48 protein-coding genes (2 of these 48 only partly in view) are annotated in these 57,671 nt (G+C 62.7%); 37 read left to right on the top strand and 11 right to left on the bottom strand.

Features of this window, described 5'->3' with window-relative positions:
• On the bottom strand, window positions 1-380 hold the start of the coding sequence (locus V3330_RS02025; RefSeq protein ID WP_354693710.1) for an NAD-dependent epimerase/dehydratase family protein. The gene continues 718 nt to the left of window position 1, outside the view; 380 of the gene's 1,098 nt are visible here — the first part of the coding sequence; its start codon is at window positions 378-380; the stop codon falls past the left edge of the window.
• A gap of 212 nt (window positions 381-592) precedes the next feature.
• Here V3330_RS02025 and V3330_RS02020 point away from each other — a divergent pair, with 212 nt between their 5' ends.
• From V3330_RS02020 to V3330_RS02000, 5 genes are all read left to right on the top strand, one after another.
• On the top strand, window positions 593-1,393 hold the full coding sequence (locus tag V3330_RS02020; RefSeq protein WP_354693709.1) for an ABC transporter ATP-binding protein: 801 nt from the start codon (window positions 593-595) through the stop codon (window positions 1,391-1,393).
• An 86-nt stretch (window positions 1,394-1,479) separates the two neighbouring features.
• Window positions 1,480-3,066, top strand: coding sequence for a phytoene desaturase family protein (locus V3330_RS02015; RefSeq protein WP_354693708.1), 1,587 nt, complete (start codon window positions 1,480-1,482; stop codon window positions 3,064-3,066).
• A gap of 193 nt (window positions 3,067-3,259) precedes the next feature.
• Complete coding sequence (locus V3330_RS02010; RefSeq protein ID WP_354693707.1) at window positions 3,260-4,081, top strand: hypothetical protein; 822 nt, start codon at window positions 3,260-3,262, stop codon at window positions 4,079-4,081.
• The gene (locus V3330_RS02005; RefSeq protein ID WP_354693706.1) at window positions 4,082-4,591 is read left to right on the top strand and encodes a DUF6152 family protein; all 510 of its coding nucleotides are present in this window, start codon (window positions 4,082-4,084) and stop codon (window positions 4,589-4,591) included.
• 154 nt (window positions 4,592-4,745) lie between these two features.
• Window positions 4,746-6,986, top strand: coding sequence for a TonB-dependent receptor (locus V3330_RS02000; protein ID WP_354693705.1), 2,241 nt, complete (start codon window positions 4,746-4,748; stop codon window positions 6,984-6,986).
• 82 nt (window positions 6,987-7,068) lie between these two features.
• Here V3330_RS02000 and V3330_RS01995 read toward each other — a convergent pair whose 3' ends face one another.
• The gene (locus V3330_RS01995) at window positions 7,069-9,867 is read right to left on the bottom strand and encodes a PAS domain S-box protein (RefSeq protein WP_354693704.1); all 2,799 of its coding nucleotides are present in this window, start codon (window positions 9,865-9,867) and stop codon (window positions 7,069-7,071) included.
• 185 nt (window positions 9,868-10,052) lie between these two features.
• Here V3330_RS01995 and V3330_RS01990 point away from each other — a divergent pair, with 185 nt between their 5' ends.
• The 9 genes from V3330_RS01990 (at window position 10,053) to V3330_RS01950 (ending at window position 19,949) form a co-directional block, all read left to right on the top strand.
• Window positions 10,053-10,964 carry an aldo/keto reductase gene (locus V3330_RS01990; RefSeq protein ID WP_354693703.1) on the top strand — a complete coding sequence of 304 codons (912 nt, stop codon included), beginning with the start codon at window positions 10,053-10,055 and terminating at the stop codon, window positions 10,962-10,964.
• Window positions 10,965-11,026: 62 nt separating this feature from the next.
• Window positions 11,027-12,559 (top strand): FAD-binding oxidoreductase, encoded by a 1,533-nt coding sequence (locus tag V3330_RS01985; RefSeq protein WP_354693702.1) that lies wholly within the window; start codon window positions 11,027-11,029, stop codon window positions 12,557-12,559.
• Between the two features lie 33 nt (window positions 12,560-12,592).
• Window positions 12,593-13,897 (top strand): NTP/NDP exchange transporter, encoded by a 1,305-nt coding sequence (locus V3330_RS01980; protein WP_354693701.1) that lies wholly within the window; start codon window positions 12,593-12,595, stop codon window positions 13,895-13,897.
• Window positions 13,898-14,053: 156 nt separating this feature from the next.
• A complete protein-coding gene (gene hemP / locus V3330_RS01975; protein WP_354693700.1) occupies window positions 14,054-14,272 on the top strand; it encodes a hemin uptake protein HemP in 219 nt (72 codons plus the stop codon).
• 114 nt (window positions 14,273-14,386) lie between these two features.
• Window positions 14,387-16,567, top strand: coding sequence for a TonB-dependent receptor (locus V3330_RS01970; protein WP_354693699.1), 2,181 nt, complete (start codon window positions 14,387-14,389; stop codon window positions 16,565-16,567).
• A gap of 66 nt (window positions 16,568-16,633) precedes the next feature.
• Complete coding sequence (locus V3330_RS01965; protein WP_354693698.1) at window positions 16,634-17,314, top strand: Fe2+-dependent dioxygenase; 681 nt, start codon at window positions 16,634-16,636, stop codon at window positions 17,312-17,314.
• A 17-nt stretch (window positions 17,315-17,331) separates the two neighbouring features.
• Entirely contained in the window at window positions 17,332-18,489 is a 1,158-nt protein-coding gene (locus V3330_RS01960) for a PepSY-associated TM helix domain-containing protein (RefSeq protein ID WP_354693697.1), read from the top strand.
• 99 nt (window positions 18,490-18,588) lie between these two features.
• Complete coding sequence (locus V3330_RS01955) at window positions 18,589-19,035, top strand: c-type cytochrome (RefSeq protein ID WP_354693696.1); 447 nt, start codon at window positions 18,589-18,591, stop codon at window positions 19,033-19,035.
• 11 nt (window positions 19,036-19,046) lie between these two features.
• Window positions 19,047-19,949, top strand: coding sequence for a c-type cytochrome (locus tag V3330_RS01950; protein ID WP_354693695.1), 903 nt, complete (start codon window positions 19,047-19,049; stop codon window positions 19,947-19,949).
• A 51-nt stretch (window positions 19,950-20,000) separates the two neighbouring features.
• Here V3330_RS01950 and V3330_RS01945 read toward each other — a convergent pair whose 3' ends face one another.
• Window positions 20,001-20,606: a hypothetical protein gene (locus V3330_RS01945; RefSeq protein WP_354693694.1), complete on the bottom strand. Its 606-nt coding sequence runs from the start codon at window positions 20,604-20,606 to the stop codon at window positions 20,001-20,003.
• A gap of 352 nt (window positions 20,607-20,958) precedes the next feature.
• On the opposite strand from V3330_RS01945, the gene V3330_RS01940 reads away from it, so the two are divergent.
• Genes V3330_RS01940 through V3330_RS01880 form a run of 13 tightly spaced genes read left to right on the top strand, consistent with a single transcriptional unit; the run spans window position 20,959 to window position 35,502 of the window.
• Window positions 20,959-22,665 (top strand): hypothetical protein, encoded by a 1,707-nt coding sequence (locus V3330_RS01940; RefSeq protein ID WP_354693693.1) that lies wholly within the window; start codon window positions 20,959-20,961, stop codon window positions 22,663-22,665.
• Window positions 22,662-23,843 carry a hypothetical protein gene (locus V3330_RS01935; RefSeq protein ID WP_354693692.1) on the top strand — a complete coding sequence of 394 codons (1,182 nt, stop codon included), beginning with the start codon at window positions 22,662-22,664 and terminating at the stop codon, window positions 23,841-23,843. The genes V3330_RS01940 and V3330_RS01935 overlap by 4 nt, the downstream gene beginning before the upstream one ends.
• A 33-nt stretch (window positions 23,844-23,876) precedes the next feature.
• The gene (locus tag V3330_RS01930) at window positions 23,877-25,085 is read left to right on the top strand and encodes a hypothetical protein (RefSeq protein WP_354693691.1); all 1,209 of its coding nucleotides are present in this window, start codon (window positions 23,877-23,879) and stop codon (window positions 25,083-25,085) included.
• Window positions 25,086-25,091: 6 nt separating this feature from the next.
• Window positions 25,092-26,675 carry a hypothetical protein gene (locus V3330_RS01925; RefSeq protein WP_354693690.1) on the top strand — a complete coding sequence of 528 codons (1,584 nt, stop codon included), beginning with the start codon at window positions 25,092-25,094 and terminating at the stop codon, window positions 26,673-26,675.
• Between the two features lie 10 nt (window positions 26,676-26,685).
• Window positions 26,686-28,737 carry a PEGA domain-containing protein gene (locus V3330_RS01920; RefSeq protein ID WP_354693689.1) on the top strand — a complete coding sequence of 684 codons (2,052 nt, stop codon included), beginning with the start codon at window positions 26,686-26,688 and terminating at the stop codon, window positions 28,735-28,737.
• Window positions 28,737-29,087 carry a hypothetical protein gene (locus tag V3330_RS01915; protein ID WP_354693688.1) on the top strand — a complete coding sequence of 117 codons (351 nt, stop codon included), beginning with the start codon at window positions 28,737-28,739 and terminating at the stop codon, window positions 29,085-29,087. The genes V3330_RS01920 and V3330_RS01915 overlap by 1 nt, the downstream gene beginning before the upstream one ends.
• Window positions 29,088-29,107: 20 nt before the next feature.
• A complete protein-coding gene (locus V3330_RS01910) occupies window positions 29,108-29,911 on the top strand; it encodes a MotA/TolQ/ExbB proton channel family protein (RefSeq protein WP_354693687.1) in 804 nt (267 codons plus the stop codon).
• Window positions 29,911-31,278, top strand: coding sequence for a hypothetical protein (locus tag V3330_RS01905; RefSeq protein WP_354693686.1), 1,368 nt, complete (start codon window positions 29,911-29,913; stop codon window positions 31,276-31,278). Before V3330_RS01910 ends, V3330_RS01905 begins: the two co-directional genes overlap by 1 nt.
• Window position 31,279: 1 nt before the next feature.
• Window positions 31,280-32,368 (top strand): vWA domain-containing protein, encoded by a 1,089-nt coding sequence (locus V3330_RS01900; protein WP_354693685.1) that lies wholly within the window; start codon window positions 31,280-31,282, stop codon window positions 32,366-32,368.
• Window positions 32,365-33,360, top strand: a complete 996-nt coding sequence (locus V3330_RS01895; protein WP_354693684.1) for a vWA domain-containing protein — start codon at window positions 32,365-32,367, stop codon at window positions 33,358-33,360. The genes V3330_RS01900 and V3330_RS01895 overlap by 4 nt, the downstream gene beginning before the upstream one ends.
• A gap of 17 nt (window positions 33,361-33,377) precedes the next feature.
• Window positions 33,378-34,043, top strand: a complete 666-nt coding sequence (locus tag V3330_RS01890) for a hypothetical protein (RefSeq protein ID WP_354693683.1) — start codon at window positions 33,378-33,380, stop codon at window positions 34,041-34,043.
• Window positions 34,040-34,786, top strand: a complete 747-nt coding sequence (locus tag V3330_RS01885; protein ID WP_354693682.1) for a hypothetical protein — start codon at window positions 34,040-34,042, stop codon at window positions 34,784-34,786. Before V3330_RS01890 ends, V3330_RS01885 begins: the two co-directional genes overlap by 4 nt.
• A 20-nt stretch (window positions 34,787-34,806) precedes the next feature.
• Window positions 34,807-35,502, top strand: a complete 696-nt coding sequence (locus tag V3330_RS01880) for a M48 family metallopeptidase (protein ID WP_354693681.1) — start codon at window positions 34,807-34,809, stop codon at window positions 35,500-35,502.
• Between the two features lie 105 nt (window positions 35,503-35,607).
• Here the strand turns inward: V3330_RS01880 and V3330_RS01875 are convergent, their stop codons facing one another.
• A complete protein-coding gene (locus V3330_RS01875) occupies window positions 35,608-36,420 on the bottom strand; it encodes a class I SAM-dependent methyltransferase (protein WP_354693680.1) in 813 nt (270 codons plus the stop codon).
• Between the two features lie 274 nt (window positions 36,421-36,694).
• On the opposite strand from V3330_RS01875, the gene V3330_RS01870 reads away from it, so the two are divergent.
• Entirely contained in the window at window positions 36,695-37,864 is a 1,170-nt protein-coding gene (locus V3330_RS01870) for a hypothetical protein (protein WP_354693679.1), read from the top strand.
• A 97-nt stretch (window positions 37,865-37,961) separates the two neighbouring features.
• On the opposite strand, the gene V3330_RS01865 is transcribed toward V3330_RS01870, so the two are convergent.
• From V3330_RS01865 to V3330_RS01850, 4 genes are all read right to left on the bottom strand, one after another.
• On the bottom strand, window positions 37,962-38,690 hold the full coding sequence (locus V3330_RS01865; RefSeq protein ID WP_354693678.1) for an RNA polymerase sigma factor: 729 nt from the start codon (window positions 38,688-38,690) through the stop codon (window positions 37,962-37,964).
• A 2-nt stretch (window positions 38,691-38,692) separates the two neighbouring features.
• The gene (locus V3330_RS01860) at window positions 38,693-39,163 is read right to left on the bottom strand and encodes a c-type cytochrome (protein ID WP_354693677.1); all 471 of its coding nucleotides are present in this window, start codon (window positions 39,161-39,163) and stop codon (window positions 38,693-38,695) included.
• Window positions 39,164-39,167: 4 nt separating this feature from the next.
• The gene (locus tag V3330_RS01855) at window positions 39,168-39,749 is read right to left on the bottom strand and encodes a ferritin-like domain-containing protein (RefSeq protein WP_354693676.1); all 582 of its coding nucleotides are present in this window, start codon (window positions 39,747-39,749) and stop codon (window positions 39,168-39,170) included.
• A 209-nt stretch (window positions 39,750-39,958) separates the two neighbouring features.
• Window positions 39,959-43,087, bottom strand: coding sequence for a WD40/YVTN/BNR-like repeat-containing protein (locus V3330_RS01850; RefSeq protein ID WP_354693675.1), 3,129 nt, complete (start codon window positions 43,085-43,087; stop codon window positions 39,959-39,961).
• Window positions 43,088-43,346: 259 nt separating this feature from the next.
• Here V3330_RS01850 and V3330_RS01845 point away from each other — a divergent pair, with 259 nt between their 5' ends.
• From V3330_RS01845 to V3330_RS01820, 6 genes are all read left to right on the top strand, one after another.
• Window positions 43,347-44,072 (top strand): uracil-DNA glycosylase family protein, encoded by a 726-nt coding sequence (locus V3330_RS01845; protein WP_354693674.1) that lies wholly within the window; start codon window positions 43,347-43,349, stop codon window positions 44,070-44,072.
• A 37-nt stretch (window positions 44,073-44,109) separates the two neighbouring features.
• Window positions 44,110-45,051 carry an MBL fold metallo-hydrolase gene (locus V3330_RS01840; RefSeq protein ID WP_354693673.1) on the top strand — a complete coding sequence of 314 codons (942 nt, stop codon included), beginning with the start codon at window positions 44,110-44,112 and terminating at the stop codon, window positions 45,049-45,051.
• A 95-nt stretch (window positions 45,052-45,146) separates the two neighbouring features.
• A complete protein-coding gene (locus V3330_RS01835) occupies window positions 45,147-49,082 on the top strand; it encodes a hypothetical protein (RefSeq protein WP_354693672.1) in 3,936 nt (1,311 codons plus the stop codon).
• Window positions 49,083-49,120: 38 nt separating this feature from the next.
• The gene (locus V3330_RS01830) at window positions 49,121-49,954 is read left to right on the top strand and encodes an STING domain-containing protein (protein WP_354693671.1); all 834 of its coding nucleotides are present in this window, start codon (window positions 49,121-49,123) and stop codon (window positions 49,952-49,954) included.
• A 162-nt stretch (window positions 49,955-50,116) separates the two neighbouring features.
• A complete protein-coding gene (locus tag V3330_RS01825; RefSeq protein WP_354693670.1) occupies window positions 50,117-50,659 on the top strand; it encodes a YybH family protein in 543 nt (180 codons plus the stop codon).
• Between the two features lie 35 nt (window positions 50,660-50,694).
• The gene (locus V3330_RS01820) at window positions 50,695-51,153 is read left to right on the top strand and encodes a hypothetical protein (protein ID WP_354693669.1); all 459 of its coding nucleotides are present in this window, start codon (window positions 50,695-50,697) and stop codon (window positions 51,151-51,153) included.
• Window positions 51,154-51,263: 110 nt separating this feature from the next.
• Here the strand turns inward: V3330_RS01820 and V3330_RS01815 are convergent, their stop codons facing one another.
• Complete coding sequence (locus V3330_RS01815; RefSeq protein ID WP_354693668.1) at window positions 51,264-52,670, bottom strand: M20/M25/M40 family metallo-hydrolase; 1,407 nt, start codon at window positions 52,668-52,670, stop codon at window positions 51,264-51,266.
• A 258-nt stretch (window positions 52,671-52,928) separates the two neighbouring features.
• Between V3330_RS01815 and V3330_RS01810 the strand changes: the two genes are divergently transcribed.
• Window positions 52,929-53,894, top strand: coding sequence for a potassium channel beta subunit family protein (locus tag V3330_RS01810; RefSeq protein WP_354693667.1), 966 nt, complete (start codon window positions 52,929-52,931; stop codon window positions 53,892-53,894).
• 216 nt (window positions 53,895-54,110) lie between these two features.
• The gene (gene ppk2 / locus V3330_RS01805) at window positions 54,111-55,121 is read left to right on the top strand and encodes a polyphosphate kinase 2 (RefSeq protein WP_354693666.1); all 1,011 of its coding nucleotides are present in this window, start codon (window positions 54,111-54,113) and stop codon (window positions 55,119-55,121) included.
• A gap of 42 nt (window positions 55,122-55,163) precedes the next feature.
• On the opposite strand, the gene V3330_RS01800 is transcribed toward ppk2, so the two are convergent.
• Together V3330_RS01800 and V3330_RS01795 are read right to left on the bottom strand one after the other, a co-directional pair.
• Window positions 55,164-55,814 (bottom strand): DUF47 domain-containing protein, encoded by a 651-nt coding sequence (locus V3330_RS01800; protein WP_354693665.1) that lies wholly within the window; start codon window positions 55,812-55,814, stop codon window positions 55,164-55,166.
• A 24-nt stretch (window positions 55,815-55,838) separates the two neighbouring features.
• Entirely contained in the window at window positions 55,839-56,873 is a 1,035-nt protein-coding gene (locus tag V3330_RS01795) for an inorganic phosphate transporter (protein WP_354693664.1), read from the bottom strand.
• 184 nt (window positions 56,874-57,057) lie between these two features.
• Between V3330_RS01795 and V3330_RS01790 the strand changes: the two genes are divergently transcribed.
• On the top strand, window positions 57,058-57,671 hold the beginning of the coding sequence (locus V3330_RS01790) for a replication-associated recombination protein A (protein WP_354693663.1). The gene runs 688 nt beyond the window's last position; only the first 614 of its 1,302 coding nucleotides appear in the window; its start codon is at window positions 57,058-57,060; its stop codon lies off the right edge, out of view.

Below are 57,671 nucleotides of genomic sequence, written 5' to 3'. Positions count from 1 at the left end.
AACAGGTAATGAGGAGTGCCGGCTGCCGCCAGCAACCGGGACGAGTCATCCACGTGCCGCGGTACGTAACCCGACGTGTCGATCACCGCATCCCATTGCCGGCCTTCAAGGGCGGTCAGGCCGCCATCCCGGTCACCGACCAGTTGTTCGAGTTGTGGAAAGGCGTCCGGATGGTTGCCGCGGTTGAACAGGGTGACTTCGTGGCCGCGGGACAGCGCCTGCCGGACCATGTGCGGACCGATGAACCCCGTGCCGCCGAGGAACAGGATGCGTAACGGTTCTTCGTTGGGCCGTGTCCGTGCCGTCAGGCCGAACGGCACCAGGGCACCGAGCGCGCCGGTACCGAGGTTGCGGATCAATTGTCTGCGATTCAACGTCATTTGCGGTCTCCTGTACTTCGCTGTCCGTCGTGCCGGCCGGCTGGCAGATCCACACTTTCGGATTCAGCGAAGCATACACGGTGACTGGCGAAATCGTCTGTGCCGGCCGTCATGGCCGGGTCGGTCGCGGTGTGTTGATGCGGAAACCGGTCCGGGATTGTTCGACGAGGCGTTCTGTGTTCTATTGCGCGTTTTGACCGCCAGGATGAATCGTGACTGAAGCCCCCCTGATTGAAATGCGCAATGCCACCGTCTGGCGCGGCTCGACCCGCGCACTGCACCGTTTTTCGCTGAGTATCGGTCAGCACGAGCGGGTGGCCATCCTGGGGCCGAACGGGGCAGGGAAGACCACTTTGCTCAAGACCATCACCCGCGAACTGCGCCACGCGCCGGATGACGACAGCCGGGTCAGTATTCTGGGCCGCGAGCGCTGGAACGTCTGGGAATTGCGCAAACACATTGGTCTGGTGTCGCACGAGCTGCAGGCGGAATTCACACCCTACGCCAGTGTATTCGACGTGGTGGTTTCCGGTTTTTTCTCGAGCATCGGACTGGACGACCGGCTGCGCGCCCGGGTCCGGCCGCGGCATCGGGAACAGACACAGGAGATCATGCGCGAACTGGAAATCGACGTCCTGGCGGATCGGGCTTACCGCGACCTGTCCACCGGGCAGCAGCGCCGGTGTCTGCTCGGCCGCGCATTGATCCATGACCCGCATACGCTGATCTTCGATGAACCAACCGCCGGACTGGATCTGGCGGCGACTTTCGATTTTCTCGCGCGGGTTCGTCAATGGGCCAGGAACGGCCGCAGCCTGGTGTGGGTGACGCATCATCTGAATGACATTCCGCCCGAGGTCGAGCGGGTCATCATTCTCAAGAACGGTGAAATCGTGTCCGATGGCAGTAAAGCGTCCGTTCTCACTGCCGAATGCCTCAGCGACGTGTACGAAACGAATCTGCGTGTGACGGAAGTCGACGGCCATATTCTGGCCTATCCGGGGGCGGCGTGAGTCCGGTCGCCGTGGGTTGATACTTGCAAGCCCGGCGTCAGCCGTCTAAAACGGGTCACGAACCCCGCAGGCAATCGGATACAGGCATGACAGAATCGACGGACACATTCGACCACATCATTGTCGGCAGCGGCATCAACTCGCTGGTTTGCGCCGCTTTGCTGGCGCGTCGCGGCGACCGCATTCTGCTGTTGGAGCGTAACGACCGGTTGGGGGGCTGCATCCGCACCGAGGAACTCACCGCGCCGGGTTTCATTCACGATGTGCTGTCGAACTGGCATCCCTTGTTCGTGACCTCTCCGGCCTATGCCGAGCTCAAGGATGACCTGGAGAAATACGGTCTGGAATACTGCAATACCGATCGGCCCACCGCGGCCATCCTGCCGGACCAGAGCTATTGCATATTGAAAACTTCACGCGAAGAAAACGTCGCGAATTTCAATGCACTGTCCGCCGGTGATGGAGATCGTTACCAACAGTCCCTGTCAGAACTGGAGCAGTCCCTGGATTTGACTTTTACCCTGCTCGGCAATGAGTTTTGGCGCTGGGGCACCGCGAAGGTCTTCCTGGCGGCGTTGATCAAACGCGGGCCGGTGTTCCTGAGTCGCTATTTTGCGTCCTGCCTGGAGAACGGACGCAACTGGCTGGAGCGGGATTTCAATTCGGAGGCGGCCGCAGCCTGCTTCGCCACCTGGCCGGCCCATACCGGCATGAGCCCGGATGCGACCACGTCCGGTCAGATGGCGCGAATCATCGCGTTCACGCTGGAGATGGCTGGCTGTCCCGTCGTCAAGGGCGGGGGGTTCCGCCTGGTGCAGGCGTTCGAGCAACTGATCCGTGCGCACGACGGCGCCATTCGTCTGAACGCCGATGTCGTGCAGGTGCGCACCGAAGATGGCAGGGCCACCGGTGTCGAACTCGGCGACGGTACTGCGTTTCACGCCACGAAGTCGGTCATCTGCAGCACCACGCCTGCCCAGCTGTACCAGCGCCTGCTCGATCCCGCCGTCGTGCCCGAGCCCATAGCGCAACAGACCCGGGCGTTTCGCCACGGCCGGGCCGACATGCAAATCCACCTGGCCCTGGATGCCCCGCCGGAGTGGGTTCAGGATGAACTGGGCCAGGTGGCCATCGTTCACGTAACCCCGGGCCTGAACGGGGTTTCGCGGGCCATGAATGAGGCCGACCGCGGCCTGTTGCCGGCGGAAGGAACAGTGGTGGTCGGGCAGCCGGCGGCATTGGACCCCAGTCGCGTTCCGGAAGGCAAGGGCCTGCTGTGGATCCAGTTGCAGGAACTGCCTCCCCGTATTCTCGGTGACGCCGCTGGCGAAATAGACATCCCGCCGGATGGGAACTGGACCGAGTCGGTGCGCGAAGCCTATGCCGATCGCATCGTCGATCGCCTCGGCAATCATATCCGTGGGCTCAGGGAACACATCATCGCCCGTACCGTGCTGTCTCCGGCCGACCTGGAGTCGCTCAATATCAATCTGGTGGGCGGTGATCCCTATGGTGGGGAATGCAGTCTGGATCAGAACTTTTTGTGGCGGCCGCTGCGTGGGCTGAAGAACCACGAAACGCCGATCCGTAACCTCTACCACATCGGCGCATCGACCCATCCGGGGCCCGGTCTGGGCGGGGGTTCCGGCTACCTCGTGGCCAAGAGCCTGTAACCTCCCTGACCGGGTTGGGCACGACAGTCACCGGGCCCTCCTCAGTTGTGAGGGCCTTCACCCTAAAATGCGGGTTTACTGTCGTGCGAGTGGTACATAACATGCATCCGAAATGCGGCTTTCCGTCCGGATGGCTGCCTGGTCTGGAGGGGGGCGGCAACGATTAGCGTGCAGGCCTCCCGCGAGGGAGTGCATGAACAGGTTCACACCACCATGGGGTTTCGCCCCGATCATTCTGCTCGTCGTCATCTGCATTGCAGGCCGGTGCGGTCCACTCTTCGCCGATGAAGCTCTGGATCGCTTCGAGGGGGTTTGGAAACCCTCCCGTATATCCCGCGACGACCCGCTGTGGCTTATTGAAGATCTTGCCTGCAGTGGCTGTACGCTGCAGGGCTATCGACATCTGCAGGATCTGCTGGCCGATCCGGAGAACAACGACCGTTCCATCGGCGAACTGGTGAATGACGTGCGTGCCTTCGAGGCTGATCTGATCGATGCCTCGTTGACACCGGCGGCACGGGAAGCGCTCGCTGCATTCGACCCCACGGATGACCCGACCATTGATTGCACGCCGGACGGCGACGGGTTGCAGCATCAGATCAATGCGCCCTTGCCCTTTGAAATCAAGCGGGTGCAGGGCGGTCTGGAGCTTCGTTACGAGTACTGGAATGCCGTCCGTCGCGTTTCGCTGGACGCGCCCCCTTCACTCGGGGCGTCGCCATCACGTCTCGGGACGTCGACCGCGCGGATGCGTGGGGACACCCTGGTGATCGAGACCACCCGGCTGGTGCCCAACAAGATCGGCTTGCCCGGCGGGTCCATACCGCTCAGTCCCGAAGCCCGCATCGTCGAGGAGTATTCACTGTCGGAGAACGGCCAGCGCCTCGACCTTGTGCTTACCACGCATGACCCGGTGAATTTCACCGAACCGCTGGTGGACCAGCGGTCGGTACTCCGGGCGGAAGGCTGGACACTCAATGAGTTTGTTTGTGAAGCGACAACAGGAGAATTCTGAATGGCGTGGCAGAAAAATTACCGTGGGAAGGGAACAACCGGGGCGCCGGCCGTGCTGCTCAGATTCATTCTCGGGTGCGTCGCCACGGTGCTGGCGACCGGTGTTCATGCACACCACAACGCCGCTTCGCACTATGTCATGGACCAGGTTGTTTCCGTCACCGGTACGGTGGCTGAATTCCGCCTGATCAACCCGCACGTGCGTATCTATTTCACCGTCGAGACAGACGACGGATCGACCGAGAAATGGCTGGCGGAGGGTAACGCCGCCGGCGTTCTGAAACGACGCGGATGGACCCAGGACATGCTGTCGCCCGGTGATCGAATCACGGTTACCGGCAGGCCCGCACGGGACGGCGGAAACAAAGTGGACTGGGAGACCATCGTGCTGGAAGACGGCACCGAGATTCGTGGTGGCAATACGGTAGCCGGGGAACGGCAGCGTCAGCTCGACGAGTTGGAGCAGAGAAGGCGCCAGCAGCGAGCAGCAACGGATTCAACCGCGGACTGATCCGCTTTCGGTGGCCCCTCGTCTGGCCACCGATTCCATTATCGAAGGCACCCGGACCACGGGGCGGCCCGTCCGGGCCGGCCGGAAGTTTGGATTTTCAGTACATCCTGAACTTCCCGGTCCCATCCAATCACAAGAGAAAACGGAGAGAAATGTGATTACACCGAAACGAAGAAGAAACTCGACATTGCTGTGTCTCTGCCTGCTCGGGCCCGGGCTCGTTAATGTGGCGGCCGCGCAGGACGGCTCACGCACGTCCTCACAGCTTGAAGAAGTTATCGTAACGGCCGAGCGCAGAGTTCAGTCTCTGCAGGACGTGCCCATCAGTATTTCCGTTTTCGATTCCGAGGCGCTGGAAGCGACGAACGTGAAGGACCTGCGCGGATACTTCGTGCAAACGCCCAACGTTTCCTACCAGGAAGCCGGTCGCAGCGGCCCCCGCTCCGTGGACATCGCGATTCGCGGCGTGAGCAACATCGGTGGCAGCGTCAATGCTTTCGGTGTTTACCTGGACGAATTCAATGTCGCCAATGTCGCGCAGGAAGGCGCGGTCAACCTCGTGCTGGAGGATATTGAACGGGTCGAGGTACTGCGTGGACCGCAGGGCACCTTCTTCGGCCGCAATGCCACGGGCGGAGCGCTCAACATCACTTCGAATCAGCCCGGTCCCGAATACGAAGGAAAAGTGAGTGCGCATTACGGCAGTCACGATACATGGGGTCTTACCGGTGTCGTCAATGTTCCGGTGGTGACAGAGCGTTTCTTCCTGCGTGCGATGTTCAATCACGAGGAAAGCAACGGGTTCATCAAAAACGTCAACGAATCCGGCGGCCGCAGCGATTATTCGCTGACCAGCACCAAACTGGCCGGCCGTTGGCTGGCGACGGATGATTTTACCGTTGATTTCGCGGCCTACATCACGCGGGACGATTCCGGCCTGGATCCGCTGGTTCCCACTGGGGTTCTCGATGCGGACACCGCTTCCATCGTGGGCACGACGGTGCCGGTCTCCAATGGATTGCCGTTTTACCCCGAAAACACCACGCTGGTGAATCACGACCGGCGTGAGCGGCAGAACAATGATTCCGATATATTGACGCTGCGCATGACGTATGAGGCGGATAATTTCCAGATTCGTTCCATCACGGGCTTCATCGACACGGAGCGGGATTACCACGACGATCTTGATTTCACCAGTGAATCCCTGGTCTATCAGGATGCGTTGGACAAGACGTCGAGCTGGAGTCAGGAGGTTCGTGTCCAGTCGACTGCGGACAGTGCGGTCGAGTGGACCGTGGGGGCCTTGTACGCCGAGGACGAAGTGGACAGTGACTTCGGTGTTTTCGCCGGTTCGGATGGGTTCTTCGGACTGCCGGATGGCTTTCCCATCGATGTGGGAGACAACTACAACAAGGCGACCAGTTGGGCAGTCTTTGGCCAGGCGCTTTGGCAGGTGAGCGACCGGGTCGCGATTACGGCGGGTGCGCGTTATTCCCACGACAAGGTGGAAGGTCGCGCTGACGGCATCGGCTTCGGCACGACCCTGGACACGCAGACCGGTGAGCAGTCGTTCGATGACTTCTCCCCCCGTTTGTCGGTGTCATACGATTGGAACGACGACGTCACGACCTACGTCACGATTTCAAAGGGATACAAGGCCGGCGGTCTCCAGTTCAACGAATCGGTTACCGAGCAGTCTTACGATGAGGAAATCCTGTGGAACTACGAGGCAGGTGCCCGCATGTTTTTCCTCAACCGTTCCTTGATGCTGAACGCTACCGTGTTCTACATGGATTGGGAGGATCTGCAGGTCACCTCGTTCGAAACCCTGACCAATCCGGATACCGGTGAAATCGTATTGGTTACGACCACCAACAATGCAGCCAGCGCCTCCAGCAAGGGATTTGAGCTGGAGTTCGCTGCCCAGCTCGGCGACGCCTGGTCGGTTTCCGGTGGTGCCGGATATCTCGACGCCAAGTTCGACAGTTTCCCAAATGCCGTGATTACCGGCGCGCAGGTGGACCTGTCCGGCGAGGACATGATTCGCGCTCCCGAGTGGACGCTAAATCTGCAGTCGCAATACAGTTTCCCCATCCAGATTTCTGGTTTTTCCGGCCTGGAAGGCTATGTCCGCGGTGAGTGGAGTTACCGCTCGGAAACCGTGCCTAATATCGAAGCGATCCTGACTCCGGGCTTTCCCAACGAGACACCGGCCTTTGATGTCCTGAATTTGCGTCTGGGTGCGGAATCCGATGCCGGTCGTTTCGAAGTGTTCGTCGAGAATGCCCTCGACGAAGATTACTATACGGGGCAGAGCAATTTTGGCTTTGGCGGAATCCGTGTGCGTCCGCATCCCCGCATCTGGGGTGTTCGATTCGCCACGGAGTTCCAGTAAAGTCCGGCAGAATGGGGACGGGAATGGCCGGCACTTCCTGGTGCCGGCTTTTCCTCGAGTCCCGGGGTCGCCCCTGACCCCGTCAGCCGGGCCTTTTCAATGAGGCGGTCTGCAACAGGCCGTCCAGTACCGCGGTGAGTTTCTCGATATCGATGGGTTTGGTGATGTAGGCGTTTGCGCCGCGTGACTCGAGTCGTCTGATCTGGCTGGGCGTGGCATCGGCGCTGACGATGACGACCGGAATGTCACGCGTTTCCGGATCAGCCCGCAGTCGGCGGAGGACTTCTTCACCCCCGATGTCGGGCAGGTGAAGGTCGAGAAGAATGACCTCCGGTCGATGTTGCCGGGCCAGTTCCAGACCAATTCGGCCCTGCATGGCGGAAAGCAGATTCAGTCCGTCCCAGGATGAAAATACGTGCTCGAGCAGATTGAGATTGGCGAGGTTATCCTCCACCACCAGCAGCCGGATGTCGCCGCGTGCCTGGTCGGGGCTTCGACGCTCCCGTATCGGCAGCGTTGCGGAATCGGTCACCGGGTCCGCCACCGCATCGAGAAACACCGAGAAGATCGAACCTTCGGGGCCGGTTTCTTCAAGCCGGATGTCACCGCCCATCAGCTTGACGAGCTGTCGGGACAATGCGAGACCGAGGCCGGTACCCTCTGAGTGGGTGTTGTCGAGTCGTTCAAAAGGCTGAAACAGCTGTTCTTTGAATGACTCCGGTATGCCATGGCCGGTATCGCGTATGTCGATCCGGCAGCGATCCTGCTCCGGGCCCTGGCACTCGACCTCGACCCGGCCGCCCTCGTGGTTGTACTTGATCGCGTTCGAGAGCAGGTTGATGAACACCTGCAGCAGTCGTTGGCGGTCCGCGCGCACATGCATCTGGGTGCATTGTTCGTGGACCGTAACCGTAATTCCCTCTTCTTTGGCCAGCGGATTGATGAGTCCGGTCGCGTTCCCCAGAATGTCGCCGATACACACCGGTTCCAGCGACACGGGCAGGCGGCCTGCTTCGATGCGGGCCACGTCCAGCACCTCGTTGATCAGCTTGAGCAGATGATCTCCCCCATTGATGATGTGCCGGACTTTTTCCTGCAGGTCGTCACCCGGGTACTGCATCTGAATCAACTGGGCGAAACCCAGGATGGAATTCAGAGGGGTGCGCAGCTCGTGGCTCATGCGCGAGAGAAATTCGCTCTTGGCTTCATTGGCCCGGTTGGCCGCACTGACGGCATCCATCAGCGCGCGTTCATGTTCCTTGCGGTCGGTAATGTCCCGTACGATGCCGGTAAACACGCGATTGGAACCGTAATTGACCTCGCCCACGGTGAGTTCGATGGGAATCTCACGGCCATCCTTGCACTTGCCGACCAGTTCGCGCTTGACGCCGATGATGCGCTGCTTGCCGGTTTGCAGATATCGCTCGATGTGCCCGTCGTGTTCCTGCCGGTCCCGTTCGGTCATGATTACCGTGAGCTTGCGCCCGATCAGTTCGTTGCGGGCGAAGCCGAACATCTCAAGCACCGCGTCGTTGGCCGTGATGACCGTGCTGTCTTCGTTCACAGTCATGATGCCGTCGGCGGCGGTTTCGACAAAGGTTTTCAACAGGCCGCGCTCACGCGCCAGTATCTCGCTTACGGCTTTCTCTTCGGTCACGTCACGAGCGGCCGCGTACAGGGTGCCGTCGGCTTGCGGTACCGATTTCCACGACAGCACCCGGTAATCACCGTCTTTGCGGAGGTAACGATTCTCGAATGCATTGACCGGTTCGCCCAGACGCTGCTGGCGTTCGACCGCACGGCGGGTGGGTACCACGTCATCGGGGTGAATGAATTCCAGGAACGGCCGGCTGGACAATTCTTCGGGCGTCCAGCCCAGGGTGCGCGTGAAGGCCGGGCTGACCCGCTTGAAATAACCGTCGTTGCTGGCGATGCACAGCATGTCCAGCGACAGATCGAAAAAGCGCCGCAGATCTTCATTGGCCTGGTTTCGGGCGGCCTCGGCTCCTTTCCAGCCCCGTTCCGCCTGCTGCCTGGCCCGTTCAGCCCGACCGAGCCATCGCGTCCCGCTCCAGATCACGAGCACGAACAGGCATAACAATGCACTCACCAGCAGAACGATTCCGGTGCCGGCGGAGTAAGCATCGAAATAGAATTCTCCGATCACCCGTAACAGGGCGATGATGACCGTGCCGGCGGCCGCCGCGGCGAGCATTTTTCGAGCCTGGTGTCCCGGCAGATCGTCCCGGGTAATGTGGCGCATGGGCCCTTCCTCCGGGCGCAGCGCCAGCAGCGCCAGGCCGAGCACGACGAGCAGTCCGGCGGTAATCACGGACAAGCCATGACTGGGTGCCAGGGGTACGCCGGGCAAATGGCCAATGCCGTAAATGAAGGTGCCGTAGATGCCGATGATCAGGGTCATGAACGACGCCACCTGTCCGCCGGTGACCGCGCGCGGCCCATCGATGGCCAGCAGAACAAGCCCCGCGGCGGCACACGTCAGTCCGGCCGTGGTGGTTGGAGCGATCAAGGCCGGCACCGCGGCCGCGGCCAGATCGCGTCCGAACAGCATCTGGTCGATACCCAGTCCCGATCCCAGGGATTGGGACAGGGCGTTGGCGCCCATCAGCGCCAGAATCGCGACGGCACTGCCGAAAGCGAAGGACCGCGCGGGCGCCCCCGTGCGGTCCCGCTGCAGCGCAAACACACCGCAGCCGGCCAGCAGGAAGGACAGTGCAGTCAGGGGATGCACCGCGTCGAGTCCCGCAACCGCCTGTTGCAGAGTCGCGATATTCCAGCGCCATCCGACCCAATTGAGAATGGGAATGATGATCAGGCACGGTATGGCGAGGCGCAGGTACAGGCGTGCATGGTCGTTCATCTGTCTGCACTCCCCTTTTATCAAATATCTGGACTGAGAATCATCATCATTGTAGAGCAATCTTTCAAGCAGACGAGGAAGAACCCTGCATCTGGTGCGTCGTCCATGGCGCCGGGCGTTGAGACGAGGCTGCGGGTGGGTTAGGCTCGGAGACGTCCGTAGCGAGCCCATTCAAGTGTCCCGACATGCCCAGTAGACGTGAATTCATTCTTCAAGCGACCACTGCCGCGGCGATGGTGGCAAGCCGCAGTGTGCGATCCGACCCGCGTGAAAAGGAAATGATGACCCGGGTGATACCGGGTTCCGGTGAAGCCGTGCCGGTCATCGGCATGGGAACTTCCGGCAGCTTCGAGGTGCGGCCGGGAAGTGCCGAGTACGAGGCCCTGCGCGATGTGCTGGCCGTGTTTTTCGAAGGCGGCGGCAGGCTCATCGACACCGCGCCGACCTATTCGAATGCCGAGGATGTGCTCGGAGACCTGATGACCGACGAACAGCGCCGGCAGGTATTCCTGGCGACCAAGCTTTCGGGGGTTCGCGGTCGAGACGCCGGTCGGGCGCAGTTCGCCGGTACCTTGCGGCGTCTGGGCATGGAGCGCGTCGATTTGCTGCAGGTACACAATCTGCGCGATACCGCGACCCAACTGGCGGTCGCTCGGGAATTGCGGGACGAGGGCAAAGTTCGCTACGTAGGTGTCACGCACTACGTCGACAGCGCGCACGACGAGCTGGCCGACGTGGTCGAGAAAGAAAAACCCGATTTTCTGCAGATCAACTATTCGGTGATCGCCACCGGGGCCGAGAAGCGCGTGTTTCCGGTGGCGCAGGAGCACGGGGTGGCCGTTCTGACCAACCGGAACTTCAACGACGGGCGACTGTTTCGCCAGGTCGCCGGCCGGCCGGTGCCGGACTGGGCGGCCGAAGTGGGCGCCACCTCCTGGGCCCAGTTGTTTCTGAAATTCGCGCTCAGCCATCCGGCCGTGACCGCGGTCATACCGGCAACCGGCAAGCCGCACCGCCAGGCCGACAACCTGGGTGCGGGCAGTGGTGGACTGCTGGACGCGACGCAGCGTCGAGCCCTGCTGGCGGAATTTGACTGAGGCCGGAATTCGCCGGTGGGTAAGCGCGCTATCGACAGACCCTGTAAATCCGGAGGACGATGATGAAACGACGCCAGTTCTGTGGAGTATCCGTGGGCGCAGCCGTGGCTGCGGCGCTTCCGGGCGGACCCGCTTTCGCGGCCACGGCCCGGGCCATCGCCAGCGGTGGGGCCGATGTCAACGCGGTGACCGGAGCCGGCGCCCAGGTGACCCTGTCGCGGGCTTCAATCGACGAACTGGCCGGACAGTTGCGCGGCAATCTGCTGCTGCCGGGAAACGAGGCCTACGAGGATGCGCGCTTGCTGCTGAATCCGTCATTCGACAAGCATCCCGCCCTGGTGGTCCAGCCGCGGGGCGCGGCCGACGTGCAACAGGCGGTGGATTTCGCGCGTGCCCACGAATTGCTGGTAGCGGTGAAATGCGGCGGTCACAGTGCGTCTGGCAAGTCCAGTTGCGACGGCGGCATGCAGATCGACCTTTCGCTGTTGCGCTTCGCACGGGTCGACCCGCAGGCGCGGACGGCGCTGATGGGCGGCGGCAGCCTGTTGGGTGAACTCGATCACGAGGCCATGGCGCAGGGACTGGTCACCACTGCGGGCACCGTGTCGCACACCGGTGTGGGCGGACTCACCCTGGGTGGCGGCTTCGGGCGCGTGGCGCGCCGCTATGGCCTGGCCCTGGACAATGTGCGGTCGGTGGAAATCGTGACCGCCGATGGCCGCTTGCGGCACGCCAGTGCCGAACACAATCCCGATCTCTACTGGGGAGTTCGCGGCGGAGGCGGCAACTTCGGCGTGGTGACGGCGTTCGAGTTCAACCTGCATCCCATGTCGCGCCAGGTGGTTGCGGGGCGCCTGGTGTACCCGTTCGCACAGGCCCGGCAACTGCTCGAATTCTACGGGGAATACGGCGCGAGCTGTCCGGACGACCTCTACCTCGATGCCGTCATGGCCGGGCCGCCGGGCGGCGCGGAGCCCGTCTTCATGTTCAGTATCGTCTGGATCGGTGATCCGGGCCGGGCCGACGAGGTGCTGGCGCCGCTGCGCCGGGCGGGGACCGTGCTGAACGAGAGCATCAAGACCTGGGATTACGTGGCGCTGCAGAGATCTGGGGACATCGACGACCCGCGTGCCAGCGGATCCTACATCAAGGGAGCTTTCCTGCCCGGAATTGACAGCGAGGTCGCGCGCAGGATCGTCGAAGCATTTGAGCCCCACCCGGGGCGGAGCACCGTGGCGGCATTCCAGCATTCGGGCGGTGCGATCAACCGGGTGCCGGCAGACGCCACCGCGTTTCCGCATCGCGACGCGATGACCAATCTGTTCACCATGGTCGGCTGGCCGTTCGGTAACGAATCGGCCGAACACATCGCATACGTCAAGTCCTACTGGCAGGGAATCGAAGACGTCACCCGCGGCTTCTACGCCAACGACGCCAGGGACGAGAATCAGGCTGAGGTGGATCACAACTACCTGGGCAATTACGACCGCCTGGTCACCATCAAGGACCGTTATGACCCGACGAACCTGTTCCGCCTCAACGCCAATATCCGGCCTTCCGGCGCAGCCGGGCGGGCGCGCCGCGTGGCGGCTTGACCGCGCCATGATGAAACCGGCGGGGGGACGATCGTGCTGAGTGCGCTGCTGGGCAGGTTCGTCGACTTCCGGGACGAAACCGAACTGCGCGGGACCTTGTGGGCGACCGCCTACGGCTTCGCCATCCTGTTCGGCTATTACATCCTGCGCGCGGTTCGCGACGAAATTTCGTCGGCCGACCGGGGCAATCTGCAGATCATCTGGACGGCTGTATTCGCTGTCATGCTGGTGGCCGTGCCGCTGTATTCCTGGTTGAATTCACGCATGTCCCGGGCGCGGTTCGTGCCGTTGGCCAACCGGTTTTTCATTCTCTGCCTGGTGGCGTTCTGGGGCAGTCTCGTGCTGTTGCCGGAAGCGGCCCGGCCGTGGATCGACCGGACATTCTACGTATGGACCAGCGTTTTCGCGTTGTTCGTGGTCAGCGTGTTCTGGGGCCTGGTCGCGGACTGTTTCGACAACCAGCAGAGTCGCCGCCTGTTCCCCTTCATCGCGGTGGGCAGTTCGCTGGGTGGCATTTGTGGTTCCGCGGTGACGGCCCTGCTGGCCGATCAGGTTCCGACGTTTTCGCTGTTGTTGATCGCCTGCGTGCCATTGGAAGTGGCCTCGTGGTGCGCATTGGCGCTGCATCGGCGGTTTGGCACCGGCAACGTGCACATCGAGGGTGAGTCCGGCAGGCCGGTGGGCGGCGATGTGTGGACGGGTTTCCGGGCGGTCGCGCAGTCGCGCTACATGACCGGCATCGCGCTGTTCATCCTGCTGATGACCTGGTCATCGACGGTGCTGTATTTTCAGCAGGCGAGCCTGCTGCAGGAGGCTTTCGCCGACCGCGGTGAACGCACCGCGTTCTATGCCCGTATCGACCTCGCCGTGAACATCCTGACCATCGTGTTCCAGGTTTACCTGACCGCCCGCCTGATCAAGTGGCTGAGTGTCGGAGTCGCGCTTCTTGCCATCCCCGCGATTGTCGCCATCGGCTTTTTCGGGCTGGGTCTGTACCCGACCCTGGCGGTACTTGTCGCGGTGCAGATTGCCTATCGTGCCGGCCGCTACGGCATCACCAAGCCCGCGCGCGAAATCCTGTGGACGGTCCTGCGGCGCGAGGACAAGTACAAGGCCAAACCCTTCATCGACGCGGCGGTGTATCGTGGCGGCGATTTGATCAGTGGCTGGATCTACACCGGCCTGGCGGCGTTCGGCCTGTCGATTGGGGGTATCGCGCTGGTGGCGGCTCCGTTCGCGGCCGTCTGGGCCGTGCTGGGTCTGAACCTGGGGCGTCGCCAGGAACGCCTGGCGGACGATGCAGACGAAGCGGCTGCCGTGGTGCGCGGCTCGTCCTGATTTTTTCTTCCGGCCGGCCTCGCTGCCGGGCGTGCGCTGGCCGTCGTCACCATCGGCGATTTTCGCCGGCTTCCACCGTGTCATTGGAACGGCTTTTTTCCTTCAATTCCGGGTTCGCGGCCGCTGGGGTGGGGCGTTTCTCATTTGAGCTTGTAAATGAGAACGATTATCATTACCATTGAGCCTGTGAGCGGAGAGAAGCCAAATCGCCCGTGCACCGAGCCCAGCGCTCGTGTCGCGCGTATCCGAGGCAACGTGATTTCCAGTGATGAGTTGCTGGGCTGCGATGGGCGTTTGATGATTCGGCATGCATCCGCCACCTACGAACTCAGAATCACCCGGCAAGGAAAGCTTCTATTGACCAAGTCGTATTGACGACCAAACCCAAATTCCGGTTCGCTCCGGAAACCGCTCCCGGAAGACCCAGCCAGCCATCGCTCGCGTAGCCAGCCATACAACCGGGAGTTCACTCATGCAGAGGAAAACAACATGGCTACGCGAGAAAACCGTTCTATCCCCGTTCGTCCCCATGGCGCGCCCCTGAGCGCGGCCATCAGCCTGGCCCTGGTGGCCATGGGGGGAAGTCCCGTACTGGCCGACGAAGCCGGTTCGGCGCGGCCCGCGGTCCTGGAGGAGGTCGAAGTGTACGGCCACCGCCTGTCGGAATACCGGGTGGAGCGGGTGTCCAATCCCGCGTACACGGCTGATCTGCTGGACACCGCGCGGACCGTTAATGTCATTACCGCGGAAATGTTCACCGAGCAGGGTGCCGACACGCTGTCGGACATTCTGAGCAATGTTCCCGGCATCAGCATGCAGGCGGGCGAGGGCGGGACACCGGCTGGCGACCAGTTGAGCATTCGCGGTTTCAGTGCGCGTACCGACATCTTCGTGGACGGCGTGCGTGATTTCGGCGGCTATTCGCGTGACTCCTACAACGTGGACCGGGTCGAGGTGGCCAAGGGCCCCGGATCCAATTACCAGGGGCGTGGCTCCACGGGCGGGTCGATCAACCTGGTCAGCAAGACTGCCCGCGAACAGGACTTCTTGATGACCCAGGCCAGCCTGGGCGCACCCGATTTCGGGCGGGCCACGCTCGATGTGAACCGCAGCCTGTCCGATCACACCGCGGCACGCCTCAATTTGATGGTGCACGATGCGGAAGTCCCGGGGCGCGATGAAGTCGAGAACGAGCGTTTCGGCATCGCTCCGACCGTCACGTTCGGGCTCGGTACCGATACTCGGTTCATTCTGGGATATTCGCTGTTGCACCAGGAGAACGTGCCCGACTACGGAATACCCTGGGTTCCTTCCGACAACACGGCGCTTCCGGAATACGTGAATCAGCCGGCTCCGGTCGATGATTCCAATTGGTACGGTTTGCTCGAACGGGACTACGAGGAGATCGACACCCAGTTGCTCACCGTCCGGTTCGAGCACGATTTTGCACAGGGCCTGCAGCTGAGCAGCCAGTTCCGCTGGGGCAATACCGATCGCGACTCAATCACCACGGCGCCGCGTTTCATTTCCTCCGACAGCACGGACATCCGCCGCACGGACTGGAAATCGCGTGACCAGCAGGACCGGATTCTCAACGCCTTGACGGTACTGACCGGCGAGTTTCACACCGGCGGATTCGCGCATTCGTTCGCGGCAGGCGTTGAATTGAGCGACGAATTCGAACGGAATTACGGCCGTGACATCACCGGGGAACAACCCGTCACGGATTTGTTCGACCCCAGCCCCGCCGACCCCTGGGGCGGTACGGTGTTCCGCACCGGTGCGTATACGGATAGCGACGGCTTTTCCGCTAGCGGTTTCGTCGCCGATACCGTGACTCTGAGCCCGCGTTGGCTGGTGACGGCGGGTTTGCGCTGGGACCGGTTCGAACTGGACTATGCGAACGTGGCCGCCGACGGAACGGCGAACGAGCTCGCGCGTACCGACAGCGACTGGAGTTATCAGGCCAGTGTTGTCTACAAGCCGCTGCCCAACGGCAGTATTTACGCGGGTTATGGAACCTCCTTCAACCCGTCGGGTGAGGGCCTGACCCTGTCGAGCCGGAGTGCCGAGCTGTCCGACCTGGAACCGGAAAAAGGCCGCAGTATCGAGATCGGTACGAAATGGGAATTGCTGGGTGACAACCTGCTGCTGAGCGCCGCCTGGTTCCGCACGGAAAAAACCGACGCACGGGAAACCGACCCGGTGGATTCCAGCCTGATCACCCTGTCGGGAAAACAGGTGGTGGAAGGCCTGGAACTGGGTGTGGTCGGACGCCTGTCGGAGTCCTGGAACGTGGCGGCCGGATATACCTGGATGGACAGTGAAATCAGTGAATCGGTTGATCCCGCCCTGGTCGGTAATGACCTGGCCAATACACCGCGGAACACGTTCAGTCTGTGGTTGAACTGGCAGGCCCTGCCGAATCTGGAGTTCGGTATCGGCACGCAGTTCGTGGACGAGCGCTACAGCAATACCCGCAACGACCGAATCGCGCCGGACTACCAGTTGTACAACGCGATGCTCGGGTGGGCGGTCAACGACCGGCTGGGCCTTCGTGTCAATGCCTTCAACCTGGCCGACGAGGATTACATCGCCAGTGTCGGCGGCGGGCACGTGATACCCGGCGAAGGACGGTCAGTCGTCTTCAGCGTCGATTTCGCCTATTGATCAAACGGGTGCCTGGTGTCGGGGATTCGGCCGCACCTGCGCTGCCCGCAAGGAGAATGATGTTTCATGTTGGTTCAGATTCCGTCGCTTCTGGGCGCTGAGCAGGTCGCTGATTTTCGGGCCCGGCTCGAGGGCGCGAATTGGGTTGATGGGCGGGTCACGGCCGGTCACCAGTCCGCGCGGACCAAGCGCAACCTGCAATTGCGCGAGGATGATCCCGTCGCCCGGGCACTCAGCGAGCAGTTGTTGCAGGTTATTCCGTCGAACCTGCTGTTCATGGCGTGCGCCGTGCCGTTCAAGATCTTTCCGCCTCTTTTCAACTGTTATCGGGAAGGCCAGGGATTCGGTGCGCACATCGACAACGCGATCCGGTCGGTGCCGGATTCACCTCACCGGGTGCGTACCGATTTGTCGATGACCCTGTTTCTCAGTGATACGGATGAGTACGAAGGGGGTGAATTGATCATCGAGGACACCTTTGGTGGCAAAAAGGTGAAACTGCCTTCCGGTCACGCGGTTCTCTATCCCGCGTCCAGCGTGCACCGGGTGGCGCCCGTGACGCGTGGACAACGCATCGCGGCGTTTTTCTGGATTCAGAGCATGGTTCGCGATGCCGGCCGGAGGGAAGTTCTGTTCGACCTCGATCTGGCCATCCAGCAGTTGAACGATGAGAACCCGGATTCGGCCGCAGGGGTCAGGCTGACCGGGGTGTATCACAACCTGTTGCGCATGTGGGCGCACGTCTGAGTTTGGGGGCGACGCGAATGAGACTGCGCAAAACGCTGTTCTGGGTTCACCTGGGCTGCGGTGTGACCGTGGGTCTGGTGGTGCTGATGATGTCGGTGACCGGCCTGCTGCTCACCTACGAACGTCAGATACTGGATTGGGCGGATCATGCCAGTTATCCCCAACTCCGGCCGGAAGCAGGCGGGAAATCGCTGGCGCTCGCGGTGCAAGCTGCCGGGTCGGTCCTGCCGGCCAACGGTTCCATGAACGTCGTGGTATTCGCGGCGCCGGAGCGCGCCGTGTCGGTGCGCTCCGGTCGGAACCCGCCCGTTCTGGTCGATCCGTACACCGGCCGCTTGCTCGGTAATGGCGCCAGCGGACTGCGGGAATTCTTTGCCACCGTGACGCGGATGCATCGCTGGTTCGCCGTTGGAGATGATCAGCGGGGCGTGGCGCGTGCGATTACCGGAGCGAGCAACCTCGTATTCGGTTTTCTGGTGCTGTCGGGCCTGTACCTGTGGCTGCCGCGGATCTGGCGCAAGCGCCAGTTCCTGGCGCGGCTGCGGTTCGCCCGTTCCTATCCCGGACGCCAGGCGCGTGACTACAACTGGCATCACGTGCTGGGTATCTGGGCCGCCGTGCCATTGCTGCTGGTGATCAGCACGGCCACGGTGTTTTCCTATGGCTGGGCCAACCAGCTTGTCTACCAGGCGTTTGGTGAGGAACCGCCGCAACGGCGGGGAGGTCCGCCGGCACCCGCGCAGGCGCCAGGCACGGATACCTCGCGAATCGACGCTTTGTTTGCCGAGGCGGCCGGCAGGGTGCCGGGTTGGCGAACCATCTCGTTCACGGTGCCGGCGGCAGATGCTGCCGCGCTGGCCTTTCGGGTCGATCGCGGAAACGGGGCACAGCCTCACCGTCAGATCACCGTGTCACTGGACCGCAGCGACGGGCAGCCGCTTGCAACCGAAGTATTCGGCGACGCCACTCCCGGCCGTCAGGCCCGCGTGATGATCCGGTGGCTGCATACCGGGGAACTCGGCGGGCCGGCCGGACAAACCTTGGCCGGGCTGGCCTGCATTGCCGCCATACTGCTGGTCTGGACCGGCCTGTGCATGGCCTGGCGCCGCCTGGTTCAGCCGGTTCTGCGGCGCCTCCGGGCGCGCCCGATCCGCAGGGCGAAGGATGCGGCGTAAGGCTGGGGAATCGCACCGGGATGACCTTCAGGTATCGGGAGCGTCGGTATATACTCCAACGCTGGCAATTCTGCCGGTCCGTTCACATAGGGTCATTTCATGAAACATTACCGCCTGATTCTGGGGGCTTGCCTGACGGCTGTCCTGACATTCCCGGCCGCTGCGGAAGAAGCCCCGCAGGAAATTCGGCATGAACTCATGGAGTCGGTGGGCGATGCCGCCGAACCGCTGGGCGGCATGCTCAAGGGCGAGCGTGAATTCGATGCCGAGGTGGCGATGGAAAGTCTGCGCACCTTCCAGCAGGCGGCGGCCGAGTTCGGTGACTTGTTTCCCGAGGGCTCGGATACCGGCTACGACACCGAAGCCCGGTCGACGATCTGGAGCGACCGAGCGGGTTTCGAAACCGCGTTGGCGTCGTTCGGTGAAGCCGTGGACACGGCGATAGCCGCCCAGCCGCAAAGCCTGGATGAACTGAAGCCGGTCGCCGGAGCGGTGTTCAAGCAGTGCAAGGGCTGTCACGAGGACTACCGCATCGAGGACGACTGACGGAGCGGTAGATGCCCGCTAAACGCCTGGCGGCGTTCACCGCCGTGGCCGTTGGCCTGGGCGCGGCCTGGTGGTTGACTTCGACCCCGGTGCTCGCACCGGAGGACATCCCCGACCATCAGCCTGACGCCGCCGCGGGAGAACGCCTGTTTCATGCCGGAGGCTGCAGGTCGTGCCACGGCGAACGGCTCGAGGGCGGGCTGGAACTGTCAACCGAATACGGCATTTTCCGCGTGCCCAACATCACGCCGGACCCGGTGAGTGGGATCGGCGGGTGGACCACGCTTGAATTCGTCAATGCCATGAGCCGTGGCGTCAGCCCGGAAGGCCAACATTATTATCCCGCCTTTCCCTATGCGTCCTACGCCCGAATGACGGTGACGGATCTGCTGGATCTGAAGGCCTGGCTGGATGAATTCCCTCCGGTGCCGGGACCCGCGGTGCGCCATGAACTCAGGTTCCCGTGGAACATCCGCCGGGCGGTCGGTTTCTGGAACCGCCTGTACCTGGATCCGGCGCCGGTGGTCGGGATTGACCCGTCGGCGCCCAATGCCTCGCAGCTCGAACGCGGACGTTACCTCGTTGAAGCCGTTGGGCATTGCGGCGAATGCCACACCCCGAGAGGGTTTCTGGGCGGTCCGGACTCCGGCCGTTGGCTGGCCGGGGCTCCGAACCCGGAAGGCGAAGGCCGGGTGCCGAATATCACGCCGCACGATGACGGTATCGGAGCGTGGTCGGAGAAAGACCTCGCGTGGTATTTCGAATCCGGGTTCACTCCGGATTACGATACGGTCGGGGGAGCCATGGTGGAGGTCCAGGAGAACCTGGCTGAATTGGGCGCCGAGGACCGGGCGGCCATCGCCACCTACCTGAAGTCCATTCCGGCGCTGCCCGACGCGCCGGCTGACGGGTGAGCCGGATCGGGTTGGGCCCGGCCGGGTTCGGCACGGGTTGCGGTCTTTCGTTCAGTCACCGCCCAGGTAATCGTCTCTGGCTTTCTCGATGGCGTCGGCAATAATGGTGCTCAGGCCCGGGATGCGGCCGCTTTCGCCGTCGGCCTGAAATGACCACGCGGTGCCCGACCAGACCAGCCTGGCATGATCTTCCTGGACCAGGAAGGCACTGACTTCGACGAAGACCTGCGTGGCATCGTCATGCTCGTGGTCGGCGGGCAGTGAGTGCGCGTAGAATTCTTTCAGAGTCGGGTGTTCGTGCGTGATCCGGCCGCGGGTCGGCACGATGCCGGATTCGTCGTGCCCGACCTCTTCGACCATCAGAATGAACATGTTGTGGTGCCGGCGGGCCGCGGCCAGCAGGCTGTCCCGCGTGCCCTTGCGTACATCCGGAAGGTCCAAATGGCTGGCATTGGCCGCGATTTCGCGTGCTGCGAGGTCGGCGACCAACCGGTCTTCGAACACGGTGCGCATTTCGAGATCGGTTGAATAGACCAGCACGTAAGCGCCCGCGTTGTCCCGGAAATTGAGCACCGTGGTGTCGGTTCGCGGCGAACCACAGGCGGAGACCAGGCCGGCGAGCAGGCAGCCGGCCAGGAGGCGCGGTAAACGTTTCATGGGTCCAGATTAGCCATCGCCGCCCGAGTCCTCAAGCACCGGTGTGATTCGGCCACCTGCAATGGCTTCGCCGGTGGTACGGTCTGTATGGAGTGTCCGTGTGATTTCAAGCCGCAAGCACGGCCGGGACAGTCCGGGTTGATTGGTGGTGCCGGGAATTCCGGAAGGACTTGTCAAATGCCCGGGGGGAATTTAAGGTCGGAGACGAGGTGGCAGCGTATCCGACCGATGGTCCCAATGGCGAAGGTGACGAATAGACCGTAGCGGAATAGCGACATTGACCAGAACGAGCGGTATTCGATTTTTGGTGGCGGTGATCGGGATGGCATTGATCCGGCCCGCGGGAGCGGACGTGTCAGTTTCTGCCACCGAGGGCGTTGCCGTGCCCGAACAGGCAGAATCCGCGACCCTGGTGTCCGAATCCCCGCCGCCAGCGGACGACGCTTCCGCGAATGCCGTTGCCGACCCCCTGATTACCGGGTCTGACGGTCCCGAAGCGCCCGGTTCCGGATTAACCGACTCTGACTCTCCCGGCCCCGCAGTCATTGCCAAGGAGCCCTCCGTCCCCGAGCCATCCGATCCGGAATCCGTGGCTTCCGGGTCCATCGCCCCCGAGAACGCAAATAAGGCCCCCGGGGAGGCGGCAGCCTTGCCGCAGTCCGCCGAAATGACGGAGACCACGGCATCGGAGCTTGCAGGTACTTCTCCCGGGCCCGGGGTCGCGTCCGTCGAACCGCGGGTCGCAGCGCGCTCGATCCGCAAGTACGAGAGCCAGGTCCGTGCGTTGGAGGCCCGCGGTGGATACTACGATGCAGACCTGGCGGAAACCCTGGTGGGACTGGGGCTGGCCCGACTGTCGCTGCATGACTACGACGGGGCGGAGCGCGCTTTTCGCCGGGCCCTGCATACGACCCGGGTCAACCACGGGCTTTATTCCGTCGAACAGCTGCCCATTGTCGAACGCTTGCTCGACGTCAATACACGGACCCGCGATTACCGCGACCTCAACCAGAACTACCATTTCCTGTTCTGGCTGACCAAGCGGATTTACGGGGACGACGATCCCCGCTTGCTGCCGGAACTCGACCGCATGGGCCGCTGGCACCTGGCCGCCTATGCGACGAATGCCGACGACACGCCGATGAGCCACCTTTTCGCGGCCCAGGATCTCTACGGGAATGCCATTTCGGTTATCGAAGCCAACTTTGACGAGAACGATCCGCAACTGGTCAATGCCCTGTATGCGATCGTGGTGACGAAATACCAGATGGCCGCCGAAGTCAGCCGGATCCAGTTCGAGGGGGATGTGCTCGCGGCCGATTCGGATACTCTGGATGCCCGGGCCAGCCGGGTGTATCGGGACGGTGCCTATCGCGAAAAGCTGATGTTCGACTGTTTCGCGGACGGCAAGGAGGCCATGGACCGCATCGCCGCCATTCATGCGGGCAATGACATGCTGCCAGCCGAGTCCCATGCGATGGCCCTGGTACACCTCGGCGACTGGAACCTGTTGTTCAACAAGTGGAACTCCGCGCACGATGCGTACTCTGAAGCTTATGCACTGCTGGCCGATGAAGGGCGCAGCCCCGAGGTCATAAACGGCTTCTTCGAAGCGCCGCGTGCGTTGCCCGCCATAGGGCTTCCGGAGGACCAGTTGAGAGAATTTCTCGCCGGATCCGGTCCGGCGGAACCCCGGGCCGATGCGCCTGACGCGGAAGAGGGTGCCGCCGCGGCGCCCGTGCCGCCTGCGCAGGACACACCGCCCGATACGGCTGACGCCGTTGAGGGCTGGGATCCCCAGGATACCCTGGCGTTCGCCGAGCGGGGACCGCTGCCCGAGGTCGAGTCAGAAATTTTCGTGACGGTGGGCTTTGATGTGTCCCGAACGGGAAAACCCACCAATATCGAAATTCTGGACTCGAATACCGAGGACAAGTCCCTGTGGCGCAAGGCCCGGAAAAGCATGACGACACGGCGATTCCGGCCCCGGATCGAAAACGGCGAGGCGGTTGATGCCGCGGGAGTGCAAATCAAAATGATATTCAGGGATCAGCCATGAACGAATCGATCGCCAACCGGATTCACGGCAGGTGGCGCCCGCTCGCGGGCGGGTCAATCGCGATCTGCCTGTTCGCCCTGACGGCTTGTTCGACGACGACGTCGGTGTCCATGCCTTCGGCGCCCGGCATGCCGTCACCCACGGTTTCCATTCCGTCGTCGAGTTCGTCGTCATCTTCTTCGTCATCGTCATCGTCATCTTCGTCCAGTTCCAGTTCTTCGGGCAGCCAGGACGCCTCATCGAGCGGTGCTTCCGGCGCCTCGTCAACCGCTTCGACCCCGGCCCAGACTCCGGGTTCGGGTGCATCAGCAGGCGCCGACCCGGCGGCGGCTCAGGTTGCGGCCGGGGCCGGGTCCGCCGGCGACTCGGGCGCGCAGGCCGGCGACGGTGATGACGGCGCGGCTTCGGAAGCCGGCGGGCCGGCCGGAGGCGAAACCGGAACCGGTGAAGAGGCCATGGCGCAGCAGGGCATGGCCGGTTCCGGCGCGGAAGCCGGGGCGGCGAAAACGGACGATGAAATTCTGGCCGAGGCCCTCGAACAGTTCGGCGGCGGTGCCGGGGGGGACGCGGCGGCGCAGCAGGCCGGTGAGTCCGGTACGAGTCCGGATGCGAAGGACGACGGGGCGGCCGGCGGGTCCGATCAAATGGCGCAGGAGCCGGGGGCAGCTGCCGGGTCGAATCCGGCCGGAGGTCCTGAATCCGGCGGAACGCCGGGCCATGAAGTCGCGACGGCGCAAGCCGGACCCGCGGGTGGAGGAGCATCGGCCGGCGACGGTGGGCAGCAGGCTCTGGACCGCGAGTTGGAACGGGGTTTTGCCGAATTCGACGAGTTGATGATGGGCGAACGCCGCGTCCTGGCCTCCGAGCGCAACGCCGATGCGGGTAGCGGAGCGGGTTACGAGACGGGCGGCGGAACCGGGGGCTCGGGTGAAGGGCAGGGCCTGCCGCAAACCGCCATGGCGGACCCCGGCATGCCGCGGTCCGGCGCCGCCAGCCAGACCGGTGTTCCCGGTGCCGGTTCCAGCGACATCGCAACCGAGCTACCGCCGGATATCGGCAGCGCCGAAGATGACGACATCATCGCCCGGCAATTGCGTGAGGCGGCCATGAAGGAACAGGATCCGGCCCTGCGCGACAAACTCTGGGACGAATACCGCAAATACAAGCGTGGTGGCTGAACGCCATCGGCGCCGGAACACGAATCCATGAACATGACTGAAGCGACAATCCGACCCTGGCTGCGCATGATGGCCGTGGCCCTGCCGGTCCTGATGCTGGCGTCCTGTGGATCCACCACGGTGCGCAGCACCAGCCACGAAGAAGTCGTGGTGGCGGCGGAGGAGATTCCCGAAGAACAGTTGCTAGACATCGGGATCGGGCTGTTCGATCCGGGCCTGGAGGAGGATGAAGCCGACGAGGACCCGGGAATCTCACCGCGCATCCGGCGTGCCGAGGCGCGGTATATGCCGTACCAGTTGATGGAGACCCTGCAGGGTACGGGCAACTGGGGCATCGTGCGCGTCATTCCGGAGCGTCAGAGCGAAGCCGATATCTGGGTGGATGCCGAAATTCTTCAGTCCGACGGTTTGACCACGGCGCTGCTGGTGACTGTCACGGATTCGTCCGGCGCCCGCTGGTATCAGGAGAAATACACCGGAACCGTCAGCAAGTACGCCTACGACAATGCGCTGTCGCACGGTTCCGAACCCTTCCAGGGCCTGTACAACGACATCGCCAACGATCTGCTCGAGTACTACCAGAACCTCAGCCCGGAGGCGATCGCCGAGCTGCGCACCATTACCGAACTGCGCTTTGCCCGGCGTTTCTCGCCGGAAGCATTCGATCAGCATCTGGGAACCGACCGGGACGGTGAACTCTACGTTCGACGGCTGCCGGCTGAAAACGACCCGGTGCTGATGCGGGTGCGGCAGGTCCGTGAACGCGACTACATGTTCGTCGATACCCTGCAGGAACACTACGGCTCCTTCGTCCGGCAGATGGATGTGCCCTACCTGGAATGGCGCAAGGCTTACTACGAAGAGGGACAGGCCCTGCGCGAGGTCGAGGCGCAGTCCAATCGCCGGCTGGTGGGCGGCGCCCTGGCCGTGCTGGCCGGCATTCTGGCCCAGGGCAGCGACAGTTCCACGGTGCGCACCGCAGGTGCGGTTGGCATTGGTGCCGGCGCCGGTGTGTTCGTCAGCGGTTTGAACAAGCGGGAAGAAGCCAAGGTGCACGCCGAGGCCCTGGACGAAATCACCGCGTCGATGGACTCCGAAATGGAACCGCACACGATCCAGTTGCAGGAACGCACCGTGACGCTGTCGGGATCGGTCAACGACCAGTATGAGCAGTGGCGTGAGGTTTTGCGGGAAATGTACACCACCGAAACTGGCCAGACCGGTGCCAGCGGCTCGCCCTGAACATCCGTGACCGGAGAAGGGAATAAGCCGGATCACGGCTTTACGCGCATCGAGCCGGCCCCGGTCGAACTCGCCGCCGCCTCCGATACTCCCGAAGCGCGACAGGCTGCACCGGCGGCGGAACACGGTTCGCGTCACCCTCTGCTGTGGGCCGGGCTGGCCCTGATGCTGCTGATCGCGGCCGGCGTGTTTTTCGTGCTGCCGCGTTACGTTGCATCCCCCACGAGCGAATCCACGGCTCTGGCGCCGACGGACGCAGGCGGTGAATCGGCTTCGGCCACGCCCCGGGATGCGGCCGGACCGGTGCGGAAACCCGGAGGCGCGCCCTGGGAGCAGGCGCAGGAAGCCCAACTGCGGCGTGACTCGCAGGCAACCCTCGAGAAGATGCTGCAGGCGCAGAACCTGCTCTCCGAGCGCGCGGTTACCGACTGGGCTCCGGAGGAATACGAACAGGCGCTGGCCCTGGCACGGGACGGCGATGCGAAATACAACGAGCGTGATTTTGCCGGCGCCCGGGATGCCTACGAGCGCGGACTGGGCATCCTGCAGGAGCTGCAGGATCGGGTGGACGAGGTGTTCGCTGAGGCCCTGGCGCGTGGTGAGCAGGCGCTGGCCGACGGCGACTCTGCCTCCGCGCTGGCGGAGTTCGACCGGGCGCTGGCCATCGATCCGCTGGATCGCGCGGCAAACGACGGCCGCCAGCGAGCCGAGTCCCTGGACGAGGTGCTCGACCTGATTCGCCAGGGCGACCGGCTGCTGGCCGCCGGAGAGCTGGACGGCGCGGCCGAGGCCTATGCGCAGGCCAGTGTGCTCGATCCGGAATCGGAGCGGGCGCGGGCCCAGGCGGCCGTGGTCGAACAGCGCCGCCGGGACCGGCGTTTCAATGCCCTGATGTCCTCGGGCTTTGCGGCGCTCTACGACGGGCGGCCGGATGAAGCCGGCAAGACTTTTCGCCAGGCATTGCAGTTGCGGCCCGGCGCGGCCGAGGCACGCGATGCACTGCGCCAGAGTGAACACGAAAGCCGTGCACGCACTCTGGCGGCTCTGATCGGCGAGGCAGGGGAACTGGAAGATCAGGAGCGCTGGCACGAGGCTGTGGAGCGTTACAGCCGTGCGCTCGAAATCGATGCCGCGCTGGCCTCCGCGATTGAGGGCCGGCAGCGCAGTAAGCTGCGTGCGGAAATTCATGACCGGATCGACGGCATCCTGGATCAGCCGACCCGGCTGTACGACGCCGAGGCTCTGAACGAGGCTGAAGCGTTTCAACGCACGGTTTCCGCGGTGCGAAATCCCGGCCCGGAACTGGCCGGGCGAATCGCCCGGCTGGACGACTTGCTGCGGAAAATGCGACAGCCCATCACGGTGCAGTTGCGCTCCGACAACCTGACCCGGGTGACGGTGCATCGGGTCGGTTCGCTGGGTACGTTCACGACCCACGAGCTGAGTCTTCGCCCCGGGCGTTACGTGGCGGTTGGCGTGCGGGAGGGCTATCGCGATGCGCGGGTCGAATTCACTCTCGACCCGGACCGCCCGGCGCCGGTCATTGAAATCAGCGCGGATGACAAGATCGCGTTCGGCAGCGGGGGTTGAAGAGGGGTCCATGAGCGAGCAGGAAAACCGGATTGCGCCAACGAAGTATGTGCCCCCCGACGGCCGGCTGCCATCACGCAGGCGTGTCGTGCGTACGCGCTCGGTGGTGGTGGGAGCGGCCCTGGCGCTGGCCGCATTCGCTGCCTGGTTCGTGCTGACCTCGAAAGCGGTGTACATCGAGGTCGAGCCCGGTTTCGCGAAAGTTCATGTCAGTGGTGGTTTGCGCCTGAACCTGGCGGACCGATACCTGTTGCGCGCCGGATCTTACACCCTTCGAATCGAAGCCCCGGGTTACCGCGGGCTGGAGCAGAACCTGGAGGTCGGTGCCGATCAGAACCAGGAGTTCACGTTCACCCTGGACCGGCTGCCCGGCCATTTACGGGTGTCGACGGGTGCCGTCGAGGGCGCCGTGATTGAACTCGATGGTGAAAACCGGGGCCGGACTCCGGTCCTCATCCGGGACGTGCCTGCCGGCGATTACCCGATCCGGCTGGTGGCGGAGCGCTATCTTGCCTGGGAGGGCGAGGTGTCCGTCGAGGGTCTCGACCGGGAGCAGGTGCTCGAAGTCAGCCTGCAACCGGCCTGGGCGGATCTGACCTTTGTCTCGCGGCCCGAAGACGCTGAAGTGCTGGTGGATGACGAGGCGGTCGGACGCACTCCGGTCACCGCGGCCGTGCTCCAGGGCGTGCGCCGCCTGCGGGTGCATCGTCCCGGTTTCAAACCGTGGCTGAACGAGGTGGACGTGGACGCCGGTGTGCCCATGGAGTTTGCGGACATCGTGCTGGAGCCCGCCGATGCCATCGTGCATCTCGCTTCAAGTCCGTCCCGGGCCAGTGTGACCGTCAATGGGGAATACCGGGGAGTGACACCCTTGGAAGTCGCGGTCACACCCGACCGGGATGTGCGTGTGCGCCTGTTCCGCCAGGGCTACCGGTCCGCCAGCCGGACCCTGCAGGTGGCTTCCGGCGACGAGCGCAGGTTGCAGATCGACCTGGAGGCTGAACGTGTACCCGTGGCGTTTCGCATCACGCCGGCTGATGCCGAGCTGTACATCGACGGCCGGCGCATCGAGAATTCCGCCGAGTCTCTGCAATTGCCGACCCGTCCGCACCGGGTTGAGATCCGCCGCAGCGGTTACGTCGATTATGCGACCACCCTGACCCCGCACAGCGGAATGCCGCAGCGCCTGCAAGTGACCCTGAAGAGCCAGGAGCAGGCACGCCTGGAACAGATCAAGCCGGTGATCGAAACCGTGGCCGGCCAGCGGCTGAAGCTGTTCCGCCCGGGGCCGTTCACGATGGGTGCCTCACGGCGTGAACCCGGGCGCCGTGCCAATGAAACCCTGCGTGATGTCAAGCTGCAACGCCCGTTCTACCTCGGTTTTCGCGAAGTCAGTAACGATGAGTTCCGCGAATTCGATGCCAGGCACTCGTCGGGAACGATTTTCGGCCGCAGCCTGGACACGGGCCGTCAGCCGGTGGTGCGAATCACATGGGAGCAGGCCGCGCGCTACTGCAACTGGCTGAGTGGCCGGGAATCCCTGGAGCCGTTTTACCTGGAATCCGAAGGGCGGATCGTCGGCGTCAACCCGCTGGCGACCGGGTATCGGTTGCCCACAGAAGCGGAATGGGAGTGGGCGGCCCGCACCCGTGCCGGCGGCGGTCCGCTTAAATTTCCCTGGGACGGAAATCTGCCGCCGCCTGCGAACAGCGGCAATTTCGCTGATGTTTCGGTCGAAGGCATGATTGCCGGGATCATCCGCGGTTACGACGACGGTCATGTCGTCGCCGCCCCGGTGGGAAGCTTTCCCGCGGGTAACCGGGGGCTCCACGATATGGGGGGAAACGTGTCAGAATGGACGCATGATTTCTACGATGTCGCCATCCGAATGGCCGGTGCCGTCGAGGTCGATCCGCTGGGCCCCGAGACGGGTGAATTTCACGTCATCAAGGGGTCCGGCTGGACCCATGGCACCGTTACGGAATTGCGCTTGAGTTACCGGGATTACGCTGCGAAGCCGCGCGAAGACGTGGGTTTCCGGCTGGCCCGCTACCTGGAATGATGATTCGAGACACCTCAGCCGGTTTGCCGGAGCCGGATACCCGATCCGGCTCCGCCTGGCGCGTGCTGGCGCTGGTCCTGATGCTTGCAGCCGCCTCCGCAATGGCCCAGGCACCGGCGCCTGAAAATGAACGGGAATCGGTAACGGTTTCCGACGCCGCGGCGGAAGACGCCGGCGATGTGGACGGTGCCGGCAGCGCGGGTAATACGGGCGACAGGGGTAGCGGGATGCCTGATGGCGAGGACGCCGGGAGTGAAGACGAGGCGCTGGTCATCGAACCGGCGGAATCTTTCGACCCGACGGAAGAAGTGGATGAGGATTACTCCATCCCGTTTCCGGTGGACATCTGAATGCAACGGGAGTTGATGGCGTGATCGTCAAGCACAATCCGGTTTCGGAATTTCTCTACCAGTTGTTCGCGCTGATTCTGGCGATGATCCTGGTGCATACGATTTATGTAACTCTCGTTCGCCCGCAGGCGGAGGCCATACTCGACCGGCAACGTGCGCTGCAGGCCGCGGGCGAAGCTTATGAAGTGGAGCGCTCGATCTATGTCGTCGTCAAGGATTACGAACAGGAAGCCTGTTTCATTCTGGGCCTGTGGGTGCTCGCGATCATCGGCATGAAAGGACGTACCCTGTTGCACGAGCGGCGCCTTCTGGGCCGTTCGCTGCTGGACGTGCGGCCGGGTACCAGTATCTTGCCCGAGGATGTCCGGCAGTATTCACGCCCCCTGCAATTGCTGCCGGCGGAAGAACGCGAATACCTGCTGCCGCGCACTCTGCTCACGGCGCTGCAGCGCTTCGGTTCCACCCGCAACATCCAGGATGTGTCGACGGCGGTCAAGGAAGTGTGTGAAACCGAGTCCGAGCGCCTGTATTCGGAACTTTCGCTGGTGCGCTATATCATCTGGGCGATTCCGGCCATCGGGTTCATCGGCACCGTTCGCGGCATCGGTGAAGCACTGGGTCAGGCGCACAAGGCGGTGGAAGGCGACATCGTCGGCGTCACCGTCAGCCTCGGTGTGGCGTTCAACTCGACTTTCATCGCCCTGTTGATCAGTATTTTCATCATGTTCCTGATGCACCAGATCACCCTGTTTCAGGAGCGGCTGGTGTTGGACACCCAGCATTACTGTGACGTCAATCTCATCCGCAATCTGCAGGTGCGATGATGACCGAATCTCCCGTCTGCATCGAACTGAACGACTGCGAGATCCGGGTTGCCCGCGATGGCGATATCGTGGTGCGCAGCCCCGGGTTCGCGGTGGTCGGGAAGAATGAAATCGAGGTGGGTGAGAAGGCGGTGCGCAAAGCCTGGCTGAACCCGCGGGCGGCCTGGAATCGCTACTGGCAGCAATTGAACGTCGATCCGCTGCCGAATCCGACCGCGCGGGCCCGTCACCATGCGGATCTGGCTTATGCCCATCTGCTAGCGCTCCACGAGGACGCGGGCAAACCCGACACCGCGGTGTTCGCCGTGCCGGGGCATTATTCGAACGAACAACTCGCCCTGCTGCTCGGGCTGGTCGAGGCCAGCCCACTGGCCGCTGTCGGCCTGGTCGATACCGCGGTGGCCGCGGCCGCGGCACATGCTGGCCCGGGGTCGTATGTTCATGCCGAGCTGTACCTGCACCAGTCGGTGCTGACCCGCATCGAGGTTGGCGACGAAGTCGTGCGGACGGCGGTCCACGTGGTCGGAGACCCGGGGTGGGTGCGGGTTCTCGAGGACTGCGCCAACCGGGTGGCCGACCTGTTCATCGAGCAGACCCGTTTCGACCCGCAGCACCATGCCGAAACCGAGCAGGCGCTGTTCGACAGGCTGCCTGGTCTGCTCCACGCCCTGGCCGGCGCACCCGAAGTCGCCGTCGAAATCCCGTACGGCGGTACCGTGCATCTGGCCCAGGTGCCGCGCTCGGCGATCCACGCGGTGCTGCGGCCGGCGTTTCGGAGGCTGACGGACGAACTGGAGGCGGTTTCGGCGGGTGCGGTTGTGCTGATGGGCGACCGGTTGGCGGGACTGCCCGGTCTGGCGTCGGATATGGAGGCGGTCGAAGTGTTGCCGGCCGATGGTGTTTTCACGGCTTGCCGGGCGCAATTGGAACGCATTCATACACCGGGCGAAGCGCTCGATTTCGTGACCCGGCTGGCGGCGCGCAGGGGTGGGCCGGTCGCGCCCGAATCTGCGCCCGCACCGGTGGCTGGAATGGGGTCGGCGACTGTGCCGGAGCCGAAAAAGGCGGCGTCCGCAGAGGCCGGCATCCCACCCGTCACCCACGTGCTTTGCGGCCACCAGGCAGTGATCCTCGACGGTGGCGAAGTATTGCTCGACGGGCAGGAGTGCCGGATCGCCGGCGATGCCGCGCACGCCCATGCCGCGCTGCGGGCGGAAGAGGGCGGCTGGGGTGTGCATGCGCTCAATGGCGCGGAGCTGCTCTTGAACGGCGAATCCGTCCCCACGCCGGTGCAAGTCCGCCTCGGTGACCAGCTGCGGTTCTCCGGCGGAGCGGCGAAGTATTTGTTCATCAACGTACCACGGTGAAATGGCGAAGAAGCGGGAAACAGTCTCTCCATTCAGCCTGTCCTTCCTGGACATCATGTCCTGCGGGTTCGGGGCCGTGGTACTGCTGTTTCTCATCATCAAACACAATGTCGACGCCAATGCGTCGATGACGCGGCCGCAGACGGAACTGCAATCGGAAGTCTCGATGCTGGAGGAAGAAATCCGCGTTGGAGAGGCCAACCTGGTGCGCATTCGCAACACCATTGACGAGGTGGACGACGAGCGCGCGGTCGCGGAAGGGCTGGCCTTGCGTATCACCCGCGAGATCGAGCGCATCGAAGCCCTGCTGCAGGAACTGGAGGAAGAAAACGACCCGGGACGGCTGGAGGCGCTCAAGGCGCGGCTCCAGGAACTCGAGCGGCAGAAGCAGCAGACGCTCGCCGAACAGCAGCAGACCGGCGAGGACGTGCGGCGTTTCGCCGGCGACGGCCAGCGCGCCTACGTCACCGGCCTGCGCCTGGACGGCCGGCGCATTCTGGTGCTTCTGGATGCCTCCAGCAGCATGCTGGATGCCGAGATCGTCAATGTCATCCGGCGGCGCAACATGCGCGATGAACGCAAGCGAACGGCCCCCAAATGGTTGCAGGCCGTGGCCACGGTCGATTGGCTCACCGCCAAGTTTCCCGTGGATAGCCAGTACCAGATCTACCTGTTCAACACGGCCGTGCGACCGGTGCTGGCGAAGTCGGCCGGCCGGTGGCTCGACGTGCGCGATCGCATCGAACTGAACGGGGCCATCGAGGCTCTGCGCGAAGTCGTGCCCGAAGGCGGCACGAACCTGGACCGGGCGGTGGCGGCCGTGGCCGATCTGCGGCCGCGGCCGGACAATATCTATTTGATCACCGACGGTCTTCCCACCCAGGGTCCGCGGGGCCCTTCGGGTCGAACGATTTCGGGCCGCGAACGCCTGAAACTGTTCGATGACGCAGTGGAGAAACTGCCGGATGGAATTCCCGTCAATGTCGTTCTGCTGCCGATGGAAGGCGATCCGGAAGCGTCGTATGCCTATTGGCGCCTGGCGCAGGTGACGCGGGGTTCCTACATCACGCCGTCGGAGGACTGGCCGTGAAGAAACCACGCGACGAGCCCGAAGCCTTCAGCATTTCCTTTCTGGACGTGATTACCTGCGGTTTCGGTGCGATCATCCTATTATTGATGATAGCGAGGACCGGCACGACCGAGGTGATCGAAGCCGTCGACACATCGCTGCCAGGCCTGGTCCGGGACCTGCAGATGCAGCTATTCGAAATCCGTGGCGAATCCCGTGTGTTGAACCGGGAACTGAATGCCAAGCACGAGCAACTTTCCGAGTGGAAGGAAAAGGTCGCCCGCCTGCAGGCGCAGCGAGCCAGCACGGAGGATCGTTACGACGGCCTGAGCCAGGACTCCTCGGTCAACACGATCATCGAGGGTGAACTGGACCTAGCGCTGCAGGAACTGACCGAGGAGATGCGCCGTCTGGCCGCGCGCCAGCAGGCAAGGGTGGACACCACCCTGGTCGGCGGCATTCCGGTCGACAGTGAGTACGTGATTTTCATCATCGACACCTCGGGCAGCATGCAGCAATTCAACTGGAACCGAATGATCGAAACCCTGACCACGACCCTGGATATTTATCCGGAAGTCAAAGGGATGCAGATCATGAGTGACATGGGGGATTACATGTTCTCGCAGTACCGGCGCAAGTGGATTCCGGACACGAAAGGGCGGCGACGGGTGATGGTGAACCTGCTGCGAAGCTGGACGCCGTTCAGCAACAGCAGCCCGGTGGAAGGTATTACCGAGGCGATCCGGCATTTCTACGATCCGAACAAGAAGATCAGCATTTACGTGTTTGGCGATGACTTCACCGGCCGATCGATCAGCGACGTGGTCGATGTGGTCGACCGCCTCAATCCGAAGGACGAGCACGGCAAACCGAAAATCCGTATCCATGGCATCGGCTTTCCGTTGCCGCGAAATGCGCCGATGTCGGCCCGTAACGCCAACCGGCGGTTCGCCGCACTGATGCGGGAAGTCACGCGCCAGAACGGCGGCACCCTGGTGGGGCTGAACGAGTGAACGGAGGCGAATGCGACATGAAGGCGAGGCACCCTGTATTCCGGATCACGGGACCGGCTCTGCGGTTGATGGTCGTGTCCGTTGTGGCGGTAGCCGTAACCGCCTGCAGCCAGTCGATGGTGCTCAAGCCGGAAGCGGAGGTGCCGCCGCCACTGGCTTCACAACTACCGCTGCACATTGCCGTCCATTATCCGGAGGAGTTCCGAACCTACGTGTACGAGGAAAACTCGGATGACCGGCAGAACTGGTCCATCGACTGTGGACCATCGCAGGTGGTGTTGTTCGACCAGGTGCTGCCGGCCTTGTTCGCCGAAGTATCGCACGTGAACGAAATTCACGCCGCTGCCGGATCGGGACTGGACGCGATTCTCGTGCCGCGGGTCGAGGACATGCAATTCGCATTACCGCACGAGACCCGAACCGAGTTGTACGAGGCTTGGCTCCGCTATTCGATAACCCTGTACGAACCGGACGGACGCAAAATCACCGAATTTCCACTCACCGGCTACGGCAAGTCCACCACCAGCCTGTTCTCCGGCCGGGAAGACGGGCTCAACAGTGCCATCAACGAGGCCTTTCGCGATGTCGGCGCGCGCCTGACCCTGGGTTTTCGCAACAATCAGGCGGTCCGGCCCTGGTTGTTGGCCAAACAGGCCGAAGCGGGCGCGGGAGCCGGGCCGTGAAGACGGTTCGCACTCACGGAAAAAGCTGCCTGATGCGGCGGGTGGCGCCTGCTTCAGGGGTGGGTCGCCCGCTGTGGCCGGGTCGCTGGCTGGCCCTGCCCACCCTGCCGTTGTTGCTGTCAGCCTGCATGAGTACCACGGTGATCGATCAGCACCGGGTGACCAGCAGTGCGCCGGTGGAGATCGGGGATGAGTCCGTCGTCGTGTTGGGCCGACGGCAGGGTGCCGGTCAGGAAACCGAGATCGACTTTATCTCGTGCGTGGGCGAGCAATTGGGCAACAGCCGAAATGGATTGTCTGTGATTCCGGAAAAACAATTCGTAGATGGTATGTATCCGTACTTCGAGGCCAGTACCGCCCCGTCGGACGTGAAGAACCTGGATCGCCTGGTACAGAATCCCGCGGTCGCCGAAAAGCTGACGGAATTCCGGGTGCGCTATTTCGTGTGGATCGACGGCTTCACCGAGCGGGTCGATGAGCGTGGATCGATGTCCTGCAGCATCGGACCGGGAGGGGGCGGCTGCTTTGGATTCGCGAGTTGGGATGACGAAGCCAATTACGAGGCAACCATATGGGATTTCGAAAGTCTGGAACTGTCCGCCAAGGTGAGCGCGCGGACCACCGGAACGTCCTACATGCCGGCGGTGTTCGTGCCGATACCGCTGCTGGCACGGGTACAGTCGAACGCCTGCAGGAATATGGCGCGGCAGATTGCCCAGCAACTGACGACGGCGCCGGGATGATGCATGCCGGCGGAGTGAAAATGGCCGGCAGCCGAATGCCGGTGCTGGCCGCGCTGGCCGCGATCGGGTTCCTTGTTGGCGGGTGGTTGGCACCGCAGCCACTGCAGGCCCAGGAATCGGGGGCCTGGCGGGTAAAGGATCTGATCCAGGCGACCGAGCCGAAGATTCAGCTGCGCGACCGCCGCAACCGGATCCTGCATGAAGTGGAGGTGGCGCAACTGGTCTACCTGTACGCGGTGATGAGCGCCATCGAGGAAGCCGCGGAAATCGGCGCGGACCTTTACATCGTTCCGGGTAACTCGCCCAATGCCTTCGCCGGAAATGGCAACGCCGGCGAGAATATCGTGGGCATCAATTTCGCCATGCTGGATCTGATCGGGAAAGATGTGCATGCCGCGGCCGCCATCCTGGGTCACGAACTGGCGCATCTCAAACTCAACCACCGTGAAGACCTGGAAAAAGCCCAGAACCGGGCGCCCAGTTCGGTGTTCAGCGCTTCCGGAACCCGCTACAGCCGCGACAACGAACGGGAGGCCGATTACCTGGGCATGATCTGGTCGGTCGAAGCCGGTTACGACCCGCAGGGCGCGGTGCGCGTGCATGAAACCCTGTACAAACTGTCCAAGACGTCGCCCAGCGGCTTCTCCGGTTCGCATCCCTCGAGCATCGAGCGCATCACCGTGCTGAAATCCATGGCGCGCCGGCTGGGGCGCTGAATCAGCGCCGTCGCGGAGTATTCATTCCTGCGGTTGTAGCGAAGGTTTGCTCCATGCGGCAGCTTGCGATCCGGTCGATCGAGCGCGGCCGAGCTGTTGATCCACTTACCCGGGTCGGGTGGCCACGAACACCGAGTCGATGAAGGCGTGTTGCAAGCCGATATTGGGCCGGCATTGCCGTGCCTGAAAACCGGCCTCCTCCAGGTGATCGAGCAGGTCGCTGCCAAAATCGGTGAACACCAGGCTGGGACTGCCCCCCGGGCTTTCATGGTAGGCCGCGGGGAGATGGTGCTCGAGCTTCCCATCGGTGATGGTCGCGCGGCGTATGGATGTTTCCGGCGGAGGCCAGCCGATGGGGATCGAAAAAACGTAGTGGCCGCCCGGTTTGAGAACCCGGTGAATCTCGGTCAGGGCGGCCCATGGGTCTGAAACGTGTTCCATGACATGACTGCTGGTGACGAGATCGAAGCGCCCGTCCGCGAAGCTCAGGTCGACGAGGTCCTGATGGTGCACGCCGTCACGGACCTCCTCGCGGTGTCCGTCCTCGAACAAGGTTGATTCGCAATAGTCTGCCACTTGCCTGAGCCACTGCCGGACCGGGCCGCCGATGCCAATGTGATACAGGCTCATCTTCCGGACCGCGGGATCGGCGATCAGGGTTCGAAGGCTGAGGTGGCGGCCGCGACCGATCACTTCGACCAGAGCCGCAGCCTCGTTGCGGAATCGCAGGGCGGCGCCGCAGGACGGGCATCGGAAGGCGCGGGCTGCGTGATGGGGCGGGCAGTCACCGAGTGAGAACTCTCCGGTGGCGCCACACAGATTGCAGAGCCCCGGATAGGCCGGTACCGAATCCGTATCGACGGCACGGTCGCCTGGGCGCGGGTCGTTCGCGAATCGGAGGCGTTTAAACAGATTCATGGGTTCGGAACGGGCATGGGCGAGTGGCTACGATAGCGTCGAAATGAAGTATAGGGAATGTCAGTCGTGGCCGTGCGAATCAGTTGTACCTGCAAGGCGCCTATCCAGTGCAGTAGCTGGCGGACCCTGGTCACCCGTCTCTGGCCGCAGGCCATGACACCCTACGGGTCAGTACGGCCGTTTTCAGCGCGTTCTGGTATATTGGCGGCGCATTTTTATTCTGGGAAACTCAGGCCGGCCCCAAACGCACGGTCTGAACTCAAGGAGGAGTGAAATGGAAAGCCCCCCCGTTTGCCGTGTGCGACGCGTCGTGTCGCGTTTCTGCCTGCTTCTGACCGTTGCCGCCGTGTCGTTGGGCAATGCGTCCGTACTGTGGGCGGCTGCCGCGCTGAATGTCGTGCCGAACGCCAACTTCGACGTGGACGGCGATGGCAACAATGCCATTCCATTCGGTGACGATCAATTCTGCGACGACGGCATCCGCTACCAGCAATTGTATCCCGGTGATGAAGTCGGTGGCCCGAACATCGGCAGCATGGCCTTTCGCCTGGATGCCAGCGAGAGCGACGTGGGTGGAGTCATCCTGGAGGATGTCACGGTCACCCTGTCATCGACCCTGGCTACCCGCACGACTCTGAGCGCGCGCTTCGAAGACAATATCGGGCCCGATGCCCAAGTGGTCTACACTGGTGATGTCCTGGCCGAACTGACGACGTCCGGCAGTGGTACCAATCCCTTCGACCTGTATATCGACTTCGACACGCCGTTCGAATTCGATGGATCCAACGCCAACTTGCTCGTCGACGTGGTGATCCGGCAATGCGAGGACATGAAAACCTTCTCGCTGGACTCCGTGAACACCCACCCGGTGCTGAGCCGGGTCTGGTCGCCCGACAAGGACAACGAGATCGCTTACGGTGGTGAGGACGACGCCGTGGACAGTGTCGGGCTGGTCACCGAGTTTTACATATTCTCCGATGGCGTCGTGTACGTACCCTACGTTATGGGGGCCGGTGGCAACTGGGCCGTGGATGGTCACAACGGCGAAGGCTTTCTGTTCGAACCGTTGGGCGGAGGGCTCGTCGTGGTCTTCTGGTTCACCTACGACCTGTTCGGCAATCCCATGTGGATGATCGGAGTGGCCGATACCCTGGATTTCGCCGACGATCCGCTGACCGGCGAGAATGTGGGTACCGTGGATATGTACCGTACCCAGGGCCCTGTGTTCGGGCCGGATTTCGATCCCGCGGATTACCAGGAAACTTACATGGGGCCGGTGACATTCCGTCTGAACGGTTGTCTCGCCAGCGAAGGCGCAACCGGTGAGGTCCAGTACAATTTCGATTTCGGCTTTGGATCCGGCACGTACACGATCACCAAGCTGTACGATATCTACAAGAACGACTGCGGACCGTCTGCCGCACCGGTCGTCATTCAGCACTGAGACGCTGCGATTGAGCCCGCCGTTTTTCCGGCGGCGGGCTCTTTCCATACCCGGTCCCGATCCGGTTCTGCGGGCCGAAACCCGTCCGGTAAGCGATTCAGCGTCCCGGCGACTGGTGCCGTGCAGCGAGGCGGGCCAGAACGGTCGCGACCATCCGGTCGCAACGGCGGCCGGCGAACTCGTAAACGCCCAGGCCGGCATCGGCGATGTGGCGGTCCAGAACTTCTTTCATCAGCTTGCGCGCACGATGTAGGCGGGTCTTGACCGTGGCTTCATTGATGCCCACGCTTTCCGCGGTTTCCCGCACACTGAGCTGCTGAATGGCGCGTAGAACGAATACCGTGCGGAACTCCAGCGGCAGCCGGTCGATGGCGCGTTCGATGAGACCCGCCAGCTCGATGTTCGCGGCGCGGTCGGCAGGGTCTGCCCGCGTTGCGGCCGCTGAGGGTACCGGGTGTCCGGCCGCCTCGGGTTCGTTCTCACCGTGGGCCTGATAGTGAGGGTTCTTCCGTTTGATCATGAGGGCCTCGTTGACGGCGATCCGGGTCAGCCAGGCGGCGAAGCTTCCGGTCGGACGGTAGCTTTCCAACCGGTAAAATGCCTTGATGTAAGCTTCCTGTACCGCGTCCTGCGCGACATCGTCGTCGGACAGGATGCTGCGGGCGGCCCGGAACATTCGTTGGTTGTGTCGGCGCATGATCTGGGCATACGCCGTTTCCTCACCGGCCAGAATCTGCTCGACAGCCTCGAGGTCATCCTGCCGGCCGGGGTCGTAGCTGGCATCGTGACCGGGGCGGGCGTGTTCTGAGGCTTGGGGGTCGGGCATGTTCAGTCCTCGGTGAGGCCGCAGTGTTCGGGCGATTCGCCGGCGGATTCGAGAAAGGCGATCAGGTCGCGGCGGTTTTGATCGCTGGCGATGCCGGCGTAGCCCATCGTCGTGCCCGGAACCACGGCCCCCGGATTGGCGAGGAAGCGGTCGAGGGTTTCCCGGGTCCAGACAAGATCAGACCGGCGCATGGCGTCGGAATAAACGTAATCGTTTACGCCGCCGGCGCGCCGGCCCATGATACCGCAATGCTTCGGACCCGTACGATTATAGCTCAGGGAATGGCAGCCGGCGCATTGTTGGTAAATTTCCTCGCCCCTGGCCGCATCGCCGAACGCCGCGTCTTCATTAACCGTGCTCGCGAACAGTGTCGCCGGGCCCGCGAGCAGGCATGTCAGCAACAGTACCGGTGCGTTCCGGGCCAATGATGGCCCGGAACGCCTGGCGGTGCTTTGCTTCGCAGGAGTGCGCATGGGCTCAGGAAAAGAACGCACCCGGAACCGGATCGAGGCCCAGCGCCTGGCGCAGGACTGCCCAGTGCATGGCTTCGTCGGCCAGAATGCTGGCCGCGGCCTTGGACAGGTCGCGGTTGTCGAACAGGGGAATGGCGCCGGCGTAGGCGCTGACCGCGCCCCGCTCAAGTGATGCGGCGAATTTCAGTACGTCGGCTTCCGACTTGAGTTGATCCACGGGAAAATTGTGGCTTTTGACCGGTTCCGCCACCGAGCCGCCGAGGTCCCGAATGGTCGAAGCCAACACGTCTGCGTGTTCCTTGTGATGGCCCTGGAACGTCACGGCCACGCCGAGTACGCCCTGGCTGAGCAGGCCACTTTCGGCGCCGACGCCGTACGCGGCAACCGCTTCGCGCTCGGCAGCCAGTGCCGTATTCAGTATTCGGACATCGGAAGCGGCCTTGTCGTCGCCGGCCGCGCGGGCCAGAGCCGGTTTTCCGGCCAGCAGGGCGATGGCCGTACCCGACAGTACCGTGGCGGCTGATTGGAACAGAAACTGGCGCCGGGGCAGGGCGACGGCGCGAGTGGACTTGGAATCGGTGTGCATTTCGGTCTCCTGGATTTCATCTACATCACGGGTTATTGCCGGAAACGGCCGCTGGCCGATTCCGTGCGGGTGTATCCCATAAATGCATCCAGGCCGGAAAAGGTTCCCGGGAAATGCGAATTCGTGCCGCCGCGGGTGCGGCGGGGCGAAGAACCGCGGGTATGACGCGGGCCGCCTACGGCCCGCGCGTCATGAAACCGGTGCCCGAATCAGGGCTCGATGGCGGGCATGGCGTGGTCTGCCGCTTCCCGGTTGAATGCGGCCAGGTCCTCGTCGAGAATGCGCCGGTACTCGGCATGCTGCGTCGACCACTGCGCCCGCACGGCTTCGATGCGTTCCTGCATGCCTGCGGTCAACGGCGGAATCATGTTGTCGGCCATGCCCAACAGGCCGACCAGGTTGAAGTCCAGGCGCCGGGAGGAGTGCAGCGGATCGATGTAGTGCGGGTTGTCCTCTTCAATAACGGCTTCGAGCCATGCGCTGATGCGTGCGTTTACGGCCTCGCCCGCACGATTCAGATCCTCATCTCCGGCCAACTCCATCAACTGTCGGTTCTTGTCCCGAATCCGTTTCAGCGTTTCGACCGCCCGCTGGGCGGCATCCGCGTCGCGGTGCACCGCCGCCAGCAACGATTGCTTGGCCCGGTGCGCCGATGCCGGGGCTGGCGCGCGCGGATCATCGAGGACCTCGAAGGATTGGGTCATCACGCGGTCGCCCACGGTCAGGCGCGCCTGGTAGGTGCCGGGCGCCACCCGGTAGGAGCGGGGGCCGCGCCAGGTGGACAACTCCGGGTAGTCCGGCAGATCAGCCACCCGCCAGTCCCAGACGAACCGGTTCAGGCCGGCTCGGGTCTGTAACGGCGTACGGGGTTGATCGTTGCGGAACCATGCGACCAGACGTTCTTCGCGCTCCACCGGACTTTCCGTTCCGAAGGTGTTGAGGACGCGGCCTTCGGCGTCGAGAATTTCGAGACGGACCGTGTCGGCGTTGTCTGCGGCTCCTTCGGCCAGCGCGTAGTAGATCAGCGTTCCGGTAGGAGGGTTGGCGCCCGGTTCGCCGCCGCGCCAGGATTGTACGGTCACCCGCTCGGTGGGGCTGGGAGCGAACAGGTGGGCGGCGGCCGTGGCCGATGTCCCGTCCAACTGCCGCAGCGGGCCGATGTCATCAAGAATCCAGAAGGCGCGGCCCTGGGTGGCGGCCACCAGGTCGTCCTCGTGCACGCGAAGGTCCGTCACCGGAACGTGCGGCAGATTGCGTTGCAGGCTTTGCCAGTGGGCGCCGTCGTCGAATGATACGTACAGCGAGGTTTCGCTGCCCGCGAACAGCAGGCCCTCGCGTTCGGTGTCCTCGCGCACGACCCGCACGAAATCATCCTCGGGAATCCCCGAGTCGACCCGGTCCCAGGAGCGCCCGAAATCGTCGGTCCGATACACATACGGAGTGAAGTCGTTCGATTTGTATCCGGTGGCGACCGCGTAAGCCTTGCCGGCACGGTGCGGGGAAATCTCGATCATGTTGATCTGGCGTTCGCCCAGGCCGCGCGGTGTGATCTCCGTCCAGTTCGCGCCCTCGTCGCGGGTCAGGTGAATGCGCCCGTCGTCGGTTCCGGCCCAGATTTCACCGGCTGCGTGCGGTGACTCGGCGATATAGAAAATGGTGTTGTACATCTCGCCGCCGGTCCCCTCGAAGGTGAAGTCGCCGAGGACGATGCCCTGCTTGTCCGGTTCGTTGCGGGTCAGGTCGGGACTGATCTCGGACCAGCTGTGGCCGCGATCGGTTGATTTGAGCAGAACCTGTGCGCCGTGGTAAATCACGGACGGGTCGTGCTGCGAAGCCAAAATGGGCGCATTCCAGTTGAAGCGGTAGGGGTAGTCCTCGCCGGGCCGGAAAGCGGTGCGTTGCGGGTAACGCATCACGTTGCGGGTCATGCCGGTGGGCGCGTCGTACTCGGTGATGCGGCCCTGGTAACTGCCGGCATACACCAGAACCGGGTTGTCGGGGTCGAAAGCCACGTGGGCACTCTCGCCGCCGCCGATCGCGTTCCAGTCCTTCCAGCCGATGCCGCCATCGAAATCCCGGCTTTGGATGCGGACCGTCGAATTGTCCTGCTGGCCGGCGTACAGGTTGTACGGGAACTGATTGTCGGTGATGACCCGGTAGAACTGGGCGGTCGGCTGGTTGGTCTGGGTGCTCCAGGATTGTCCGCCGTCGAAGGAGACATTGGCGCCACCATCGTTGGCCTGAACCATCCAGTCGGGGTGTTCGGGATGGATCCACAGATCGTGATTGTCGCCGTGCGGAGTCGCGACACGTTTGTAGGTCTTGCCGCCATCGGTGGACTTGAACATGGGCGCGTTGAGCACGTACACCGTTTCACGGTCCGCCGGGTCGGCGAAAATGTGCATGTAGTAGGCCGAGCGCTCGGTCATCACGTGCAGGTCATTGACCTGAGACCAGTTGGAGCCGCCATCGTCGGAGCGGTACACGCCGCTGTCGCCCGGTTTCGCCTCGACCAGCGCATAGACACGGTCGCTGTCGGCGGCCGATACGGTGACCGCGAATTTTCCGGCCGGTTCGGGAAAACCGTTTTCCAGCCGCTGCCAGGTATCACCGGAATCGGTTGACCGGTACAGACCCGAACCCGGGCCGCCGCTGGAAAGCTGATAGCCGTGCCAGGGCTTGCGCACGTGTTCCCACTGGGCCGCATACAGGATGCGGGGGTTGTTGGGATCCATGACCAGGTCGTTGACGCCGGTGTTTTCGTTCACGTGCAGAACACGCTCCCAGGTGGCGCCGCCGTCCGTCGAGCGGTAGACACCGCGTTCCTCATGCGCGCCCCACGGGCTCCCCTGCGCGCCAACATAGACGATGTCCGGGTTGTCGGGATGAATGCGGACCTGCGAAATGTGCCGCGTCGCCTCCAGTCCCAGGTGCCGCCAGGTGCGGCCGCCATCGGTCGATTTGTAGACGCCGTCCCCGTGCGAGGTGGTGACGCCACGCACGCAGTGCTCGCCCATGCCCACGTAGATGACATTCGGGTCGGACAGGGAGACCGCGATGGCGCCGACCGACCCGGTTTTGAAGAAACCGTCGGAAATGTTGTTCCAGTTCTCACCGCCGTCGGTGGTCTTCCATACGCCGCCGCCGGTGGCACCCATGTAGAACGTGAAGGGCTGCGAGGGCACGCCGGTCACGGTGGTGACCCGGCCGCCCCGATGGGGCCCGACGTTGCGCCATTCCAGGGCTTCGAGCAGTTCCTGGTCAAAGGTCTGTGCCCACAACCCGGTGGTCGTCAGTGCCCCGCACAGAGCGAGAAGGACGGTCGCGAGACCGCTCAAAAAGCCTGGGTGGCGACTGTGCCTTGGGGATGCCGGGGCGGTTTGGTCGGGCGTGCACATCTCTTGCATGAAAATCGTCCTCCGCAGGTGAACCAGGGCGGTTGGCCTGCCCGGTCCCGCCAATGTCATTGATGTGAATAGAGTTAATAGCAGACACGCCGGCCACAGGTCCAAGAAAAGGCGGAAAAAATTGGGGTCATGGCCCTTATCGCGGCCACTGCGGGTGCCGCTTTCCGTGCCCGGCCGGTACCATGGCGCGATGGCTTCTTCAGATCCGCTCAAGCAGATTTTCCGTGAACTCGGCCAGGCCGTCGGCGAACTGGGCTTCGGTCCGCCCGTGACCCATGTCTACAATCCCCTGAGCTATGCGCGGGAGGCGGTCGAGGGCTATCTCCAACTCGCTTGCCGGGGTCCGGTGCCGGCCCTTTTTCTGGGCATGAATCCCGGTCCCTGGGGCATGGCGCAGACTGGCGTACCCTTCGGTACGATCAGCGCGGCGCGCGACTGGATGGGGCTGGACGAGCGGGTTGCAAAACCGGCGGACGAGCATCCGAAACGTCCGGTGCTCGGATTCGGCGTGCAACGCGAGGAAGTCAGCGGTCAGCGCTTCTGGGCCTGGGCGCAGGCGCGTTATGCGACGCCAGAACGATTTTTCTCGCACTTCTTTGTCGCCAATTACTGTCCATTGATGTTCATGGAAGCATCGGGCCGGAATCGAACACCCGACAAATTGCCGGTCGCGGAACGGCGTCCCCTTTTTGCCGCATGCGATGAAGCGCTGCGCCGGACGGTCGAAGTATTGCGGCCGGGGCTGGTGATTGGCATTGGCAAGTTTGCCGAAGACCGCGCCCGGGCCGCTCTCGACGCGACCGGTGTGCGCATCGGACGTATCCTGCATCCCAGCCCCGCTTCCCCGGTGGCCAACCGGGGCTGGCAGCATCAGGCGGAACAGCAGCTGGCCGATCTTGGTGTCGAGTTCGAATGATTGAAGGATGAAACCCGAAGAGATCAGGAGGCGCACGATGGGCGATTCTTTGGCGAAAATTGTCGGAGCGGTGCTGTTGGGGGCGGTGATGGCCGGATTCCCTGCTCCCGCCGCGGCCGGGGCCGCGGCGTGCGCTGAAAATGAGCCTGCATTGCAGGTGCTGGGTTCGGGCGGGCCGGTGGCCGATGACGGCCGGGCATCATCCGGATACCTGCTGTGGGCGGATGGCCGGGCCCGGGTGCTGATCGATGCGGGTGGCGGCATTTTCCTCCGCTTCGGCGAAGCCGGCGCGACCCTGGACGAACTGGACCTGATCGCCATCACCCACCTGCACACCGACCACGTGGCCGATCTGCCGGCTCTGCTCAAGGGCGCGTATTTTTCGGACCGCGAACGCATTCTGGCCATCAGTGGTCCGGACGGTGCCGGGCGTTTTCCCGGTATCGAGCCTTTCCTGAACCGCCTGTTCGATGCGCAGGGCGGTGCGTTCGGTTACCTGGCCGGCCTGCTCGACGGCAGCGAGGGCATGTTCGGCTTGCAAGCGAAGACCGTGGCGCATGCCAGCGATTCGCCGGTGACGGTGAGGGATCGGGACGGGCTGCGCATCGAGGCCATCGGCGTTCACCACGGCCCGGTTCCGACGCTGGCCTACCGACTGTCCGCCGCTGGCCGGCGGATTGTCGTCAGCGGCGACCAGAACCTCGATTCTCCCGGTTTCCTGGAATTCACCCGGGATGCCGATCTGCTGGTCATGCCTTTTCCCATTCCCGAGAGTGCTGGCAAGGCCGCGGCGACGCTCCACGCCCGCCCCTCGAAAATCGCCGGGCTGGCCACCGGGGCAAGAGTTCGCCACCTGGTCTTGAGTCATTTCATGGCGCGCAGCCTGAAGGACCGGGATGTGGGAGTTGCCCGGGTCCGCGCGGATTACAAGGGCCGGCTGACGCTCGCCCGGGACCTGCAGTGCATTCCATTACCCTGAGCATGCGACTGGCTTTCGACCTGTGTTTTCCTGTCTGCAGGTTCTCCAGTATCCGCTAGACTGGTTGAAGGAGAGACCGACAGGGGATTAGGAGCATGCCGCTGGATCGCCTTACGCGGCCGCTGACCGGATCAACCGGCAACGGCCATTTTCGCTTTCAACACATCTTTTTGCTGGGCCTCGTAATAGTTGGCCTGGTCGGTGAGGTTCAGGCAGAAGCCACCCGAACACCGGTTGAGAAATCCCTGTGTTGCCAGGGGCGGCTTTACGGTGTTTTCGACCTCAGCGGCACCTGGGAGGGGGTTTCCGTACACAACCCCCCGTTCGGCACCTTTGGCGAGCCGAACATGTTGTACGAGACGACGGGGATCAGCGGACGGGCGGTGTGGACCGTCAATCTCACCGATCAGTCGGTCGGGGACATCCAGGGCAACGGCGGCCAGGAAGTGGTGCAGACTTACACCGGCACCTATATCGAAACCTGGTACGAGAGCCCCAACTTCACCGGCGCCTGTACGGTGTTCCCCACCACAAACTGCCGGGTAGTCAACCGCTATGCGTCTTATGACGTGGTGTTTTCGATCCGCTGGTGCCTGGCCTCCGAGGGCTTCGTGTTTCGCAGTATCGTGGCGACCGACGTTACGCTGGTCGAAACGGATTCCGGCATTGATGTCCCCAGCAAACTGGTGATCAACGAGCAAGCGGGCGAGTTCTGCCCCTCGGTCACGCCGACCCTGTCACTGGCGACCTACGACTACCAGGACAACCTGATGATTTGGGGATTCTACCCGGTGACGGGTGGCACTCACAGCGCCTTCCAGGAGCCGAGCCAGTATGACGTGCGGGAATTTCGTGACGGTCCCCGGCAGGACTGTGGCTGTGAAAATCAGGGTACCAACCGGCCCCATTTTCAGATCGCCAAGAAAATCGGCCCTGCCGATGTCGCAACGCTGCGTGGCGACGTGATGTTCACGCTGGACTCGTCACTGCCGCTCGACCTGGTGGATCCGCCGTTCCGCCCACTCGGAGAAATGTCCCTGCTGCAGCAGAATGTCGCCGTGGCTGAGCGCCTGCCTGGCGAAACCGATATCGAGTGGCAGAGCTATCTGGACACGATCAAGGACGGCTTCATTTTCATGAATACGGTGCCGGAGTACGACGCGGGCTTGTACACCTTCTCCGACGTGCCGCTATTCCAGGTCCTTACCGTCAACCAGCGCCCGGTGGTGCGCCCCGCGCGCTACCGGCTGCGCTTGCGCGGCATCAATGTCGAAGAGTACGTGACCGGCTCCGATCCGCTCGAAACGACGTTCACGCAGTTCACGACGGCGGATGCCTTCAATCTGCAGGTGGGCGAAACGGCCAACCTGACGGTGTCGCCGATTGACGCGATTCCCCTGAAGAAGGCGCTGATCAACGAACTGAGCGAATTGTCGCCCACCCGCTACCTGGCCATCGAAAACCAGGCTCTGTTGCAGGTCAACGCGATAGAGAGTGGCAGTCCTACCGACGCTCAGCTCGAAGGACTGAATCGGGCGGTTTTGGCGGAGCGGGCGGCGCGCGACGGGGCGCGATTCGCCGAGCAGCACGTCGCGCAACTGCTAACGGGATTGGGCGAAATCGCCGGATTCTTCATCGACGAAGTGCTGGACTCATTTGGTACGGGCTCGAAACTGAAGGACAAAAAGGACGAATTGGCCAAGATCGAATCCGGTGTGGACGTATCCGCGCTCGCCGGCGACGGTTGGAGCGATGTGCCGGCCACCGACGCCGAAGTCAAGCAGGCGATGGAAAAATACATCAAGGAAAACTTCGACCTGCAGATCTCGCAGATCGCGGAGCAGATCAAGGCCTGGTTCAAGGTCGGCCTGATGGAACTGAAGAACGTGCTGGAACTCGCGGGTATGCAGAGTGCCGACACCGACCTCGCCATCGGATTGATCGAAGTGACGTTCGAAACCGTGATGAACACCCTTATTTCTCAGGGCGCGGGTGCCGTTGGCAGCGTGGCGAAGGCCGCCGTCAAGTTGGCGCTCCAATCGGCGCAGGACGAGGTATTCGATACCCTTCCAAACGCGTACACCGATCAGACTGATCACGCGCTGTCGTGGGGAGAAAGCCAGTTCGAGTCCTGGGGGACATCCCATCCGCCGACCTACAGCACCAACAAGGGATGGGTCGAGGACGAACTGCTGCAAATGGGTATCGATTCGTATGCGTCCCTCAGCAGCGCGCAGTTCGCTATGGATATCAGCGCTGGTTTCAACGTGGCCGAGGACACGCTGGCCATCGGCGAGGCCATCCCGCTGATCAAGAAAGCCAAATGGGCGGCCAAAATAGGCAAATACATTTCTGGTGTGGTCGCGTGGCGATGGCCACTGCGCAGCACATTCTGGGACGTCCCTGAACGCGTGGAAGGCGGAGTGGCCAAGGCCTTCGGGCAGTTGCCGGGCTCGGTGTTTCCCACCGTGGTTTCGCCGCCGGACCAGCCCCAGGGTGCGCCGCCGGCCGGGCTGGGCGGCATTGTGCCGCAACGCCTGGAAAACACCTTGCTGGCTCTGGAGACCGAAACCGGACTGCTGGTCGTCGCCTGGCAATCCGATGCCATCGACGTAGTGCTCGGATCGGTGGATGGCGCCGAGCCGGGGGACTTCATGCCGCTGATCGGCCAGGCGACTTCAGACTTCGATGATCTGATGGCGCTGGCCGCGTCCAACCGCGAACTGTTCGCCAACGGTCGCCAGATGCAGAGCGCCCTGTTGCAAACCGGTATTGCGCTGGAGGAGGCCACTGGCGTCGCTGCCGGACAGCAGATGGTTCTGCTGTCGCGGGTGGTGACCCGGAGCTACAGCGGGCCAGGTGACCCCGGGTATCTGAGAGATCGAGGCCGTGTCGTGGCCAGTCTCAACCGGCTCCTGGCGATTAGTGAGGGCGTACGCACCGGCATTGGCCTGTTCGAGGACGGTGTGCAGTTTTCCACGTTTGACAGCGCAGTCGTAATCGGCGGTGTTGAGCCGGTGTCGCAGGCCACTGCAGGGGCCGAAGTCACGCAGATGAACGAAGTGTTTATCATCAGTGCCCGTATCCGCAACCTGGGGCCGGAGGCCGTATCCGGCGTGGAGGCGGAACTGAGTCTGCCGCTGGTCTCGCCGCTGAACATCGACAGTTCGGTTATCCAGGCACCGCCCGGCGGCGCACTCGCGGCGAACGATGGAACGGTGGACAGTGGAGCGGACGAGACGGTGCTGAGTTGGCAGGTTACCTATACGGGTCCCCTGGACGACGCGATTCGCATACCTCTCGAGATCGTCACCCGATCGACTTCGGTCGATGATCCGGGCCGGTATTTCGGGGCGTTCGGCCTGTTGCGGGTCAGCGGAGATGTATTCGACCCCGACGACGACGGTATGCCCAGCGCCTGGGAATCCGACAACGGCCTCAATCCGGCCATGGACGACGCGGACAGTGATGCCGAATCGGACGGCGTTAGCAACGGTGAGGAATTTGACCGTGAAACCAATCCACAGGTCGCGGATTCCGACGGCGACGGTATTGAAGATGCGGACGAGATCGCCGGCACGGGTGGATGGATCACGGATCCCGCCAATGCGGATTCCGATGGCGATGGCGAACCGGACGGAACCGACGGCTCACCGCTGGACCCGACGACGACAGCACCGATGGTCGCGCCGGAACCCGTGGTCGCGGTCGCGCCGTCCCTGGTCGCGCTCGACGCGGAAACGCCGCGGGCGGTGGTGTCAATTTCCAATGTGGGCACTGGCGCCCTGCTGTGGCGGGTGGAGTCCGACGACGACACGCTCGTGGTTGCCGGTAACCCGGACGCCGGCGTGCAGGCCGGCAGTCTTCTCATGGTCGGGGTCGCGAACGGTGTCGACCCGGCCGGTCTGATTGGTCAGTCGATTGAGGTTCGGGTGACGGATGCGGCTGGAACAGTCGCCGACAGCCAGGTGATAACGGTCACGTTCAACGATCCGGGTGAGGAGTTTTTCGAGGATGGCTTTGAGGAATGAACAGGTTCCGGCGCGTGTCAACCCGGTATACTTGAACCATGTTCCGGCGCGTGCAGGCATCACTGGGGTTCTGGGCTGTCGTGCTGGTGTTGGCGGCGGCGTTCTTCGTGCTGGTGCTGTTGTCGGCGCTGTACGTGGATTCGGGAAACGAGTCCGCGATTGCCGCCGCACTGCGGAATCTCGTGGACGGCAGCATCCTGGAACCGCTGTTGCGGGAGTTCGGCGCGTTCGCCTCCAACGACACGGTGGCCGGAGTCTTCATGTCGCTGGCGGCCGCGGCCGTTTCAGTCTCGCTGATCTACCTGTTCAAAATGCCCGACATGCGCCGTATCGCGATTGAGTCGTTGGCATATGGTTACTACCAGAATTTCATTCGCCATCTGATCACGCATTGCATCGAACAGCACGCGCACTTCCGTATCCTCATCATCATTCCTTCCTACGAGTTGGTGGAACAGCCGGAAATTTACTGGAAAACATTCCAGTCCTTTTTGAAACGCGAGGGATTTTCCCTGGCGGATGCACGCACGGACGGGTCGTTCGCGCGGCATTCCTTCCTGGTGCAGCGCAAGAACCTGCCCGAGCCGTTGCCGCTGTACGTGGACGTTCCGACCACGATGCGCTCACTGACCAAGGTGCTGGAACTGGAAGCCAATACACCCGTCGGCCAGCTGCCTGATGCGGGCTGGGCCCGCCAGCGTTTCGACCGGTTGGCCGGCTACTTCATGGATGCGATCCAGTCCTATATGCCGCAGGAGTCGTTCGGGAACCTGCGCTTCGTGCGCAGTGACAGCGTTCAGGACTTCTCGCGGCGCGTGTCGGGGGAGGTCGACAAGCTCGAGCAGGAACTCGAGGATTACCGCAACAGCTGATCGGCTGGAGACGCTCTGGCGGCCACGATGGTTCGCGTGATCGTCTTCCTGGATTAAATGCGGCGAAAGCCTGTCGAACGTGCGCCTCTTGCAGAAGGAGCGCAAGCTGAATATTGGATAAGATGACAGACCTGCCCCGCCTGCAGCAGCCCGGTGAAAATCATGATCCGCTCACGATTCCATCTGTCCTTCCTGGTTTTCGGTATCGCCTCGGTGTTCCCCGTGCCGGCCCTGCCGGGCGCTTCGGGCGTTGCGCAGGCCCGTGAGGAGATCATCGAAACACGGGGCCGATACAATGATGCTATAGAACGACGGGATGCGGCCGCCATGTCCGGTCTGTTCGCGCCGGACTTTCTGCTCATCACCGGGCGCGGTGACCGCTTCAACGGCCGTTCGACGCATCTGGATTTGTGGGAAAGCACCTTTGCCAGCGATCCCTCGTTCAGCTGTCGTCGCACACCCGAACAGGTGTCGGTCAATGTCGAATGGGGCCTGGCCCAGGAGACCGGGCGCTGGGTTTGCGATCAGACCGTGGAAGGCGAGGCAGGGCATTACAGCGGGGTGTTCGCGGCCCGCTGGCAGCGTTCCGAAGACGGTGGCTGGTTGCTGCGTTCCGAAGTGTTCACCACCCTGGGCTGTCACGGCCCGGCGGCGGCGTGCCGTCCGCCCGAACCCGTTTCGGGCGGCTGTAAAACAGGTGATTGAGTGCCCGCGGGCCGGGCGGTTTGAGGGGGAAACTGATGAAGAAAGGACGCATGACCCGGGTTTTGTTGGCGACGGTTGTGGTCGCTGCCGTCACGCCGGCCACGGTATTCGCACTGGTCGGTGTATTCAGTGGGATGGGGGCTGGAGAACTCTTCACGGCCCTGGTGCATCAAATGGGTGCACCGCGGCTGAACCTTTTGGTCACCGGATTGTTGTCGCTCGCCCCCGTGCTGCTGATGGCCGTGATTCTGGGCCTGGGCTGGTGGCTGGGCCGTTTCCGGCAAACGGGTTTCGCGGTTGCCGTTGGTGGCGCAGGCGGGATCGTGCTGGTTCTTATCGCCGCCAATCTCGAGTTCTGGCCGCATTACCTGCCCTCGATGACTTATCCCGGTTGGCCCCACGGCCTCGAATTGCTGCTGGGACCCCTGATCGGCGCACCCGTGGGCATGATGGCCGGAATGATCGTCGGTTACCTGTTTGCACGGGGTTCCTGAATTGAAACTTCATTCCCACAACCCAGGCCGTACCGCCGGCCTTCGTCGTCATCCACGCCCGGTCGCAGGCTTTGCTTCAATCGCCAGGCAACGGGCTTGCGCCCGGCCCGTTATGGGCCGGCCAGTTCACGGATGATGATGCTCCAGTGGTCCAGCGCGCCGTAAAACGCCTTGATGGGGGCGCGCTCGTTCAAGCCGTGCGCATACATGTCGTTGGGGTTCATGAAGGCGCCGCTGATGGCCCAGGTGGGGATGCCGGCATTGCGGTAATGCATACCGTCGGTACCGCCGGATTCCATGTACGGCACCAGCGGAACATCGGGATAACGGGCTTCGAGCGCTGTCGCCACCGCGTCCAGAACATCCTCGCGCGGTTCGGAGACCGGGCTTTCAGTCGGTTCATAAATCGATTTGAAAGCGATGGCGTCGTTGCCGACTACCCGCCGCAGGGTCTGTTCCACCTCGGCGACCGGAACGCCCGGAAAAATACGGCAGTTGACCGTGGCGGTCGCTGATTGGGGCAGGGCGTTTTCAGCATGGCCGGCCCGCAACATGGTCACCACGCAGGTGGTGCGCGTGGTGCCCACGTACGCCGGCTCGCGGGACAGGCGTTCGGCCGCGTCCGGGTCCTCGGGGTCGGCGGCGAAAGCCAGCATGGCCGCTCCGAGTTCCCCGCCTTTCTGCTCGCCGGCGATTTGGAAGTAGCGCCGTGTCATGTCGCTGTAGCGCACCGGAAAGCGGAAAGCCTGGATTTTCCTGATCGCATCGGCCAGGTCGTAGATGGCATTGTCGGCTCGCGGGCGCGAGCTGTGACCGCCCGGGTTGTAGGCGGTGATTTCCCAGGTGGCGTAGGTCTTCTCCGCCGACTGGATGTTGTAGGTGATGGCCTGGCCGTGTTCGTCCAGAGCGCCGCCGCCGGCATCGGAATTCAGGGCGTATTCGGCGGTCGCCAGGTCCGGACGGTCGTAGGCGAGTAAACGGGTGGTGCGCATTCCACTTTCCTCGTCACCCGAAAAGGCCAGGAACAGGTCGCGGTTCGGCACGAAACCCTCTTTTTTAAGCCGGATGAAGGTCGAGGTCAGTTGCGCGACACCGAACTTGTTGTCGATGGTGCCGCGCCCGTAGAAAAAGGTGTCGTCTGAAGTCAGCTCGAACGGCGGGCGTTCCCAGTCCTCGGCATAGGCTTCCACCACGTCCATGTGTCCGAGAAACAGGATCGGTTTTTCCCCCGATGAGCCGTCGCCGCGGTAGCGGACAACCAGTGCGGCGAGGTCGTCGAGACGAATGACCTCCACGTCGCGTTCCGGAAAGCCGGCGGCCTTCAGTTCATCGGCCAGGAAATGCGCCACTCTGGGCGTGTTTCCTGTGCGCTTCGAAGTGTCGATTTCGACGATGGTGCGGTAAATGTCCAGAGCCTTGCGGGCGTGCTCGGAATTCCGGTCCGCATCGGCGGCGGCTGCGCCGGACACGCTGGACAGCAGCAGGGCCAGGGCAATGCTCTTGGGGTTCGGGTGCACGTTTTCGGTCCTTGTTTTCAATGGTTCGGGTTCTGCCCCTGGGGGGCTGAACAGCCTGCGCGCCGGATACCTTACCAGACCTTTGCCCAAGACTTGGAAAAGCACTCAAGCTGGTGTTGCCAGTGGTCGCGTACCGATAAACCCGGGTTCGGATTCGGCGGTGCTGAAACGCATGACCTCCGTGCCGCTGGCTGGTGTAAACGGGAGGACCGTCTGTTAGCCTCGGTAGACGTAGTCTTTCAAATCCCCGGAGGGACCATGAGGTATCGCCACGTCGGTAGCGCCGGAATCCAAGTCAGTGAACTGTCTTTTGGGTCCTGGGTGACTTTTCACACACAGTCCGGTGTCGAGGACGCCACGACAATGATGGCGGCCGCCTACGACGCCGGCGTCAACTTTTTCGACAACGCGGAAGTGTACGCCGGCGGGAAGTCGGAAGAGATTATGGGCCGGGCGTTGAAAAAATTGGACTGGCGCCGGGGCAGTTATCTGGTGTCGACCAAGCTTTACTGGGGTATTGAGGAAGGACCCAACGAAAAGAACACGTTGAACAGAAAATACCTGATGGAGGGCATCGACGGTTCGCTTGAACGCCTGGACCTGGACTACGTGGATATCCTGTACTGCCATCGGTCGGATCCGGCGACGCCCATTGAGGAAACCGTGCGGGCCATGCACAGCATTATCGAGCGGGGCAAGGCAATGTACTGGGGCACATCCGAATGGGATGCCGCGGAGATCGTCGCCGCACTCGAAATTGCGGATCGACATCACCTCCACAGGCCCATCGTTGAGCAACCGGTGTACAACCTGTTCGAACGTCATCGTTTTGCCCCGGAGTATGAGCGCGTATACGGCGAATACGGCTTTGGATCGACAACCTGGAGTCCGCTCGCCTCGGGTCTATTGACCGGTAAGTACCGTGATGGCATCCCCGCGGGCAGCCGTGGTTCCCTGTCAGGCTACGACTGGCTTCAGGACCGGCTCACCGATGCGGAGAAACTTGCCCGTGTCGAGGCGCTGCGACCGGTGGCTGAGGAGATGGGAGCCACCCTGTCCCAATTTGCACTCGCATGGTGCCTGCAGAATCCCTACGTCAGCAGTGTCATTACCGGCGCCAGCCGGGTCGAGCAGGTGCGCGAGAATATGAAAGCGCTGGAGTTCACTTCGGCGTTCACGCCGGCGGTGATGGATAGGATCGACTCGATCGTGACCGGACACTGAAGGGCTGGCAGCGGTGGCGATGTTCGCATTACTCGGTTCCCTCGCCATTGTCCGCGGCTTCTCGGGGCAATGACATCCGTGGCGACTCAGCCCGCGAATCTTCCCTTTGCCAGCCAGAGTTTTGCGTGGCAAGAAGTTGTTCTGGATCAATATGTTGCCAGATTTTAATTGATATACTGAAATATTGATTTGCAATAAAACGGACGGGCGAACGACGTGCAGAAAACGGAACGTACCATCTCGGAAGAAGGCGCGCCCGGCAAGGTGGCGGAGGAAATGTGCGAGGCCGATGCGCCCGTGTCGCCGGATGCTCCGGGAGCCAATGACGGTTTCGATCATTATCTGGGCGGTGAATACATACCCAGCATTTCGCGCAAGATACGCCGCAATCCCAGCGCGATCGGGCGGCTGTTCAGGGAAGGCAAATATCCTTACCTCGATCGAATCGAACGTTCGGTTTACGAAGAGGAAAAGACCAGGCTGCAAACCGAGTTGCTGAAGGTGCAGAGTTGGGTCAAGAAGACCGGCCAGAAAATCGTGGTGATCTTCGAAGGCAGGGACGCGGCCGGCAAGGGCGGCACGATCAAGCGGTTCATGGAGCACCTCAATCCTCGCGCCGCCAAGGTGGTGGCCCTGGAAAAGCCCACGGAACGCGAAAGGGGCCAATGGTATTTCCAGCGCTATATTCAGCATCTGCCAACTCGTGGCGAGATTCTTTTTCTGGACCGGTCCTGGTACAACCGGGCAGGCGTCGAGCGTGTCATGGGTTTTTGTGACTCGCACGAATACCTGGAATTCATGCGTCAGTGCCCGGAATTCGAACGCATGCTGGTCAACTCGGACACGATCCTGATCAAGTACTGGTTTTCAGTCACCCGAAAGGAACAACAGAAACGATTCATGGCGCGCAAACGCGATCCGCTCAAGCAATGGAAAATGAGCCCGGTCGACGAGGCCTCCATCCACTTGTGGCCGGAATATACCCAGGCCAAGGAGGCGATGTTCTTCTACACCGACACGGCGGCCTGTCCCTGGACGATTGTGAAGTCGGACGACAAAAAGCGCGCCAGGCTGAATTGCATGCAGCACTTCCTGGGCAGCCTGAACTACACCGACAAGTATCACGACGTGGTGGTTGGAGCGGATCCCCTGATCGTCGGCTCGCCCGCCCAGGTTTTGAGAGAAGACATTCACCTGGATGCCTGGCCGTACAGGAAGTCGGAATGATCGGGGAATGCCGGGCCCGGTAATCCGCAGTTCGATCTGCGGTCAGACCACCGAACCCATGACAACGGACTCCAGTTCATCGGACACGTCTTCGGATATGTCGGAAATTCTCGCCACCAGCAGCACCAGTTGTTGCAGGTGGAGTTTCAGGGCCAAATCGATGTCCGAGTCAAAAATGCCCCGAGTCAGGTGAGCCTGCCTTCCATCGATTTCCGATTCGATCACGCCCACCCGGATGACATGTTCCTTGAGGGATTCGATGTCACCTTCGGGCATCACGTAGTCTTCGAGCGCCATGCGAAGCTCGTGAAAACAGGTGACGCTCGAGCCGAACAAATCCAGCAGGTCAGCCACGAATTCTCCGGGAATGTGCGGTGACTGGTCGACGATGAATCGAGCGGTTGTATCTCCGGCATCGGCAATGCCGTCCACCATCTCCACCAGGCGGTTCAGGTCCGCCCGGATTTGAGGCAGGAATGCGCCCTGGTGAAGCACCGCCCGCGCCTCCCGTTTGATGCGGTCTGCTTCCTGTTCGTGGCGCTTGACTGCCTGAGACTTCAGCGCTGACGCTTCAGTGTCGCCGGCAACATAGTCCTCCAGCATGCCCCTGGTCTCCGACAGACAGTCATGGACCGCTGACATGTGGTTGATTACCAGTTCGCGGACTCTTTTCTCTTTTTTGAAGATTTCCATTTGGATTCACCCGAATCGATTCTGTCATGGTAAAACGCGGTACAACATGGCCGCGAAAATCGCGGCGCTGACGGGGGTAACGACCCAACCGGTGACAATGCTCCTGATCCTGCCGAGGCTGATGGAGCGCATGCCCTTGGTCAGTCCGACGCCGACCACGCCTCCCACCACGGCTTGTGAAGTCGATACCGGAATTCCCGCCATGGAAAAAAAGTGTACGCCGAAAGCGGCGGCGAACTGGGCCGAAAGGGCGCCGCCGTAATCGAGCGGCGTGATGTTCTTGCCCACGGTGTAGGTCACCCGTTCACCGAACGTCCAGGCCCCGATGGCCATGGAGATGCCGCCCGCCAGGGCCAGCCAGCTCCCCATGTCGGGGTATTTGGCGAGCAACGGACCGATCGCATTGCCCACGTCGTTCGCACCCAGTGAATAGGATACGTAAGCCGCGGAAATCAAAACCAGCACGCCCAGGATTTTCGACCAGACGAGCGCTTTCGCGCGCCGCAGCAATACGCCCAGCGACAGGTAGATCAGGAATGCGAGGACCATCGTCAGCACCGGGCTGATGACCCAGGCACCGAAAATCTTCAGCATCACGCTGAGTTGGAAATAGGACGCGTTCAGGCCCACGATTCCCACACCGGTTCCGGCCACGCCCCCGACAATCGCCTGGGAAGTGGAAACCGGTACGCTGGAAAAGGTCGCCAGAGTGACGAACAGTCCCGCGGACAGAAGGGCGACCAGAATGGCTTTGTCCGGCAGACGATCATCCGGGAAGTACGATCGGAATTGTTCGTCCGCCTGGTGGCCGTGTTGCCGCTGATAACTTTCCGTGTCGGCGATGACAATCCCTTTTCCGACCGTTTTCATCACGTGCTGCCCCTGCAGCATGCCGCCGAGAATGACGAAAAGGGCCATGATGGCGACCGCCTTGCGGTAGGAGATGATCTGCGCGCCGACGGTCGTACCGATGCAATTGGCGGCATCGTTGGCGCCAATATTCCAGCCGACATAGCAGCCGGCCAGGATCAAAGTGATCGGTAACAGAACCTCGGTCAATGACTCGATCTCATATCCGGAAATCCCGATGAAGCGGAGAGTCAGGTTTCATCTTACCCACATGCGGCGGGGCGCTGACTGACGTGGCTCATACCAGAGAGTTTAGCGGCCTCGTTTTCGACGAACGCCCCCGGGGACGAATACACTATGGACGGTTACCTGGAATTTGGAGTTTTCTGCATTCATGTCCGACCTGTTCGCCGCCGATCTGGAAACCCGTCAGTCCGCTGCACGCCCGCTGCCGGACCGTCTGCGGCCGCGCGGCCTGGATGAAATCGTCGGCCAGGATCACCTGGTCGGTCCGGGCGGTCCCATCCGCCAGATGGTCGACGAAGGAAGGTTGAGCTCGATGATCCTGTGGGGGCCGCCCGGTTGTGGAAAAACCACTCTGGCGCGCATTCTTTCCGGCCACACCGACCTTCAATTCGAGCAGTTATCGGCGATATTTTCGGGGGTCAAGGATCTGAGGGCCGTGTTCGAGGCGGCGCGGGTGCGGCGGGCCAACGGGCAGGGCACGGTCTTGTTCGTCGACGAAATCCACCGCTTCAACAAGTCGCAGCAGGATGCGTTTCTGCCGGTGGTCGAAGACGGCACCATCGTGCTGATTGGCGCGACCACCGAAAACCCGTCCTTCGAACTCAACTCCGCGCTGCTGTCGCGCACCCAGGTGTACGTGTTGCAGCGCCTGGGAGACGAAGCGCTCGAAACCCTGTTGCAGCGGGCGGAGCAGGAGACGGACCGGAGCCTGCCGGTCGACGACCAGGCGCGCGCCACGCTGAAGGCCATGGCCGACGGCGA

It is taken from the genome of Elongatibacter sediminis (assembly GCF_037892215.1).
Taxonomy (GTDB): Bacteria; Pseudomonadota; Gammaproteobacteria; order Xanthomonadales; family SZUA-36; genus Elongatibacter; species Elongatibacter sediminis.
The sequence above is the reverse complement of the archived record's forward strand: the minus strand, read 5'-3'. Positions and strand labels throughout refer to the sequence as shown.

Excerpts from the sequence above, each read along its gene's own strand:
- V3330_RS01890 (WP_354693683.1), top strand. The coding sequence starts at position 33,378 with ATGAAGGCGAGGCACCCTGTATTCCGGATCACGGGACCGGCTCTGCGG.
- V3330_RS01860 (WP_354693677.1), bottom strand. The coding sequence starts at position 39,163 with ATGCGCACTCCTGCGAAGCAAAGCACCGCCAGGCGTTCCGGGCCATCA.
- V3330_RS01950 (WP_354693695.1), top strand. The coding sequence starts at position 19,047 with ATGCCCGCTAAACGCCTGGCGGCGTTCACCGCCGTGGCCGTTGGCCTG.
- V3330_RS01900 (WP_354693685.1), top strand. The coding sequence starts at position 31,280 with ATGGCGAAGAAGCGGGAAACAGTCTCTCCATTCAGCCTGTCCTTCCTG.
- V3330_RS01960 (WP_354693697.1), top strand. The coding sequence starts at position 17,332 with ATGAGACTGCGCAAAACGCTGTTCTGGGTTCACCTGGGCTGCGGTGTG.
- V3330_RS01825 (WP_354693670.1), top strand. The coding sequence starts at position 50,117 with ATGATCCGCTCACGATTCCATCTGTCCTTCCTGGTTTTCGGTATCGCC.
- V3330_RS01985 (WP_354693702.1), top strand. The coding sequence starts at position 11,027 with ATGAAACGACGCCAGTTCTGTGGAGTATCCGTGGGCGCAGCCGTGGCT.
- V3330_RS01865 (WP_354693678.1), bottom strand. The coding sequence starts at position 38,690 with ATGCCCGACCCCCAAGCCTCAGAACACGCCCGCCCCGGTCACGATGCC.
- V3330_RS01930 (WP_354693691.1), top strand. The coding sequence starts at position 23,877 with ATGACTGAAGCGACAATCCGACCCTGGCTGCGCATGATGGCCGTGGCC.
- V3330_RS02005 (WP_354693706.1), top strand. The coding sequence starts at position 4,082 with ATGGCGTGGCAGAAAAATTACCGTGGGAAGGGAACAACCGGGGCGCCG.
- V3330_RS01905 (WP_354693686.1), top strand. The coding sequence starts at position 29,911 with ATGACCGAATCTCCCGTCTGCATCGAACTGAACGACTGCGAGATCCGG.
- V3330_RS01880 (WP_354693681.1), top strand. The coding sequence starts at position 34,807 with ATGGCCGGCAGCCGAATGCCGGTGCTGGCCGCGCTGGCCGCGATCGGG.
- V3330_RS01915 (WP_354693688.1), top strand. The coding sequence starts at position 28,737 with ATGATTCGAGACACCTCAGCCGGTTTGCCGGAGCCGGATACCCGATCC.
- V3330_RS01845 (WP_354693674.1), top strand. The coding sequence starts at position 43,347 with ATGGCTTCTTCAGATCCGCTCAAGCAGATTTTCCGTGAACTCGGCCAG.
- V3330_RS01870 (WP_354693679.1), top strand. The coding sequence starts at position 36,695 with ATGGAAAGCCCCCCCGTTTGCCGTGTGCGACGCGTCGTGTCGCGTTTC.
- V3330_RS01955 (WP_354693696.1), top strand. The coding sequence starts at position 18,589 with ATGAAACATTACCGCCTGATTCTGGGGGCTTGCCTGACGGCTGTCCTG.
- V3330_RS01945 (WP_354693694.1), bottom strand. The coding sequence starts at position 20,606 with ATGAAACGTTTACCGCGCCTCCTGGCCGGCTGCCTGCTCGCCGGCCTG.
- hemP (WP_354693700.1), top strand. The coding sequence starts at position 14,054 with ATGAGAACGATTATCATTACCATTGAGCCTGTGAGCGGAGAGAAGCCA.
- V3330_RS01820 (WP_354693669.1), top strand. The coding sequence starts at position 50,695 with ATGAAGAAAGGACGCATGACCCGGGTTTTGTTGGCGACGGTTGTGGTC.
- V3330_RS01800 (WP_354693665.1), bottom strand. The coding sequence starts at position 55,814 with ATGGAAATCTTCAAAAAAGAGAAAAGAGTCCGCGAACTGGTAATCAAC.
- V3330_RS01920 (WP_354693689.1), top strand. The coding sequence starts at position 26,686 with ATGAGCGAGCAGGAAAACCGGATTGCGCCAACGAAGTATGTGCCCCCC.
- V3330_RS01840 (WP_354693673.1), top strand. The coding sequence starts at position 44,110 with ATGGGCGATTCTTTGGCGAAAATTGTCGGAGCGGTGCTGTTGGGGGCG.
- V3330_RS01830 (WP_354693671.1), top strand. The coding sequence starts at position 49,121 with ATGTTCCGGCGCGTGCAGGCATCACTGGGGTTCTGGGCTGTCGTGCTG.
- V3330_RS01875 (WP_354693680.1), bottom strand. The coding sequence starts at position 36,420 with ATGAATCTGTTTAAACGCCTCCGATTCGCGAACGACCCGCGCCCAGGC.
- V3330_RS01935 (WP_354693692.1), top strand. The coding sequence starts at position 22,662 with ATGAACGAATCGATCGCCAACCGGATTCACGGCAGGTGGCGCCCGCTC.
- V3330_RS01995 (WP_354693704.1), bottom strand. The coding sequence starts at position 9,867 with ATGAACGACCATGCACGCCTGTACCTGCGCCTCGCCATACCGTGCCTG.
- V3330_RS02010 (WP_354693707.1), top strand. The coding sequence starts at position 3,260 with ATGAACAGGTTCACACCACCATGGGGTTTCGCCCCGATCATTCTGCTC.
- V3330_RS02015 (WP_354693708.1), top strand. The coding sequence starts at position 1,480 with ATGACAGAATCGACGGACACATTCGACCACATCATTGTCGGCAGCGGC.
- V3330_RS01855 (WP_354693676.1), bottom strand. The coding sequence starts at position 39,749 with ATGCACACCGATTCCAAGTCCACTCGCGCCGTCGCCCTGCCCCGGCGC.
- V3330_RS01835 (WP_354693672.1), top strand. The coding sequence starts at position 45,147 with ATGCCGCTGGATCGCCTTACGCGGCCGCTGACCGGATCAACCGGCAAC.
- V3330_RS01970 (WP_354693699.1), top strand. The coding sequence starts at position 14,387 with ATGGCTACGCGAGAAAACCGTTCTATCCCCGTTCGTCCCCATGGCGCG.
- V3330_RS01965 (WP_354693698.1), top strand. The coding sequence starts at position 16,634 with ATGTTGGTTCAGATTCCGTCGCTTCTGGGCGCTGAGCAGGTCGCTGAT.
- V3330_RS01810 (WP_354693667.1), top strand. The coding sequence starts at position 52,929 with ATGAGGTATCGCCACGTCGGTAGCGCCGGAATCCAAGTCAGTGAACTG.
- V3330_RS01990 (WP_354693703.1), top strand. The coding sequence starts at position 10,053 with ATGCCCAGTAGACGTGAATTCATTCTTCAAGCGACCACTGCCGCGGCG.